The following is a 44,808-nucleotide window of genomic DNA, read 5'->3' as shown; positions in this document are numbered from 1 at the left end:
CGTGGTGAACGGCCCCGGCGAGGCGCGCGAGGCCGACCTCGGCGTCGCCTCCGGCAACGGCAAGGGCCAGATCTTCGTGAAGGGGCAGGTCATCAAGACCGTCCCCGAGGCCCAGATCGTCGAGACGCTCATCGAGGAGGCGATGCGGATCGCCGAGGAGATGGGCATCGAGATCGACGAGGAGGGCGCCGTCACCGGCCCCGGCGCGACGGTGGTCGTCGGCTGACGTAGCGAGCCCCCCGAGCCCTCCGAGCAAGCCCCCCGAGCGAGGCCCCTGGTCGTGGACCGGGGGCCTTCAACGTGTGAGTCGTATCACGGGTTCCGCGAAGGTTGTCACGATTGCGCATCCTCTCCCGACAGCCCCTGCCGTCCATACCCCCACAAGCGCCACAATCTCCAGCTATTGCATGAATCGCTCTAGCGGAGCGGCTCCCGCCCCTCGCGCGGCCACGGCCGGGCACCCCCCGCCCCGCGCGCGGCGTGGCATGCCGCCGGCGAACGAGGGGGTTTGGTGAAGAGGCTCGTACTCATCACGGCGGCCACGGCGGTGGGCATCGGCGGCACGGCCGTCGCGGTCTCCGCGGGCGTGGGGCCGGAGACGACCGCGAACCCGGCCGCGGCGTCCAAGATCTCCTGGGGCGCGTGCCCCACGGACGTGACCGGCGGCTCGTACCTGAAGAACGCCGAGTGCGGCCAGGTCGAGGTCCCGCTGGACCACGCCAACCCGACCGGGCGCAAGATCTCGGTCGCGGTGTCCCGGGTCAAGGCCACCGACCGGGCCAACTACCAGGGCGTCCTGATCGGCAACCCGGGCGGTCCCGGCAGCGCCGGCCTCTACCTGTCCGGCGGGCTGGCCTCCTGGCTGCCCAAGGAGGTCGCGGCCCGCTACGACATCATCGGGTTCGACCCGCGCGGCGTGGAGTCCAGCAAGCCGGCGATCAGCTGCTACCCGGCCTACTCCGACCCGGTGCGGCCGGACTACGTCCCGCGCAGCGTCCGCGAGGAGAAGCGCTGGCTGGCCCGCTCGAAGAAGTACGCCGACCTGTGCGCGCAGAAGTACGGCTGGCTGCTGCCGCACCTGCGCACCACCAGCTCGGCGCGCGACCTCGACTCGATCCGCACGGCCCTGGGCGCCCAGCAGATCAGCTACTACGGCTTCTCCTACGGCACCTACCTCGGCGCCACCTACGCCACGCTGTTCCCCAAGAACGTCAAGCGGATGGTCTGGGACGGCAACGTCGACTCCCGCAACGTCTGGTACCAGGGCCAGCTCCGGCAGAACGAGGCCTTCGAGCGCAACATGAAGCTCTGGTGGGCCTGGACCGCCAAGTACAACTCCCTCTACAAGCTCGGCGCGACCGGCAAGGCGGTGGAGGCGAACTACTACAAGGTGCGCGCGGCCGCGAAGCAGAGCCCGATCGGCGGCAAGGTCGGCCCGTCCGAGCTCGACGACATCGTGCTCAGCGCCGGGTACAACACCGCCTTCTACGTCCCGTTCGCGCAGGCCCTGTCGGCGTGGGTGACCAAGAAGGACCCGGCGCCGCTGCTGGAGTGGGTCAGCGAGGGCGGCGGCGACAACGGGTTCGCCGTCTACAACGCCGTGCAGGCAGTGGACGCCCCCTGGCCGTCCAAGTGGAGGACCTGGCACGACGACGCGGTCCGCCAGTACAAGAGCGGGATCCGCTTCAACAGCTGGTCCAACACCTGGTTCAACGCCCCGATCCACTACTGGTCCGCCAAGGGCGGCAAGGCGTTCGCGATCGGCGACAGGCAGAAGGCCGTGCCGCGGTTCCTGCTGGTGCAGTCGACGCTGGACGCGGCCACCCCGTACCCGGGCGGCCCGCAGATGCGCAAGCTGTTCCCCTCGGCGACGCTGCTGGCCGAGAGGGGCGGCAAGACCCACAGCAACACCCTCAACGGCAACGTCTGCCTGGACGAGAAGGTCGCCGCGTACCTGACCGACGGGACGCTGGCGCCGCGCCGGGCCGGCCAGGGCGCCGACGTGGTCTGCGACGCGCTGCCCGCACTGAACGATCCGAACCCCGGCGCCGCCAGGACGGCGGGGGCCGGCAAGGGCAAGGACGTCCCCATCGGGCGGCCGTAGCCCCCGCGGCGGGCCTGCCGAAACGGCCCGGCACTCGGATTCGCTCCGGTGCCGGGCCGTTTCGCCGTTGTTGGGCCCGGAATCGCGCGATTCGCGGATCCGTGGCGGGACGGGGCGTCCCCGGTAGAACTCGGGGGTGCTGAACGCGTCGAAGACCGCCGCCGCGGGGATGGCGACCGCCACCGTCGCCCTCGGGAGCCTTTCCGTGCCCGCCACCGCCTCAGGAGCCGCATCCGCCATCGCCTCCGGGGGCGCGCCCGCGCGTGCCCTGCCGCCGTCCGCGGAGATCGCGGGCCTCGGAGCCGCCGCCCCGAAGATCGCCTGGAAGCGGTGCCCCAAGAAGGACCCCGTGGAGAAGGGGGCGCTCGAAGGGCTGGAGTGCGGCTCGCTGCGCGTGCCGCTCGACTACGCCCGGCCGCGCGGTGAGCAGATCACCCTCGCGCTGACCCGGGCCAGGCACACCGCCGCCCGCTCCCAGGGCGTGATGCTGCTCAACCGGGGCGGGCCCGGCGCCCATGGACGCGACCTGGCGCGCCTGTTCAAGGCCGGGCTGCCCAAGGACGTGGCGGCGGGCTATGACTGGATCGGCTACGACCCGCGCGGCGTGGGCGCCAGCAGGCCCGTGCTGGTGTGCGACACCAAGTACCAGAAGCCCGACCGTCCCAAGGCCGACGTGGTCCCCGCCAACGAGGCGGAGGAGCGGGCATGGGTCCGCCGGGCCCGGGCCTACGCGGCCGACTGCGCGTCCAAGTACGGCCGCGTGCTCCCCTACATGGGCACCCGCGAGTGGGTCCGCGACATGGACGCCATCCGCGCCGCCCTGGGGCAGAAGCAGATCAACTACTTCGGCTACTCCTACGGCAGCTACCTCGGGGCCGCCTACGCCTCGGCCTACCCTGGCCGGGTCCGGCGGATGGTCCTGGACAGCGTCGTGCGGCCGAGCGCCGTCTGGTACCGGAGCAACCTCGACCAGAACATCGCGTTCGAGAAGCGCATCCAGACCTACTTCTCCTGGATCGCCCGCCACCACTCCAGGTACCGCCTGGGCAAGACCCGCAAGGCCGTGGCCGCCTCCTACTACCGCGCGCGGGCCAGGGCCGAGGCCAGGCCGCTCAACGGCAAGGTGGGGCCGTCGGAGCTGGACGACATCTTCCTCGCCGACGGGTACGCCGACCACAGTTGGCCGGCGCACGCCCGAGCGCTGTCCGCCTACGTCGTCAAGAGGGACCCCACGCCGCTGGTGAAGGCATGGAAGCCCCCGAACTGGCTGGAGCAGAACAACTACACCGTCTACAACGCCGTCCAGTGCCGGGACGCGCCCTGGCCCCGCGAGTGGAACGTCTGGCACGACGACCACTGGCGCCTGTATCGCTCGGGATACCGTTTCGAGACCTGGGGTAATGCCTGGTACAACGCCCCTTGCGCGTTCTGGCCGGTCCCGGGGGGACCGCGGCCGCACGTCCACGGCAAGCCCGGGATGTCGCCGATCCTGCTCGTCCACGCCACCGAGGACGCGGCCACGCCCTACCACGGTGCGCTGGAGACCCACCGCCTCTTCCCCGGCTCGCGCCTGATCGTGCTGGCAGGAGGAGGGAACCACGGGGTCGCCCTGGGCGGGGACGCGTGCGTCGACACCCCTGTGATGACCTACCTGAGGAACGGCAGGCTCCCCGCCGACCGCCGCGGCCCCGACCTGTCGTGCCCCGCGGGCCCCCAGCCCAAGGCGGGGCCGTCGAAGAAGGCGGGCAGGTTCGCGCGAGGGGCCGGAGTGGCCGGTGTCGTGCCGCATGACCGGCTTGGTTAGGGAGGCGGCCATCACGTCCGGATGCCGAACGTCATAGGCTTGTCGGCGTGGTGCTGAAAGCAGTGACCTGTCCATGGTCGCCCGTCCGGGAGCGGGGCCGGTAGGCCATGCGCATGCTGGGGTCGTTGCCGGTACGGATACTGGACGACCGACACCGAGCCGAGGCCCTGGCCATTCTGGACGCGGACCCGGTCGCCAACGTCTTCGTCAGCTCCCGCGTGCACGCCGTGGGCCTCGACCCTCGCCGCCTGGGCGCCCAGATGTGGGGCTACATGCGGGACGGTCATCTGGACTCGCTGTGCTACTCGGGAGCCAACCTGGTCCCCGTGGCCGCCACCTCCGACGCCCTGCGCGCGTTCGCGGAACGTGCCCAGGCCCAGGGGCGGAGGTGCTCGTCCATCGTGGGCCCCGTCGACCTGGTGGGGGAGCTGTGGGACATGCTCGCCCCCTACTGGGGGCCGCCCAGGGCGATCCGTTCCGCGCAGCCGGTGATGGCCACGTCCACGGTGCCGCCCGTCACCGCCGACCACCGCGTCCGGCGCGTGCGGATGGACGAGTTCGACGTCGTCTACCCGGCCTGCGTGGCGATGTTCACCGAGGAGGTCGGCGTCTCCCCGAACACCGGTGACGGGGGCGTCCTCTACCGGGCCAGGGTCGCCGAGCTCATCCGGGCGGGACGCGCGTTCGCCCGCATCGAGGACGGCCGGGTCATGTTCAAGGCGGAAGTGGGCGCCGTCACCCCCCACGCCTGCCAGGTGCAGGGGGTGTGGGTGCCGCCCGACCTGCGCGGCCAGGGATTGTCGGTGCACGGCATGGCCACGCTGGTGGAGGAGTCCCTGCGGGGCATCGCGCCGACGGTCTCGCTGTACGTCAACGACTTCAACACCCGTGCGCGCGCCACGTACCGCCGGGTCGGCTTCACCGAGATCGACACCTTCATGTCCGTGCTCTTCTAGCACGATGGCCGTGACCGGCCGCCGAGGTCACGTACCGGTAAAATTCGCCCGTGGAATTCGCCGGTGCGCTGCGGCAGGCCATCCAGGCGAGCGGACTCACCCTGGAGCGGATCCGCCACCGGCTGGCCCAGCGCGGGCTCACGGTCAGCGTCGCCTCGCTGAGCTACTGGCAGCGGGGCCGCAGCCGGCCCCGGTCCCGCGCGGTGGTGGCGACGCTGGAGGAGATCCTGCGCGTACCGGGCGGGTCGCTGCTGGAGCTGCTGGACGACCCCGTGCCCGGTGCCGTCCCGGCCCGCGGCGGGCTCGCCGGCGGCCGCGGCGGCGCCGTCCAGCAGCCCTCCTCGGGCGGGCAGGCGGGCGCGGACCGGGAGCTGTGGCCGGATCCGGAACGCTACGCCCGCGTGGTCGGGCAGCTGGACCGCTCCGGCGACCACCGGGTGGAGCGGCTGAGCGTCCACGATCTCTACCGCCTCGGCCCCGACCGCCGTCCGCGCGCGCTCGCGGTCCGCGAGGTGCTGCGGGCGACCGGCGACGACGTGGACCGGGTCGTCCGCGTCCACCCCGTGGAGGACCTCGCGCCAGGCCCGGGGCCGCGTCTCGAGCCCGACCTGGCGGGCCTGCGGTACTGCAGGCCGGGCCGGGTCCGCGCCGAGGGCGGCCTGATCGGCTTCGAGCTGATCTTCGACCGGGTGCTGGCGTCCGGCGACACCGTGGTGATCGAGTACGAGCTGAGCCGTCCCGCCGCGGAGTACGAGCGCCGGTTCCCGCGTCCCGTCCGCGACTATCTCGCGGTCGTGCAGTTCCACGCCGAGATGCTCCCGGCCCGCTGCTACGGGTTCGCCCGGGAGGGCGGCGGGGCCCCGCGCCGGCGCCTGGGCGAGCTGTGGATCGGCGCCTCGGGCAGCGCGCATCTCGCGCTGGGCGACGTCCGGCGGGGCATCGTCGGCATCGAATGGGAATGGGAGTGACCGCCGCGGGAACCGTGCGACTGTTGTGACAAGTTGCCGATGGGAATCGGGGCCCACGGGCCTTACAGTGAGCCCCAAAGTCCCGACTGCTGTTGTCAAGGCCGAGGGCGGGGGCCGGCCGGACGTGATCCGGAGGCGATGGCGGTGCAGAGCGTCACTGAGGACGATCTCCTGCAGGTGCTGCGGTACGGCCCCTTCAACGTGGCCCTGCACGCGGCGATCCAGGCCCGCGGGCTCAGCCTGGAGGCGCTGCGGCGCCGGCTGGAGGACCAGGACATCGCGGTCAGCCTGTCCACCCTCAGCTACTGGCAGCGCGGCCGGACCCGTCCCGAGCGCGCCGACTCGCTGCGCGCCGTACGGGCCCTGGAGGTCATCCTCGGCCTGCCCCGGCACTCCCTGCTCACGCTCCTCAGGCCGTCCGCGGAACGCTCCCCGGGCCCGTGGCTTCCGGTGGAGGAGCTGTGCCCGGAGCCGGGCGTGCGGGACCTCATGGACGAGATCGGGGAGCGCGGCGAACGCCAGCTCACCGGGCTCAGCCTGCACGACCAGCACGTGATCGGCCCGCGCCGGGAGCTGCGCGAGGTCCGCAGCCGCGCGGTGTTCCAGGCGCAGCAGCGCGGCGCCGACCGGTGGATCGCGGTCTACCACCATCCGCAGCGGGTGCTGCCGTCGTCCCGCACCGCCCGCGGCTGCCGCTTCGGCCGGGTCCGGGTGGACGAGGCCAGCGGTCTGATCGCGGCCGAACTCCTGTTCGACCGGGTCCTCGGCCGGGGCGAGACGTACCTCCTTGAATACGGCTTCGGGTTCGACGAGACCGGCCCCCCGGTGTCCGAGGAGGGCCGCGGGTTCCGCACGCCGCAGCACGAGTTCCTGATCGAGGTGCGCTTCCACCCCTCGGCGCTGCCCGCCCGCTGCTACCGCACCTGGCGCCCCGACGCCCAGACCGCCCTCAAGGACCTGGCCGACCTGCGGCTGTCCAGCTACCACAGCGCCCATTTCATCGAGTTCGGCGTGGCCGCCGGCTACCACGGCATGCGCTGGGAGTGGGAGTAGCTACTTGACCAGCAGGTCGAGCAGCCGGTCGAGCTCGGCCCGCGGGTCGGTGGTGAGCCCGGCGTGCACCGGGCCCGGCTGGACGATCGTGCTGCGCGGCGCGGTCAGCCAGCGGAACCGGCCGCCCGGCGGCTCGTCCGCGGCCTGCCCGGCCTTCTCGCCGCCGCAGCACAGCGCGTCCACGGCCCGCAGCGCGTGCCGGACGCCGTCCAGGTCGAGCGAGGCGTCCAGGGCCCGCAGCCGCGGCTCGTCCAGGTACGAGCGGCAGCCGAGGAAGTCCAGCCCCTGGCAGTAGACGAGGACGCCGACGTTCATCGCCTCGCCCCGCTCCACCCGGGGCACCACCCGCAGCGCCGCGTACTCGAAGATCTTCCGGTCGGTGCCGCGCACGGCGGTCTTCTGGCCGGCGCTCATGCCGGGCCTCCCAGCCAGTCGGGGCGGTTCTCGCCGCGCTTGGCCGCGGTGCCGCCGGGGCGGCGGTCGCCGACCGACAGCTCCGGCAGCCAGTCGCGCGGCTTCCCGGCCCGCTCGGCCAGCAGCGCGACGTAGGCGTCGCGGAGCTCGGCGGGCCCGGCGAAGCCCGGCTCTCCCTCCAGCCAGCGGTCCGGGACCAGCCCGGCGACCTCGCGCAGCAGCGTCTCGGTGACCGCGGGGAGCAGCTCGGCCTCGGCGTCGGCCAGTTTCTTGGCCCACGGGGTCAGCACGTGGTCGTCGACGTCGTAGGGGCCGGAGAACAGCCGCCCGGCGTTGGCCCAGGCGTGGTGGAAGTACAGGCTGGCGCCGTGGTCGATCAGCCACGTGTTCCCGTGCCAGACCAGCATGTTGGGGTTGCGCCAGCTGCGGTCGACGTTGCCGATGAACGCGTCGAACCACAGCACCCGCGAGGCGAACTCGGCGTCCGGTGTCCAGCCCAGCGGGTCGAAGCCCAGCGAGCCCGGCAGGAAGTCGACGCCGAGGTTCCAGCCGGTGCTGGCCTTCAGCAGGTCCTGCACGTCGGGGTCGGGCTCGTGGCGGCCGATCTTCGGATCCAGCTCCATGATCACCTGGTCCGGGACGCGCAGCCCGAGCCGCCGGGCCAGCTCGCCCGCGATCACCTCGGCGATCAGCGCCTTGCGGCCCTGCCCGGCGCCGTGGAACTTCATCACGTAGGTGCCGAGGTCGTCGGCCTCGACCACGCCCGGCAGCGACCCGCCCTCGCGCAGCGGCGTCACGTAGCGTATGGCCTTCACAAGCGGCAGCACGGCTTCACGTTAGCGGGTGCGCGCGCCCCGGGATAATCGGAGTATGGCGGTTGAGCTGGTCGATCTGTCCGTGCCGATCCTCTCCGGGATGCCGGTGTACCCCGGGGACCCCGAGGTGGTCGTCACGCCCGCGCTCACGGTGACCAACTCGGGCGTGAACGTCCGGCGGCTCCACCTGGGCTCGCAGACGGGCACGCACGTGGACGCCCCGTACCACGTGGACGACGCGCTGCCCCGCCTGGAGCACCTGCCGCTCGAACGGTTCACCGGCCCCGCCGTGGTCGCCGACGCCCGCGGCCTGCCGCCCCGCACGCCCATCGGCCCGGAGGTCCTGCCCGGCGGCCTGGAGCCCGGCACGGTCCTGCTCATCGCCACCGGATGGTCCCGGCACTGGGGCACCGACGCCTACCTCGCCCACCCCTACCCGACGGTCGAGACGGCCGAGGCGATCGTGGCGGCCGGCGTCCGCACCGTCGGAATCGACGCGCTCAGCGTCGACCGCACGCCCCCGCCCGGCGACGACGCCTTCTCCCTGGACGTCCACCGGGTGCTGTGCGGCGCACAAGCGGTGATAGCCGAGAACCTCACCGCCCTGGACCGCCTACTGGACGCCCAGGCCGCGGGCCGCCCCGTCGAAGTCTCCCTCTTCCCGCTCCGCCTCGAAGGCGACGGCGCCCCGACCCGCGCCATCGCCAAGATCACCGCGTAACCGCGGAGACCTCCCGTGCCGGCGGACGCGGACGCCCATCAGATCCGTGCGACGTGGGTGATCCGGACCTCGCGGGCCTCATCGTCGATGTGGAACATGATCCGGTACCGCCCGACCCGAAGGCGCCTGTCGTCGTCGCCGTAGGCGAAGGCGTGGTCGGGGCGGGGCTCCCGAGCGAGATCCTCACTCGCGTCGAGAACCTCGGAGACCCCCTTCGGGTCGTCGAGGAAACGCGACAGCAGCGCGGTCGCCTCGGTCTCCCACATGACGGTGTAGGTCACGCCTGGTCCAGCCGCAGCATCTGCCGCACCTGGTCCGGAGTCATTCCCGGGGCCGTCGTGCCCGCCGCCTTGCGCTCGAGGAAACGGCGATGGGCGGCCAACTGCTCGGCCTCGACCTGCGCCTCCCGCAGCCGGAGGTATTCGTCCAAGGGGACGACGACGGCGGTTTGGCCGCCGAGATGGATCGTCTCGTGCGGATCGTCGATCGGCATCTCGCTCATGACGGCCATGCTAGCGGCGGGGTGGTCCTCACAGCTTGGCCATGACCTCCTCGGCGAAGCGTTCCATGGTGGCGATCTTGAGGCTCAGCGGGTCGTGCTCGTGCGCGGCCTTCTCCTCGGGGGTGGCGGTCCACCAGGGGGCGGCCAGTGTTCCGCGTACGCCTCGATCCGCCCATCTGCGGTAGAGGTCGATGCTGGGCATCGCCGCGATGGGCGCGATCACGTCGAGGTCGTCCAGTGTCCGGTCGTGTTCGGACAGGAAGCCCTCCAGTCGCTTCAGCAGGACCTCGAGTCGCTCCTCCGAATAGAGGCGGTTGCCGATCCAGCCGTCGCCGGTCCGCGCCGTCCGGCGCAGTGCCGCGTCGCTGTCGCCGCCGAAATAGATCGGCACCGGTTTGTCCGGGACGGGCGCGATGCTGAGCGGGCCGTAGTCGTAGTGGTCGCCGTGGAACTCGGCGGTCCCGCCCTTCCACAGCTCCCGCAGCGCGGGGATCATCTCGTCCAGGCGCCTGCCGCGGGTGTGGAAGTCCTGGCCGGTCTGCAGGAACTCGTCCTTGCACCACCCCACGCCCAGGCCGAGGATCGCCCGGTCATCCGAGAGGACGGCCGCGGTCGAGACGGACTTGGCGACGGTGAACAGGTCCCGGGCCGGGGCGACGTAGACGTTGGTGGCGAACCGCACCCGTTCGGTGACGGCCGCCATCGCGCCGATCGTCACCCACACGTCCGGCCAGTGCGTGCCGGGCTTGTACGGCGGCGCCCCCGTGTCGCTGTAGGGGTAGTCCGCGTCGTAGTCGGTGTAGAAGATGTGGTCCGACACCGCCACCGCCGCGTACCCGAGCCGGTCGGCGGCCTGGGCGAGGGGGACGTACTCGCGGGTGCCGACGAACGCCGCCCCGAGCCAGAACTCCATGCGCCTCAGTCCTGGAACTCGGGGATGACCTTGGTGGCGAACATCTCCAGGTTGCGCTTGACCGTGTCCAGCGGCAGCACGCCTTGCTGGCCCTGCATGAACAGGCCGAACCACTCCAGGTCGGGCATCCGGTCCAGCATCCGCTGGATGCCGCGCTTGACGTCGTCCGGCGTGCCCAGCAGCGCCATCTCGACCTCGTTCATGCGCTTGAAGTCGCCCTTCTCCGGCGAGATGGGCTTGTGCTGGTCGTCCTCCTTCTTGCGGAGCACCTCCAGGTACCCGAACGGGCCGAAGAACGACGCGAAGTCCTTCTGCATCCCCTTGCCGTAGGTGGCGATGGCCTCCTCGCGGGTGTCCGCCATGCCGATGATCTTGAGGATGCCGGTGTGCTCGCCGAGCTTGTAGTCCTTGCCCTGGCGCGCGCACTCCTCCTGGTAGAGCTTGGCCTTGGCGGCGTGGTCGTCGGGGTTGGGGGTGAACATCCACGGCATGATGCCCTCCTGCGCCGCCCGGATGACCGACCGGTCGGAGACGGTGAAGGGCTGCCACAGCTCGGGATGCGGGTTCTGGTACGGCTTCGGGCACACCGACACCGACTGGATCACCCCGTCCTCGTCGATCTCGCCGGGCGCGCCGAACGTGCGGGTCCAGTCGGCGGCCGGCCAGCCCTCGATGCCGGAGTAGGGCGCGGGGACCTCGTAGTCCAGGACCTCGCTCTTGTAGCGCAGCGAGTCCTCGGCCCACGCCATCTTCATGATCTTCAGGACCTCGCCGAAGACGTCGAAGTTGCGGTTGTCGGACTTGGAGCCGTCCGAACGGGCCGCGGCGGCGTGCCAGCGCTGCCCCAGCACGTTCATCCACCGGTTCTGGTAGCCGCGGGCCACGCCGAGCCGCAGCCGGCCCTTGGAGAAGTGGTCCAGCAGCGCCACGTCCTCGGCGGCCCGGATCGGGTCCCACGCGGGCAGCACGATGCCCAGCGGCGCCAGCAGGATCCGTTCCGTGCGCGCGGCCAGGTCGGTGAGGAACATCAGCGGGTTGACCGAGAACTCGAAGCCCTCGGAGTGGAAGTGGTGCTCGGTCATCATCAGCGCGTCGAAGCCGACCCGGTCCGCGTGCACCGCGATCTCGCGGACCTCGTGCAGCAGCTTCTGGTACGACTCGACGTCCCGTCCGATCGGCCGCTTGGCCTTGGCGTTCTCCTCGGAGGCCCAGCCCGACCCGGGGATCTGCGGGTTGAGGAAGATGGCAAACTTCACGCGTTCTTCTCCTTGTCGAGCGTGTCGAGTTCGTTGAGCCAGTCGCCGACGACGAGCAGGAATTCGGCCGGCCGCTCGGCGTGCAGCCGGTGCCCGCCCCCGGGCCAGACGATCGCCCGTGAGGCGGGATGCTTGAACAGGGCGCCCTCCCAGGCGGCGGACCCGGCCTGGACGGCCGACCAGCACGACAGCACCGGGCATGCGCGGCGGGCCAGGTACGCCTCGGAGGCGGGCCGGACGCCGAACTGGTCGTCGCCCTCGTAGAGGCCCGCGAACGCCTGGGCCAGCGCCTGCCGCGAGGTGCCCAGGATCTTGCGCCGGTGCCATTCCCGGAGGAAGGGCGGTGATGCGGGGGTGTAGCACCACGCGTCGTTGGCGAGCGCGGTGCCGTACGGGTCGTCGCCCCGCAGCGCCTCGATCATGGCGGGGAACGCGGCGGCGATCGCGGGCGGCTGCCCGTAGCCGGGGTCCACGCACACCAGCGCGCGGACGCGTCCGGGATGCTCGACGGCCAGCGCGCTGACGACCGAGGCGCCCAGCGAGTGGCCGATCGCGGTCACCCGTTCGACGCCCAGGTGGTCGAGCAGCCGGACCAGGTCCCCGGCCAGGTCGCGGGGCCGGTAGCCGGCGGCGGGGGCCGAGGAGTAGCCGTGCCCGCGCAGATCGGGGGCGATCACCCGGTGCCGCGCCGCCAGCTCGGGGATGTGGAACGCCCAGTCGTGCGAGTCGGCCCCGAATCCATGGACCAGGAGCAGCGGGCTCCCCGCATCGCCGTCGTCGCCGTCGTGTTGCTTCTGGGGGGGCGACCCCCCAGACCCCCCGGCAACGGCTGCGCCGCCGCCCCTCGCTTCGCTCGGGGCGTCGTCGGTGAAGAACAGCCGCACGTCCCCCAGTTCGGCGAATGGCATGGGGTCCTCCGGTCCGACGATCCGTCCCGTGCAGAATCTTTGAACAAGCGCACGCTACATCAATCGACAAGACCCGAGCAATCGCTTGGTTAGGAAGATAGGGTGTGACGCGTACCGCCCGCTGGGGGAGAGGAGGCCGCCGGGATGCGGCTGGGCATCACGCTGTTCGCGACCGACCGGACCATGGCGGCCCACGAGCTGGCGGCGGCGGCCGAGGAGCGCGGGTTCGCCTCCCTCTACCTCCCCGAGCACACCCACATCCCGGTGTCCCGGCGGACGCCGCCGCCCACGGGCGTCGACACGCTGCCGGAGGAGTACGCCCGCACGCCCGACCCGTTCGTGGCGCTGGCCGCCGCGGCGGCCGTCACCGAACGGATCGTGCTCGGCACCGGCGTCGCCCTGCCCGCCCAGCGCGACCCGATCGTCACCGCCAAGGCGATCGCCACCCTCGACCGGATCTCCGGCGGACGGTTCGTGCTCGGCGCCGGGTACGGCTGGAACGCCGAGGAGGCCGCCGACCACGGCGTGCCGTGGGAGCGGCGGCGCGCCGTCGTCCGCGAGCACGTGCTGGCCATGCGCGAGCTGTGGACGCGGGACGAGGCGGAGTTCAAGGGCGAGTTCGCCGCCTTCGAGCCGAGCTGGTCCTGGCCCAAGCCGGCGGGCCGGATCCCGGTGCTGCTCGGCGGCGCGCCCGGCCCGACGCTGTTCGCGCACATCGCCGAGTTCGGCGACGGCTGGATGCCCATCGGCGGCGCCGGGATCCGGGACGCGCTGCCCGCGCTGCGCCGGGCGTGCGAGGCGGCGGGACGGGAGATGGCGCGGGTGGTCCCGTTCGGCACCCTGCCCACGCCGGAGAAGCTCGGCTACTACGCGTCGCTGGGCGTGGAGGAGGTCGTGCTGCGCGTGCCGGCGGGCGGGCGCGACGAGGTCCTCCCCGTCCTGGACGGGTACGCGCGGACCTACGGGCCGCTCTGAGCCCCGCCGGTCAGCGGATCATGCGGAAGCAGAAGAACGTCGGGAAGCGGTAGTACTCGCCCTTCCCGGCCTTGACCGCGCCCAGGATCAGGAACACCCACTGCCCGAGGCCGTCGATCAGGTACACCGGGATCAGCAGGACCAGGAACGCCGGCGCGTCCAGGAGGATCGCGGGCGGCACGCACACCAGCAGCACCACCACGAGGTGGATCAGGATCGTGAGCAGGTAGTTGAGCGACTGGGCGGCGTGGAAGCGGACGAACGCCGACTCGCGCCGCTTCACGAAGTAGATGATGAGCGGGGCGAGGAAGCTCAGGAAGAGCGTCCCGAGGTAGCTCATCAACGCCCAGGTGGTCTCCTCGCTGGAGACCTGCGGACCCGGGCCGTAGGGGACGCCGGGCGGGCCGTACCCCCAGCGCGGGTCGTACCCCTGACCGGGGCCGGCGCCGGGGCCGCCCGGGGGCGGTCCGTCTCCGTGGCCCTGCTGCCGGCCGTGCCCGTAGCCGGGCGGGGGCGGCGCGCCGGGCGCCTGGCCGTAGGGGGAGTGGTAGGGCGGCGGCTGGTCGATGTTGTCGGGCGAGGGGGGAGGTTGATCGGTCACGGGACAGGAATCTATCCGAACCGTGCCGAACGGGGCGGCGTCCCACCTCACGGAGGTGTCATGTCGGCGACCGAGGCACTGCGCGCGGGAGATCCCGAGCGGATCGGGCCGTTCCGGCTGATCGGCAGGCTCGGGGAGGGCGGCCAGGGCGTCGTGTTCCTCGGCGAGCGGGCCCTGCCGGAGGAGGGAGAGGAAGCCCCGGCGGGTCCGGTGGCGGTGAAGCTGCTGCGCGCCTGGCTGGGGCACGACCCCGAGGCGCGGGCGCGCTTCATGCGCGAGCTCGACACGGCCAAGCGCGTCGCCCGCTTCTGCACGGCGGCGGTGCTGGACGCCGACGTGGACGGCGACCACCCCTACATCGTCAGCGAGTACGTGGACGGCCCGTCGCTGCACCAGGTGGTCCGGGCCGAGGGCCCGCGCGACGGCGGGGTGCTGGAGCGGCTGGCGGTCGGGACGGCCACCGCGCTGGTGGCGATCCATCAGGCGGGCGTGGTGCACCGCGACTTCAAGCCGCACAACGTGCTGCTGGGCCCGGACGGCCCGCGCGTCATCGACTTCGGCATCGCCCGCGCGCTGGACGGTTCGACGATCACCGCCAGCGGGGTGGGGATGGGCACCCCCGCGTACATGGCGCCCGAGCAGCTGGCCGGGGAGCGGGCGGGACCGGCGGCCGACGTGTTCGCGTGGGCGGGCACGATGGTCTTCGCCTCCTGCGGGCGCCCGCCGTTCGGTGACGACAACCTGACGGCGGTGGCGCACCGGGTGCTGTACGAGGCGCCGCGTCTCGGGGCGCTGCCCGGTCCGCTGCGCGAGCTGGCGGCGCGCTGCCTGGAGAAGGACCCGGCGCTGCGGCCGCCCGCCCCGCAGGTGCTGCGGACGCTGCTCGGAGAGCCGGAGCCGGAGGCCACGGATCCGCTGCCGCCCGCGGTCCTGCGGGCGGCGGCCGTCGCCGGTACGGGGCCGGGGCTCACGCCTGCGCCGCCCGCGCCGCCCGCGTCGTCCACGCTTGCGGACGGTCCGCCGCCCGCGACCGTTCCGGCGGCGAAGCCCGGGGGCGGGGTGCCCGGGGTGGTCGCCGTGTCGGGGGCGGTGATCGCGGTCTCGGTGGCCGTCGTGGTCACGGTGCTGGCGCTGACCGGCGCCTTCCCGTTCATCGGAGGCGGGGGCGGGCCCTCGGGTGGCGCGTCCACTCCGCCGCAGGCGAATCCGAGGGTGACCACGACCACGACCACCACCGCGACGGCGTCCACCCCGGGCGTCCCGGACGAGCCGCAGACCCCGCCCGACGGGCAGGACCCGCCGGAGGATCCCGCGGGCTTCCCCGCCGCCTTCGCCGGCACCTGGACGGGGCAGGTCCGGCAGAACGACGGCAAGGTCTTCCCGGTCGCGCTCACGCTTCCCGAGGGCGGGCGGCAGGGGCGGGTGTCCTATCCCCAGCACGCGTGCTCGGGGGTGGTCACGCTGATCGGCGAGCCGGGCGAGCGGTCCCTCGCCCTGCGCGAGCAGATCACCTCGAACACCCAGGCGTGCGTGGACACGGGCACGACCACGCTGGCGCGCGAGACCGGCGGAGCGCTGCGCTTCGGCTACCGGGGGACGTCCCAAGGCCAGACCTGGACCGTGGAGGGCACGCTCTCCCGCTCGTGAGCGTCAGTCGAAGACGATGACCGAGCGGGCGACGGCGCCCGAGCGGACGTGCGCGACGCCCTCGTTGACCTCCTCCAGCGGGATCCGCTCGCTGACCAGGCGTTCCAGGTTGAGCCGGCCGCGCCGGTGCAGGTCGGCCAGCAGCGGCAGGTCGCGGGCGGGGGAGGCGTCGCCGCCCTGGGTGCCCATCAGCCGCCGCGAGCCGAACAGCTGTCCCGGCGGGATCCGCAGGTCCTCGCCGGCGGCGGGGCTGCCCACCATGACGGTGGTGCCGCCCGGCTGGGTGGCGGCGAACGCGGTGGCCAGCACGTCGGCGATGCCGGTGGCGTCGAAGGCGTAGTCGACGCCGCCGCGGACGATCTCGCCGACCCGTTTGGGCAGGTCGTCGGCCGGCACGGTGTGGGTGGCGCCGAACTCCTCGGCCAGCCGCAGTTTCGCCTCCACCACGTCGGCCGCGATGATCGTGGTGGCGCCGGCCAGGACCGCGCCCTGGACGGCGTTCAGCCCCACCCCGCCGCAGCCGACCACCAGCACGCTGGAGCCGGGCTCCACCCGGGCGGTGTTGAGCACGGCGCCGACGCCCGTGACGACCCCGCAGGCGGTGAGGGCGAGCAGGTCGAGCGGGGCGTCCCGGGGGACCTTGACGCACATCGCCTCGCCGACCACGACCTTCTCGGCGAAGGAGCCGATGCCGATGTAGGGGCGGACGACCTCGCCGCCGGCCGTCAGCCGGGTGGTGCCGTCGGCGGTCAGGCCCATGATCGTGGACATCCGGGTCCGGCCGCCGCACAGGTGGGGGCGGGCCCGGGCGCAGTTGCGGCAGCGGCCGCACGGCCCGTTCATCGCGACGACCACGTGGTCGCCGGGCTTGACGCCGGTGACGCCGGGGCCGGTCCTCTCGACGACGCCGGCGCTCTCGTGGCCGAGCACGCAGGGCAGGTGGGCGACGACCGGGCTCTTGCCGTCGACGGCCTTGATGTCGGAGCCGCAGATGCCGGATGCGGCCACCTTCACCAGCACCTCGCCGGCGCGCGGGTCCTGGACCGTCACCTCGGCGATCTCCAGCGGTCGGCCGAAGCCGCGCAGCAGTGCCGCGCGCATCGCCGTGCCGGAGCCCGCGCCGGCTTCCTCGCCGGGGCCCGTGCCCGCGGTGTCGTTCCCGGTCACCGTCACGTCCGTCCCATCCTTCCGCCGGTGTCGCCCCGGCTCACCGTAACACCAAGCAATTGCTTGGTCGAGGGCGGCGGAGCGTTGACAGTCTCGCGCCGCCGAACTTACGCTCCTGCCCAAACGAGCGCTAGGTCACACCGGCCGCCGCCTCGTCCGTGCTGGTCGAACGTGCCCGGAGGCGCCATGCAGGCCACGAACGCGATGAAGACAGCCACCACGCTCGCCGCGTCCACCGCCCTGGCGCTCGCCCTGGCCGGATGCGCCACCGGCAACGAGTCCGGCGGCGGCGACGGCGCCGCCGGGGTCACCGACGGCACGATCAAGATCGGCGGAATCCTCACCGAGACCAGCGCCACCGGCTACTCCACCGGCGGCGCCGAACTCGGCGCCAAGGCCCGTTTCGAACGTGCCAACGCCGAGGGCGGGGTGCACGGACGCAAGATCGAGTTCCTCGGCGCCGAGGACGACGGGATGATCCCCGACAAGGGCGCCGCCGCGGCCCGCAAGCTCGTCCAGAAGGAGAAGGTGTTCGCGCTGGTCCCGGTCAGCGCCCCGCAGTTCGGCGGCGCCGAGTTCCTGGAGCAGCAGAAGGTGCCGTGGGTCGGCTGGGCGACCGGCCCGTTCTGGTGCGGCAAGGCCAGCGCGTTCGGCTTCAACGGCTGCCTGGCGCCCAAGCCCGGCCAGGGCACCCAGACCTGGTGGGGCAACCAGGTCGCCGCCCAGCTCGGCGGCGGCGCGGGCAAGAAGGTCTGGGTCCAGGCCACCGACTCCACGGCCAGCAAGTACGGCGTCCAGACCATCTCCAAGTCGTTCACCGCGGCCGGGTTCGCGCTCGCCGGCACCTCGGCCGCCCTGCCCGCCCAGGCGCCCCCGCAGGACTGGTCGCCCTACGTCAACAAGATCATGAAGAGCGCGGACGGGAGGCCGCCCGAGGTCGTCGTGTCCGTCATGGCCGGCGGCAAGTTCAACTCCGGGCTGTACGGAGCCCTGAAGAAGGCCGGCTACAAGGGCCTCATCACCGACGCCACCTCCTACGACCCCAAGGTGCTCGCCGACCCGCAGACCCTCCAGGCCCTGGAGGGCGTGTACTCGGCGCCGCAGTTCGAGCCGTTCGAGTCGACCGCGCCCGAGGTCGTCGCGATGGTGGCCGACCTGCGCAAGACCGGCGGCGCGACCGTCGTCCCCGACCAGCACATGGCCACCGGCTACTGGTCGGCCGACGTCTTCCTCGCCATGCTCCAGAAGGCGGGCAAGGACCTCACCCGCGACTCCTTCCTCAAGGCCGTCGAGACCTTCTCCTACGACAACAAGGGCATCGGCCGCCTCCGCCTCCCCTCCGGCAAGACCGAGTCCAACGGCTGCGGAGCCCTGGTGAAGCTGGACGGCGGCAAGTTCACCATCGCCCAGAACCTCAAGTGCTTCGACAACACGACCCTCTGAGCCCCCCGGGCACGGGCGGCGGCGGCATCGGCGCGAGGACGCGGAGGTAGCGGGTGTCTGAACTGGTCGGATACGTCCTGAGCGGGCTGGTGACCGGCGCGGTCTTCGCGCTGATGGCCTCGGGACTGACACTGTCGTACGCCGCCACCGGCGTGTTCAACTTCGCGCACGGCGCCGTCGGCTTCCTCACCGCGCTGCTCTTCTTCGAGCTCACCACCGGGCTCGGCTGGCCCGTCTGGATCGCCGGGCCGTTCGCCATCCTGGTCTTCGCGCCGCTGCTGGGCTACCTGCTGCACCGGCTGATGTTCCGCGGCCTGGCCACGGCGGGGGAGACCGCGCAGATCGTCGCCACCATCGGGCTGACGATCGCGCTCCCCGCCCTCGGGCTGTGGACGGTGGACGTCCTGGTCGGCACGTTCGGCGCCGACCTGCCGAGGGTCACCGAGGGCGCCGCCGCCCGCGGCCTCGGACCGCGCCCGGTGGAGACCTGGCACCCGATCGGCGGGGTGACGATCGATTCGGACCAGCTCGTCACGTTCGCGCTCGCGCTCGCGGCCGCCGCCGGGCTGTGGGTCCTGATGCGGCACACCCCGTTCGGCCTGCGGATGCGCGCCACCGTCGACCGCCGGTGGCTGGCCACGCTGCGCGGCGTCGACGCCGACGCGGCCTCCGCGCAGGCGTGGATGCTCAGCTCCGGGCTGGCCGGGCTCGCCGGGGTGCTGGCCGTCCCGGCGCTGGGGCTGGACTCCAACGCCTTCACCGTGCTGCTGTTCGCCTCGGCGACGGCGGCGGTGTTCGGACGGCTCCAGTCGATCCCCATCACGTTCGCGGCCGGGCTCGGGCTCGGCGTCGTGCAGAACCTCGTCGCGGGGTACGCCGACTTCGCCGAGAAGGTCACCGGGTTCCGCACGGCCGTCCCGGCGATCCTGCTGTTCGCCGGGCTGCTGGTGCTGGGCCGGGCGCGCGGCCGCGCCGCCGGGACGATCGCCGAGGACGCCCCGCCCCCCGACTACCTGGCCGACCTGCCGCGCTGGCGCCGCGCGCTGCCGTGGAGCCTGTCGCTGGCGGCGCTGCTGGTCTGGACGTTCACGCTCGGCGACGACTACTGGGTGGGCCTGATCGCGCAGGGCCTGGTGCTGGCGCTGATCTTCTGCTCGTTCGTGGTGGTCACCGGGATCGGCGGCATGGTCAACCTGGCGCAGGCGTCGTTCGCCGCGCTGGCGGCGCTGACCGCCGGGCTGGTGTTCGGCAAGGGGCTGCCGTTCCCGCTGGCGGTGGCGGCCGGGGTGCTGGCCGCCGTCGCCGCCGGCGTCCTGGTGGCGCTGCCCGCGCTGCGGCTCGGCGGCCGGGTGCTGGCGCTGGCCACGCTCGCGCTGGCGCTGCTGGCCGACCAGGTGCTGTTCCAGATCGACGCGTTCAGCAACGGCACGGTCGGCTGGAAGCTGCCCGCCTTCTCGCTCGGCTTCACCGACACCAACGATCCGCGCACCCGCGTCGTGCTACTGCTGGCGGTGATCGGCGCGGTCGCGCTGCTGGTCCGCAACCTGGAACGGTCCGCGTCCGGGCGCGCCATCCTGGCCGTGCGGTCGGCGCCGACCGCGGCGCGGTCGGTGGGCATCTCCGCGACCCGCGCCAAGATCACGCTGTTCGCGCTGGCGTCCGGGATCGCGGGCCTGGGCGGGGTGCTGCACGCCACGTTCAACGGCCAGATCACCGCCACCGACCTGCCCGCGCTCACCGGGTTCGTCTGGCTGGCCGTGGTCGTGCTGCAGGGGGTGCGGCGGATCGGCGGCGCCGTCCTGGGCGGGGTGATCATGGCGCTGACCCCGGAGGTGCTCGACAACGTCACCGACTCCGAGTACGTCGGGATGATCCTGTTCGGGCTGGGCGGCATGATCCTGGCCCGGCATCCCGACGGCGTGCTGGCCCAGTTCGCCGAGCAGCGCTACCGCCGCCGCAAGCGCCGCGAGCGGCTCGCCAGGGCCGAGGCCGATGCCGAGACCGCCGCTCCGGCCGCGGCCGCCGGCGAGCCCGCGGTGCGGGCCGCGCCCCGCGAGGAGGCGGACGGGGCTCCGCCGGACGTGCTCCGCTTGGAGGGCGTCGTCGCGGGATACGGCGACGCGACCGTGCTGCGCGGCGTCGACCTGGCCGTCCCGGCGGGGCGGGTCGTGGCGCTGCTCGGCGCGAACGGCGCGGGCAAGTCGACCGCCTGCGCCGTCGCCGGGTCGATGACCCCCGCCGCGGGACGCGTCCTGCTGGAGGGCCGCGACATCACCGCCTGGCCCGCGCACCGCCGCGCCCGCGCCGGCATCTACCTGGCGCCCGAGGGTCGCGGCGTGTTCCCGTCCCTCACCCTCGAGGAGAACCTCACCACCTGGCTGCCGGACGCCGCCGACCGGGAGCGGGTGTACGAGCGGCTGCCCAACCTGGCCGGGCGCCGGACCGTCGCCGCCGGTGCGCTGTCGGGCGGCGAGCAGCAGCTCCTCGCGCTCGCCCCCGCCCTGGTCCGCCCGCCCAGGGTGCTGATCGCCGACGAGCCGTCGCTCGGCCTGGCGCCGCTGGTGGTGGAGCAGATCTTCGAGCTGTTCGGCGAGCTGCGCGACCGCGGCGTCGGCCTGCTGGTCGTGGAGGAGAAGGCGAGCGAGGCGCTGGCGCTGGCCGACACGGTCGCGTTCATGCGGCTCGGCCGGATCTCCTGGCAGGGCCCGCGCGCCGAGGTGGACGACGACCGCCTCGCCGCCGCCTATCTCGGTCTCGCGGCGGAGGGAGCACAGTGAGCGGGGACGCGGTGATCGAGGTCGACGGGGTCGGCGTCCGGTTCGGCGGCGTGCACGCCCTCGACGGCGTGAGCCTGACCGTGGAGCGCGGCCGCACCTGCGGGGTCATCGGGCCGAACGGGGCGGGCAAGACGACCCTGTTCGACGTGGTGACCGGGCTGCGCCGCCCGACCTCCGGGACGGTGCGGCTGGAGGGCCGGGACGTGACCGGCGCCGGGGCGGTGCGGCGGTCCCGGCTCGGGCTGCGCCGCACCTTCCAGCGCCCCCAGGTCTTCGGCCGCCTCACCGTCCTCGACAACGTGCTGACCGCCACCGAGTGGCACGGCGGCGGGGGCGGGCTGGCCGCCGACCTGGTCGGCCTGCCCGCCCGGCGGCGCCTGGAGCGCGAGCGCCGCGACCGCGCCGCCGCCGTCCTGGACCGCTGCGGCATCGGGGACCTGCGGGACGCCTACGCCGCCGACCTGCCGATCGGGCAGCGGCGCATGGTGGAGCTGGCCCGCGCCATCGCCGACGAGCCGTCGGTGCTGCTGCTGGACGAGCCGACCTCCGGCCTGGACGGCGACCAGGCCGCGCTGTTCGCCGAGGTCGTCCGGGGGCTGGAGGCCACGGTCCTGCTGGTCGAGCACGACGTCGGGTTCGTGATGTCGGCGTGCGAGCGGATCGTGGTCCTGGACCTGGGCAAGGTCATCGCCGACGGCGAGCCCGCGCGGATCCGGGAGGACCCGGTCGTGCGCGCCGCCTACCTCGGCTGAGCCGCGCGCTCAAAGGCCGCGGACGGCCGCGATGGTGAACGGCGTCTCCGGGACGCCCGGCCCCATCGGCCCGCCCCTGTCGAACTGCGACCGGACCACGTACAGCGTCCCGCCGTGGCGCGCCAGCGTCGTCGGTACCCGCAACGACGTGTCGGTGAGCCGCCGTTCCAGCGACACCGCCGAGCCGTCCCGGGAGACCCGCCAGCGGGTGACCGTGTTGGTCGTGTTCTGGACGGCCCAGAGGCGGCCGTGCTGGAACTCCAGGCCGTCGGCGTGCAGCAGGTCGCCGCCGCGCAGCGCGACCTTGCGGATGCCGCCCGTCGCCGGGTCGAGCCGGTAGAGGTCGCCGCCGGTCATGTCCACGGCCAGCAGGTGGCGGCCCGCGGCCACGATCCCGTTGAGGGTGAACGCGTCCGGCGCGTGCGGCTCCAGGACGCCGCTCAGGTCGAAGCGCGGCACGAGCGTCCCGCCGCCTTGGGCGAGCTGCCGCGGCGTGGCGCGGTAGACGACGGCGCGGACGCTGTCGGTCACGTACGCGCCGCCGTCGGGGGCGATGGCGAGGTCGTTGACGAACCGCGCACCCTCGCCGGGCACGGTGAACGAGGCCAGCAGGCGGCGGGTGCGCGTGTCGTAGACCGCGACGCCGGTCGTGGAGTCGGTCACCCACAGCCGTCCGGCGCGGTCGACCTTCAGGCCGTTGGCGGTGTCGCGCCCGTCGGCGCCCGCGGGCAGGAAGACCTCGGCGGCCTTCCGGCCCGGGGTCGCCCGGTAGATCGTGCCGTCGGCGTAGGACCCGGCGTAGAGGACCCCGGTGCGGGCGTCGGCCGCGACGCCCTCGGGGTAGACGCGGTCGCCGGGCAGCTCGTACGCCGTCGTGATCCGGGCGTGGACCTGGACGTGGGGCCGCGCCTCGGGCGGCCGCTCCGACGCGAGGGCCGGCGCGGCGCCGGGGGCGAGGGAAAGGGACAGGGCGGCGGCCACGGCCGCCGCTCCGAAGAAGGGGGACATCACGCCTCCAGTAGAGTTCTTCTCTGAATTCGAGCCCAAACTTTAATTAGAACCCTAATGCTCGTCAAGGCTCTCACATCCCCCCGGGGCGCCCCGGCTACCATGCGGGGATGACGTCGATGCCGGTGGCGCAGCGTTTGGGCTCGCACATCAAGCGGGCCGAGCAGGCGCTCAACGCGGCCAAGAACACCGCGCTCAGACCGTCCGGCCTGACCGTCCCGCAGTTCGGCGCGCTGCTGTTCCTCGCCGAGAACCCCGGCATCTCCGCCGCCGCGCTGGCCAGGGCGTGCGGCGTCACCCCGCCGACCATGAACACCGTGCTCAAGAACCTCCAGGAGCGCGGCCTCATCGAGCGCACCCCGCACGAGTGGCACCGCAACATCCTGGAGACCCGGCTCACCGCCGAGGGCGAGAAGATCCTGGCCGAGGCCGACGCCCGCGCGATCCGCGTCGAGCGCGGGCTCGCCGAGGCGTTCACCGCCGAGGAGCGCGAGACGCTGGTCTCCCTGCTGGGCCGCTGCGCCGCCTTCCTGGAGTCGGCCGAGCCGTCCTGACCCGCGAGCGGCGCCTCTGGCCGGTTCGTGCGACCTCCTGGGAACCGAGGGTGCGCGAGCGCATACTTGAAACGCCGGCGATCCCGGAACGCCGGCGGCGGGAGGCGGACAGGGTGGGCGGGCCCCAGGGCGAACTCCCCGCGGAGCCGAGCGGCTTCGTGGGACGCGAGCGCGAACTCGGCGCCGTCCGCTCCGCGGTCACGCGGACGCGGCTGGTCACGCTGACCGGACCGGGCGGCGTGGGCAAGAGCAGGATCGCGCTGCGCGCCGCGTACGAGATGGCCGGGCGCTTCCCCGACGGCGTCGCCTTCGTCGAGCTGTCCGGGCTCCGCGACGGGAGGCTGCTGGCCGACACCGTCGCCGCCGCCCTCGGGCTGCGCGACGGCACGGCCGCCTCCACCGCCGAGCTGATCGCCCGGGGCCTGCGCGACCGCCGCTTCCTGCTGGTCCTGGACACCTGCGAGCACCTGGTCGCCGACTGCGCCGAGCTGGTCCGGTCGCTGCTGCCGTCCTGCCGCAGGCTGCACGTGCTGGTCACCGGGCGGCAGCCGCTCCGGCTGGACGGCGAGTCGGTCCTGTCCGTGGCGCCGCTGCCGCTGCCCCCGCCGACCGGCCACGGTCACGGAGACGGCGACGCGCTCGCGCTCTTCGCGCTGCGGGCCGCCGAGGCCGACCCCGGCTTCACCCTCGGCGGCGACCGGCTGCGCCAGGCCACGCTGCTGTGCCGCCGCCTCGACGGCATCCCGCTCGCCATCGAGCTGGCCGCCGCGCAGCTGCGCTGGACGCCGCTGGACCGCCTCGTCCTCAAGGTCGACGGGCTGTTCTGGACGCTGGAGGGCGGCGGCGGGGACGAGGAGCCGCGCCACCAGACGCTCCGCACCACCGTCGGCTGGAGCCACGAGCTGTGCGCCCCGCTCGAACGCCTGCTGTGGGCCCGGCTGACCGTCTTCGCCGGCGGGTTCGACCTGGGCATGGCCGTCGAGGTGTGCGCCGACGAGCGGCTCGGCCGCGAGGACGTCGCCGCGTACCTGGCCGGGCTGGTGGAGAAGTCCATCGTGCACCGCGTCTCCGCGGACCGCTACGACATGCTCGACACGATCCGCGAGTACGGTGCCGTCTGGCTGGAGGAGGTCGAGGACATCGGCCCCCTGCTGGCCCGGCACCGCGACTGCGTGGCGCGGCTCGCCGGGCGCGCCGCGCAGGCGTGGATGTCCGACACCCAGCTGTCCTGGGTGCGCCGCCTGGACGCCGAACGCGACAACATCCGCGCCGCGCTGGAGTTCTCCTACACCGTCCCCGGCGAGGAGCGCGCGGGGCTTCGGCTGGCCGCGGCGATGTGGGGGATCTGGCTGTGCCGCTCGCGCTACGCCGAGGCCCGGTACTGGCTCGAACGCGGCCTCGCGCTCGTCCCCGAACCCGTGCCGGAACGCGCCGAGGCCCTCTGGCAGAACGCCTACCTGCTCACCAACCAGGGCGCGTCGCCCGAATCCCTGCCGCTGGTCGCCGAGTCGCTGAAGCTGGCCGACCGGGCGGGCGACACGGCCGGGTACGCGCGGGCGCTGCGCACGCTCGGCACCGCCGCCATGTTCATGGACGACACCGCCCGCGCCCGGCGGTCCTTCGCCGAGGCCGTCGTGCTCCTGGACGCCGCGGGCCTGCACTCCGACCTGGTCATGGTGAACGTCCTGCGCGCCTATCTGAACGCCCGTACCGGCGACCCCCGCGCCGCGCTGGCCGAATGCGACGGCGCGCTGAAGCTGATGAAGGACGCGCCCACCGAGTGCTGGATGCGGTCCTGGCTCGGCTACGTCAAGGCGCTCGCCCACTGGAGCCTGGGCGAGGGGGAGCGCTGCGCCGCCGAACTGCGCGCCTGCCTGGAGATGTTCCGCAGGATGGGCGACCCGGCCGGGCTCGCCAACTGCTTCGAGATGCTCGGCTACGTGTACGCGCGCGAACACCGGTACGCCGAGGGCGCGGTCCTGATCGGCGCCGCGTCCAGGTATCCCGACCCGATGACCGTGCCGCGGCTCAGCCTCCTGCAGCCGCACGGCCCGGACGCCCAACCGGAGATGCGCGTCCGGGAGGAGCTGGCGAAGGAGCGGTTCGCCGAGCACCGCCTGCGCGGCCGGGCCCTCAGCGTGGACGAGACCGTCCGGTTCGCCCGCGGCGAGCCGCTGGGGTCGTGACGGACGATCTCGAACGAACGGTCCCCGCCGTCGGTGGCGGTTGCCATACTTCGGACATGGTCGACGGATCACTGCACAGCCTTCTGCGCGAGCACGTGCGCGTCTCGCTGGCCCGCGCCGAGGACGACTTCGACACCATCGTGGCCGACGCGTTCGACCTGCTGGACGGCAAGGCCGACCGCGACGCGGTCGGCGCGGTGGCGCGGGCCGAGTTCGCCGCCTACCGCGAGGAGCAGCGCGCCTGGAACGGCGACCTGCTCGACGCCGAACGGCTGCTGGCGGCGTTCCGCGACCTCGACGCCGACGGGGTGGTGGCCCGCGCCGACTTCACCTGCTGCCAGTCCTGCGGCACCAACGACATCGGCGCCGAGGCCCCCGCGGGCGAGGCGCCCGCCGGATACGTCTTCTGCCACCGGCAGGACGTCGACGCGGCCGCGCGCGGCGAGGGCCTCTTCCTCTCGTACGGCGCGTTCAGCGAAGGCGGCGACGACGCCGAGATCGGGCGGCGGGCGGTGCGCGCCCTGCGCGAGCGCGGCCTGACCGTGGAGTGGGACGGCGAGGTCACCACCCGCATCCACCTGCCGCTGACCTGGCGCCGCCGCCGCTACGCCCACCTCGCCCGCTCGCCCGGCGGGCCCGACGACGAGGGCGGGAGCCTGGCGGTGACGTACTGCGACTACACCCGCGACCGCGCCGAGGACGAGCCGATCACGATGTCGTTCGAGGACTTCCGCGGCCTGCTGTACGAGCTGGTGCCCGCCGGTGACAACTTCATCACCTGCGAGGGCCGCTCCGGGCAGGTCGTCCAGGGCATGTGGGAGGAGGGCCCGCGGTTCTGGCTGGAGACGCCCGACCCGGGGGCGCGCTGCTCGTACGGGCGCTGGGCCACGCTCGACGAGGCCGCCGAGGTCGTCCGGGCCCTGGCGGAGGACGACCGCGTCGCGCTGACCGACCTCGGCGACCTGGAGACCGTCGTCTGGAGCTGACTCCGTGGCCGCGACGTGATGAGAAGCACCGTCGCGGCCGGGGCGGCCGGGCCCCGCCCCCGCCTAGAATCCAGTTCGGCATCAGTGGAGGGCGGCATGGTCGAACGGGTGAGCGGGACCGGGGCGATGATCAGTCGCGTCTACGTGGCGCGCGAACGGCACGCCCTGAAGAGCGCGCGGATCGACGTGCTGGCCGACCTGGCGGCGCGGGTGCGGGAGCTGACCGAGGCCGTCCTGCACACCGACGCCCCCGACGACGAGATCGCCGCCGCGACCGCCGAGATCGCCGTGCTGACCGAGCGGCTGTCGGCGGTCCGCCGCGAGTACCCGCCGGTCGCGCAGCTGGACGAGCACGGCGGCGTCCGGCAGCTGGCCAGCCCGGTCGGCGGCGAGCTCAACCCGATCTCCCCGCCCGTCCACGTCGAGATCCTCCCGGACGGCGCGGGCGTGCGCGGCGAGTTCACGCTCAGCGCCGTCTACGAGGGGCCGCCGACGCTCGTGCACGGCGGCGTCTCCGCGCTCATCCTCGACCAGGCCCTCGGCGTCGCCGCGTCCGCCAACGGCACCCCGGGCATGACCGCCACCTTCGACCTGCGCTACCGCCGCCCGACCCCGCACAGCGTCCCGCTCGTCGTCGAGGCGGCGGCCACCCGCGCCGAGGGCCGCAAGTGCTGGGTCGACGGCCGCATCATCGGCCCGGACGGCAAGCCCACCGTCGAGGCCACCGCGATGTTCATCACGCCCCGCCTCTAGGCGTACGACTCGTCCTTGGTGATGTCGGCCCGCGACCGGTCGGGCAGCAGCGCCACCGCCGTCAGCGTCAGCACGGAGCTGACCATCATCGCCACGGCGATCGCCCACCACCCGTAATCGTGCAGGAGCCAGGTCGCCAGCAGCGGCGCCGGGCCGCCCGCGATCACCGACGCCAGCTGGTAGCCGATGCCCGCGCCGCCGTACCGCAGCCGGGTCGGGAAGCTCTCGGCGATCAGCGACGCCTGCGGGCCGTACTGGATCGCGTGCGGGATCTGCGCGACCACCACGGCCAGGAACACCACCACGGCGACCTCGGTGGTGAGCAGCGCGAAGTAGGGGAACGCGATGACCGCGACCAGCAGCGACCCGGCCGCGTACACCTTCCGCCCGCCGATCCGGTCGCCCAGATGCCCGGCGGCCGGGATCGTGAACAGCTCCAGCACCGCCGCCGCCGTCACCGCCCCCAGAGCCAGCCCCTGCGCCATGCCGAGCTCGTCGTGGATGAACGTCAGCGCGAACGAGGTGAAGATGTAGAACGGCATCTGCTCCGAGCAGCGCAGCAGTGCGCTCAGCACGATCTCCTTCGGATGCCGCCTGATCACCTCGGCCACCGGCACCTTCGCCACCTCGGCCTTCTGCACGACCTCGGCGAACAGCGGCGTCTCCATCACCTGGATCCGCACCCACAGCCCGATCGCGACCAGCACCAGGCTGAGCAGGAACGGGATCCGCCACGCCCAGGCGGTGAAGGCGTCCCCGGCCGACAGCGCGATCGCCGTCATCGCCCCGGTGCCCAGGATCAGCCCGATCGGCACCCCGATCTGCGGCAGGCTCGCCATCAGCCCCCGCCGCCTCTGGTCGCCCCACTCCATCGACAGCAGCACCGAGCCGCTCCACTCGCCGCCGACCGCGATGCCCTGCAGGATCCGCAGCAGCACCAGCAGCACGGGCGCCGCCACCCCCAGCGTCTCGGTGCCCGGCAGCACGCCGATCAGCGCGCTGGAGACCCCATCAGCACCAGCGTGATGATCAGCGTCGCCTTGCGCCCGAGCCGGTCGCCCCAGTGCCCGAAGATCGCCGCCCCGACCGGCCGCGCCGCGAACCCCACCGCGTACGTCGCGAACGCCGACAGCGTCCCCGCGTAGTCCGAGGACTCGGGGAAGAACACGTCCTTGAACACGATCGCGGCGGCGGTGTTGTAGAGGAAGAAGTCGTACCACTCGATACTCGTGCCGACCACGCTCGCCAGGGCCGCCTTGCGCACCTGCCCGCCGCGCTCGGCCTCGTCCAGCGCGCGCGCCCGTCCCGCCTCGCCGGGATCCAGCACCATGGGGGCCGTCCTTTCCGATCGCCCCCGCCGATCACCGCCGTACTCTGCCCACACCGATACCCCGCAGAGATCACCCCCCAACCCCACCCAGACGATCATTCGGGCCGCGCGCTGCACCCGTCCCGAGAGCTCTGTTGCTCTGACCTCTCCCTGAGGTCAGAGAGCGGCCCACACGACCTTGCCGCCGTAGGCCGGACGCCACCCCCAGGCGGACGCGAGCGTTCCGACGATGAGGAGCCCTCTGCCGCCCAGCGAGTCGGGCGACGCCTCCTCGAACGCGGGTGGTACGGGGTTGTCGTCCCATACCTCGAGCGTGAGACGGTGTTTTGACGTCCGATGAGCGACGAGGGCGATCCTTCCGGCATGTTCCACGGCGTTGGTCACCAACTCGCCGGCGATCAGGCACGCGTCGTCCGCCAGATGGGGCTGCTCCCGTTCGCGGAGCGCGGCACGCAGTACGCGCCGTGCGACGCCGACCTCCGTGGGGGCCGGTCTGAGCGCGAGCACGCAGCGCGGCCGCTCGGCGAGCTCGATATTCGTGGTCACCAAACCCGACCTCCTGCCAGGTCACAGCCTGTTCTTGAGCGTTCGCCGAGAACCTGACACATATGTCATAAGTAGCGTGGCCGTTTGAACGCATAGCGTGACCGTCCGTTCGAGGGTGCAGCGCTAAGGTCGACACATCGGTCATCGGCAAGGGAGAACTCATGGGCTTGGAGCCGCCTCGGGCGCGCTACCGCCAGGTCGCGGACGATCTGCGTGAGGCGATCGTCCGGGGCGACCATGGCCCCGGAGACGCTTTGCCGAGCCAGCCCGAACTGGCGCGGAAGTACGGTCTGAACCAGACGTCGATCAACCGTGCGATCGCCCTCCTGGAGGCCGAAGGATACGTGCGGACCGAGCACGGACGGGGATCGTTCGTCGTCGAGACGCCCACGGTGAAGCGTGTTCGACGGATACCGCCCGGACAAGGCGCGGAGAACAGCAGCTTCGCGGAAGAGATGCGCAAGGCCGGACTCGAGCCCCGGACCGAGCTGGTGCAGGTCGAGGTCGCCGCCGTGCCTGCCGGGGTGACGCAGCGCCTCGGCCTCCAGGGCGCGGCGCGCGTGCTGGTGCGACGGCGTCATATGTTCGCGGACGAGCGGCCGGTGCAGCTCGCGGTCTCCTACATTCCGCTGGACGTCGCGGGCGGCATCGAGATCGCGACACCGGATACGGGGCCGACGGGGATGTATCGGCGGCTGGCCGAGCGTGGGCATCGGGTCGTCCGGTTCGCGGAGGAGATCGAGGCGCGACGGCCGCTCGCCGAGGAGCAGGAGTTCCTGGAGGTCGGGCGGGGCCAGTACGTGATGGAAGTGCAGCGGCTGGCGTTCGATGAGAGCGGGCGGGCCCTGGAGATGGTGACCAACGTCTTCCCCGGGCAGTTGTGGCGCCTCACGTACGAGTGGGCGGCGCCGGATGCCTTCTGAGCTGCCGCTCCATTCGGTGAGCGTGACCGGGGTGGTGGTGCGCCGGGATGGGCGCGTGCTGGCGATCAAGCGGGCGGACGATGGGCGGTGGGTGCCGCCGGGCGGGGTGCTGGAGCTGGACGAGAGCCCGGAGGCCGGCGTCGTGCGTGAGGTGTACGAGGAGACGGGCGTGCGGGTCGAGCCCGAGGGGCTGACAGGCGTCTACAAGAACATGGAGCGGGGCGTGGTCACGCTGGCGTTCCGCTGCCGCGTGGTCGAGGGGGCCGGGCGGGCCACCGAGGAGGCGGCCGAGGTCGCCTGGTTGACGGTGGACGAGGCGCGGGCGCGGATGGTCGAGGCGCGGGCCGTGCGGGTGCTGGACGCGGTGCGCGCGGACGGGCCGTTCGTGCGGGTGCATGACGGGGTTCGGGTCAGGTGAAGAGGTGGCCGGCGTTGACGTCGAGGGTGGCGCCGGTGGTGGAGCGGGAGTGGTCTGAGGCGAGGTGGAGGACGGCTCGGGCCACGTCCTCCTCGGTGGCGATGCGGCGCAGGGCCATGGCGGAGACGTCGCGGGCGCGGATCTCCTCGTAGGGGACGCCCTCGGTGGCGGCGCGGGTGCGCATCCAGTCGTCCAGGACGTCGCTGGCGATCCAGCCGGGGGCGACGCAGTTGACGCGGATGCCGGAGGGGCCCAGTTCGTCGGCCAGGCAGTGGGAGAGCAGGTGGACGGCGGCCTTGCCGGCGGCGTAGTCGCTGCGGCCCGCGTAGCCGGTGCGGCTGGACATCGAGGTGAGGTTGACGATGGAGCCGCCCTCGGGCATGTGGGGGGAGAGGTGGCGGCAGGCCAGGAGGGTGCCGTACGCGGCGGTCTCGATCGCTGAGCGCCACTGTTCGAGGTGGGTCTCGTCCATGTCGAGGACGTTCCGGCGGTGGGTGCCGGGGAAGGCGGCGTTGACCAGGACGTCGACGCGGCCGTAGTGGGCGGCGACGGTGTCGGCGAGGCGGCGGGCCTGGTCGGGGCGGGCGATGTCGGTGGGGACGGGGAGGGCGTCGCGGCCCTCGGCCCGTACCTCGGCGGCGATGGCGTCGAGGGTGGCGGGGGTGCGGGCGGCCAGGGCGAGGTCGGCGCCCTCGCGGGCCAGGAGGACGGCGAGGGTCCGGCCGAGGCCGGGGCCGGCGCCGGTGATGACCGCGATCTTGCCCTGGAGCGACATGCGGGCAGTGTACCAAGCGTTAGGTTGGGTTGCGTGTTTCGCGCATTGAGCGCTTCAATATGCGCGAAACGCGCAGTAACATGAGCGCGACGTGGAACGGGTCCGTCCCGGGATGTGAGGCCGGCGCGCGCGCCGGGGTACGGAGTGTGCGATGCAAGTCCCGATCAAGAAGAGCGTGGAACGGGTCCCCGGCGGCATGATGATCATCCCGCTGCTGCTGGGCGCGCTGCTGTACACGCTGTTCCCCTCGACCGGCGAGTACTTCGGCTCGTTCACCGGCGCCCTGTTCAGCGGATCGCTGACGATCCTGGCGGTCTTCTACGTGTGCATGGGCGCGAGCATCGACGTGAGGGCGACGCCGTACATCGTCAAGAAGGGCGGCGCGCTGCTCGGGGCGAAGATCGTCGCCTCGGTCATCGTGGGCGTGGTGCTGGGCCGGCTGCTCGGCGAGGCGCCGGTGAGCGGCGGGTTCTTCGCGGGGCTGTCCACCCTGGCGGTGGTCGCGGCCATGAACGACACCAACGGCGGCCTCTACATGGCGCTGATGGGCCAGTTCGGCAAGCCCAAGGACGTGGCCGCCTACTCGCTGATGACGATCGAGTCGGGGCCGTTCCTGACCATGCTCACCCTGGGTGTCGCGGGCCTGTCGGCGTTCCCCTGGCAGACCATGGTCGGCGCGCTGCTGCCGCTGCTGGTCGGCGCGATCCTGGGCAACCTCGACCCGGACCTGCGCAAGTGGCTGGGCGGGGCGACGCCCGTGCTGATCCCCTTCTTCGCGTTCGCGCTCGGCGCGAGCATCGACCTGACCAGCGTGTGGACGGCCGGGCTGCTCGGCCTGGGCCTGGGCGTCGCGGTGGTCGCCTTCAGCGGGACGATCCTGTTCACCGCCGACAAGCTGACCGGCGGCACCGGGGTCGCGGGCCTGGCGGCGGCGTCGACGGCGGGCAACGCGGCGGCCGTCCCCGCGATCGTGGCCAGCGCCAACCCGGCGTACAAGGAGGCGGCGGCGCACGCGACCGTCCTGGTGGCGGCCTCGGTGGTGGTGACCGCGATCCTCGTGCCGATCGTCACCGCGTGGTGGGCCAACCGGGTGAGGCAGCGGGAAGAGCGGGCGGCCGAGCCGGCGGAGGCGTCATGACCGAGGTGGTCATCGTCGCCGACGATCTGACCGGGGCGGCCGACAGCGCGGTGCCGTTCGCGGCGCGGGCGAGCACGGCGGTGGCGCTGGACGAGGCGTGGCCGCGGGCGCGGGTCGTGGCGGTCGACACCGACAGCCGGTACTCGCCGGAGGCGGTCGCGGCGGAACGGGTCGGGAAGGCGGTGGCGCGGGGCCGCGCGGACGGCGCCCGGATCGTCAAGAAGATCGACTCGACGCTGCGCGGGAACGTGGGCGCGGAGATCGCCGCGGCCCGGGAGGCGGCGGGCGGCCGCGTCCTGGCGGTGGTCGCGCCGGCCTTCCCGGCGACCGGCCGGACGGTGTCCGGCGGCGTGGTCCGGGTCGGCGGCGAGCCGCTGCCGGGCCGGCGGTACGGCGGGGACGTGGTCGCGCTGCTCGCCGCGGCCGGGCTCCGGGCGCGGCGGATCGGCTTGGACGCGGTGCGCGGCCCGGGTCTGGATGCGCGTTTCGCGCAGGCGCTGCGCGACGGTCTGGACGCGGTGGTGTGCGACGGCGAGACCGACGCCGACCTGAGGGCCGTGTGCGACGCGGCAGGCGACGGGACGGCGACGCTGCTGGTCGGCTCCGGCGGTCTCACGGCGGCGCTGGCGCGCACCCTGGGCCCGGCGGAGCCGGTCGCGGTGACCGCGCCCGCGGGTCCGGCGCTGGTCGTCATCGGCAGCTACTCGGAGCTGGCGCGCGCCCAGCGGGCCGAGCTGGTCGCGGGCGGCTGGACGCCGGTGCACGTGGGGCCCGGCGGCACCGGTGCCGACGAGGCCGTGCGGGCGGTGCGCGCGGGGCTCGCGGGCGGCGACGTCGTCCTGTCGGTCGACCCGGACGCCCCGGTCGACCGGGCGCGCGCGTTCGCCACGGCCCGCGCGCTGGCGGCCGTCGCGGTCGGCGGGGCGGACGCGGCCGGGATCCTGGCGGCGACCGGCGGGGAGACCGCGCGGGCCGTGCTGCTGGGGCTGGGCGCCACCGAACTGTGGCCGGTGGGCGAGCCGGAGCCCGGCGTGGTGGCCGGGCGCGTGCGGGGGACCGGCGCGCTGTTCATCACCAAGGCGGGCGCCTTCGGCGATCCCGCCACGCTGGCGCGCGTGGTGCGCGCCGTACGCACCGAACAGGGGGAGTGAGTCCCGGACATGGGAAGTGAGCCAATGGAACGCCCGATCGTCGGGATCACGATGGGGGACGCGGCGGGCGTCGGACCGGAGATCATCGTGCGCGCGCTGGCGGCGCCGGAGGCGCACCGCGTCAGCCGTCCGCTGGTCATCGGGGACGCGGCGCGGCTGCGCCGGGCCGCGGAGATCGTCGGCGAGCCGGTCGAGGTGAAGGTGGTGGACGGCCCTGAGGACGCCGCGTTCGAGCCGGGCGTCATCGACTGCGTCGACCTGGCCTGCGTCCCCGCGGACCTTCCGTTCGGGGAGCTGAGCGCGGTCGCGGGTGAGGGCGCGTACCGGTTCGTCGAGCGGGCGGTGGAGCTGGCGATGGCCGGCCGGATCGACGCGATCTGCACCGCGCCGCTCAACAAGGAGGCGCTGCACGCCGCCGGGCACCGCTTCCCCGGGCACACCGAGCTGCTGGCCGAGCTGACCGGCACCGAGGAGGTGTCGATGATGCTGAGCGCGCCGAAGCTGAAGGTGATCCACGTGACCACCCACATCGGGCTGGTGGACGCGGTGCGCCGCATCGAGCCCGGCCTGGTGGAGCGGACGGTGCGGCGCGGCCACGCCACCCTGGTGAAGTCGGGTGTGGCCGAGCCGCGGATCGCGGTGTGCGGGATCAATCCGCACGCGGGCGAGAACGGGCTGTTCGGGCAGGGCGAGGAGGAGGAGAAGGTCGTCCCGGCGATCGAGCGGCTGCGCGCCGGCGGGATCGACGCGCGCGGCCCGTTGCCCGCCGACACCGTGTTCTTCCGCGCGGTCCGGGGCGACTTCGATCTGGTGGTGGCGATGTACCACGACCAGGGGCACGGCCCGGTGAAGGTGATGGGCCTTGAGGCCGGGGTGAACATCACCGTGGGCCTGCCGGTCATCCGCACCAGCGTCGACCACGGGACGGCGTTCGACATCGCGGGGACGGGCACCGCCGACCACGAGAGCATGCTGGAGGCGCTGCGCCAGGCGGTCGATCTCGCACCCTCGCGGACGGAGGACAATGGGGGCCGTGAGAGCTGAGGAACGCCGCGTCCGGATCGCCCGTCTGCTCCGGGAGCAGCCGGTCCGGGTGGAGGAGATGGCCGAGCTGTTCGCGGTGTCGCCGTCCACCATCAGGCGCGACCTGGCGACGCTCAGCGACGAGGGCGCGGTCGTGCGGACGTACGGCGGCGCCCTGTCGGCGGCCCCGGGCGAGCAGTCGCTGCACGAGCGGGAGAAGCTGGCGCTCGCGCAGAAGGCGGCGATCGCGAAGGCCGCGGAGGGGTGCGTCCGGCCGGGCACGGTGCTGCTGCTGGACGCCGGGACGACGGTCGGCGCGCTCGCGGAGCGGCTGGCGTCCTGGGCCGGGATCACGGTGGTGACCAACGGCCTCACCACGCTGGAGGCCCTGGCCGACAGCGCGGGGGTGGAGCTGATCGCGCTGGGCGGCGCGGTGCGCCATGTCAGCCTGGGCATGATCGGGCCGATCGCGGAGGGCGCGCTGCGCGGGATCACGGCGGACGCGGTGTTCCTGGGCGCGGACGGCGTGGTGGCCGGGCGCGGGGTGTGCGAGGGCACCGCGGAGCAGGCCGCGCTGAAGCGGCTCATGGTGGAGCAGGCGCGCGAGGTGTTCGTGCTGGCGGACGCGAGCAAGCTGGGCCGGGCCGAGAGCCACTGGTGGACGGCGCTGGACCGCCCGTGGACGCTCATCACCGACGCGGGGGCGCCGGAGGAGGCCCTCGCCGAGTTCCGGAGGCGTCCCGAGGTGTCGGTGACCGTGGCGACCCCGGTCTGAACCCTTGTCCCGGCGGAGGCCGGACGCTAGCGTACCAAGCGATCGCTAGGTTGGTCTCTGCCGGAGGTCGCGTGGATCCCACCCTCACCCTCGCCAGCGATGTCGGAGGCACCTTCACCGACGTGGTCCTCACCGGGGACGACGGGCGCGTGCACGTGGCGAAGACGCTCACCACCCCCGACGACCCCACCGTCGGACTGCTGCGAGGGGTCGAGCAAGTCCTCGCCGACGCCGGAGCGGAACCGGGACGGGTCGAACGGTTCGTCCACGCCACCACCCTCGCGACCAACGTCATCCTTGAACGCACAGGCGTGCCCGTGGCTTTCGTCACCACGGCGGGGTTCCGTTCCATGCTCGCCCTGGGACGGCAGGCCCGCGTGGAGGAGGAACGCTACGACCTGGCCTACGAACGGCCCGAGCCGCCCGTCCCCCTCTCGCACACCTTCGCCGTACCGGAACGCATCGCCGCCGACGGCGAGGTGGTCGTCCCCCTGGACGAGGAGGCCGCCGCCCAGGTCGCCGAAGACATCGCGGCCCTGGACGTGGCGGCCGTGGCCATCTGCCTGCTCCACTCCTACGTCAACCCCGAACACGAGCAGCGCCTCGCCGACATCGTCCGGAACGCGCTCCCCGTAGGCACGCCCGTGGTCACGTCCTCGTCGGTGTGGCCCGAACTGGGCGAGTACGAGCGCGCCACCACGACCCTCATGTCCGCCTACGTGGGCCCCGTCATGGCGTCCTACCTCGAACGGCTCGGTGCGCGCCTGCGCGATCTGGGCGTCACGGCTCCGGTGCACGTGATGGAGTCCGCCGGGGGAGTGCTGCCCGCCGCGCTCGCCGCGTCCCGCGCCGTCTACACGATCGAGTCCGGCCCGGCGGCGGGGGTCATCGCCGCCGCCCGCGAGGGCGCCCGGCGCGGGCTGGCCGACCTCATCTCCTTCGACATGGGCGGGACCACCGCCAAGGCCGGGCTCGTGCGCGGCGGACGTCCCGGCGTCACCCACGAGTTCCAGGTCGGCGGCAAGGGCAGCTTCGGCGGGCGCCGTCCCGGCACCGGCGTGCCCATCAAGGTGCCCGCGATCGACCTCGCCGAGGTCGGATCGGGCGGCGGATCGATCGCGTGGGCGGAGGCGGGCACGCTGCGCGTCGGGCCGCGCTCGGCCGGCGCCGACCCCGGGCCCGCCTGCTACGGGCGGGGCGGCGCGCTGCCGACCGTTACCGACGCCGACCTCGTCCTCGGGCACCTCGCCCCTGACGGCTTCGGCGCGTTCACGCTGTCGGAGGAGCGGGCCCGCGCGGCCATAGCCGAACACGTCGCCGGCCCGCTGGGCGTGGACGTGGTGGAGGCGGCCGCCGCGATCCACGACATCGCCAACGCGCAGATGGGCGCGGCCGTGCACGTGGTGACGGTGCGGCGCGGCATCGACCCGCGCGGCTTCACCCTCGTCGCGCTGGGCGGCGCCGCGCCCACGCACGCCGCCCGCCTCGCCGAGCGGTTCGGCATCGCGCGCGTCCTGGTGCCGCCGCACGCGGGCGTCGGGTCGGCGGTCGGCCTGCTGTACGCCGACCTCGCCATCGAGCGCGCCCGCACGTTCCTCGCGCCCGTCGCGGGCCTGCTGTCGCGCTCGGGCAGCGTCGGCGGCCTGGAGCGCGTCTTCGACGACCTGGAGCGCGCCGCTTTGGACGACCTCGGAGCCGAGGAGGCGGTGTGCGTGAGGTCGGTCGGGATCCGCTTCATCGGGCAGGCGCACGCCTTCACCGTCGAGCTGCCCTCGGGGCCCGTCACACCGGAGACGCTCCGCCGGGCCGCCGAGGAGTTCTACAAGCGCTACCAGGAGTCCTACGGCATCGACCTGCGCGACCCCGCGGAGCTCACGACGGCGCGCGTCCGCGTCGTCCTGCCCGCGGGCTCGCGTGAACGCGTCGTCCCCGGCGCCTCCCCGCCGGGCGGGCGACCCGCGTCCGGGACGCGCCGGGTGTGGCTGGACGGCGCGTTCCGGGACGTCCCCACCCGGGACCGCGCGGCATGCGCCCCCGGCGAGGAACTGGCCGGGCCGTGCGTCGTCACCGAGCCGCAGTGCTCGCTGCTGATCCCGCCCGGCTGGCGCGGCGCCGCCGACGACCACGGCGCCCTCCTCATCCAGCGCGAAGGAGACCCGGCATGAACGAGGACACCGGCCTGACCGCCGAGATCCTGCGGAACGCGCTGTGCGTGGCGGCCGAGGAGGCCAGCATCGTCGTGGTGCGCTCGGCGTACTCCACGTTCATCGTCGAGGGCGCGGACGCGGCGGCGGCGATCCTGGACGCGGAGAGACGGCTCGTCGCGCACTCCCTGTCCACCGCCCTGATCCAGTGCGCGAGCCTGCGCAGCGCGCTGCCGTACGTGCTCGAGACCTACCCGCCGGACACGATGGCGCCCGGCGACGTGTTCGTCCTCAACGACGTCTACCAGGGCGGCATCCACGCCAACGACCTCCTCGTCTTCAAGCCCGTCTTCCTCGGGGACGGCGCGCCTCCCGCGTACTTCACGGGCACGCTCATCCACGTCGCCGACCTGTCCGGGCTGTCGGCGGGCGGCATGGCCTCCGACGCCACAGACGTGTTCCTGGAGGGCCTGCAACTGCCGCCCGTCCGGATCGCCACCGCCGCCGGCCTCGCCGACGACATGGTCCGGGTGCTGGCCGCCAACAGCCGCACGCCCGGCAAGCTCGTCGGCGACCTGCGCGCGCTCGTCGCGGGGGCCAACGTCGCGGCGCGCAGGCTGGAGGAGATCGCCCGCACGCACACGCCCGAGGGCCTGGCGCGCGGCGTCGACGCCTACCTCGCGCACACCGAGCGCCGCATGCGCGCCGGCCTGGCCGCGCTCCCGCCGGGCACGCACCGCGGCGAGTACCGGCTGGACGACGGGCACACCGTCCGCGTCGCCGTCACCGTCGACGGCCGCGGCGGCGTTGTGGTCGACTTCGACGGCACCGACGAGCAGGTGCCGCTGCCGGTCAACTCCGGCTTCTCCCAGACCCACGGCGGCGTGCTGTACGCGGTGCGCTGCTTCGTCGACCCGGCGCTGCCGATGAACGAGGGCTGCTTCACCCCCGTCGAGGTCCGGCTGCCCGCCGGGACGCTGGTCAACTGCACGCCCCCGTTCCCCGGCGGCGGCCGGTTCGGGACGGTCGCGGCGGCCGAGGAGGCGATCTTCGCGGCGCTCACCGCGGCGTCCCCCGGACGCGGGGGAGTGGCGGCGTCAGGCATTCTCCAGGCGTTCAGCGTCAGCGGGGCGGGCCGCCCGTGGCTGCACATGTCGTTCGACCTCGGCGGCATGGGCGCCCGCGACGGCCACGACGGCCCGGACGCGACGGGCGCGCTGTTCGGCGGCGGGCGCAACATCATCCCGCAGGCCGAGCCGATCGAGGCGCGGCTGCCGGTGCGGGTCGAGGAGGTCTCGCTCATCCCCGGCTCGGGCGGCGCGGGCCGCCACCGCGGCGGGCTCGGCACCCGCACCGTGATCCGGATGCTGGACGACGCGCGCGTCGACACCCGCGGCGACCGGCTGCTGCGCCCGCCGCCCGGCGCGGCGGGCGGCGGACCCGGCCGCGCGGGCGGCTACTTCCGCGAGCGCGCCGACGGCACCCGCGAGCCGCTCGGCACCAAGGCCACCCGCCAGCCGCTCGACGCCGGGGACGCACTGGTCGTGGAGACCTCCGGCGGAGGCGGCTACGGCGACCCGGCCGAACGCGACCCCGAGGCCGTCCGGCGAGACCTCGCCGACGGCCGCACCACCCTGGAGGACCCACGATGAAGTTCGGCGTGCCGCTGGGCCTGGTGCACCCGGCCATCTGGCGGGACCTGGCCGTGGAGGCCGACCGGCTGGGCTTCGAGTCGGTGTGGCTGCCCGAGCACCTCGTCTTCGCGACCGACCTGTCCACCGCCACCTACCCGGGCACCGACCGCCCCGGCATCAAGCCCGCGACGCCGCTGTTCGACGCGCCCGCCTACCTGTGCGCGCTCGCCGCCGTCACCTCCCGGGTCCGCCTGGGAACGGCCGTCTACCTCTACGGCCTGCGGCACCCCTTCGTCGCCGCGCGCGCCTTCGCGACCCTCGACCAGATCTCCGGCGGGCGCGCCATCGTGGGCGTCGGCGCCGGCTGGTACGAGGGCGAATGGATCGCCGCCGGCATCGACTTCGCCACCCGCGGGCGGCGGCTGGACGAGGCGATCTCCGTCTCACGGCGGCTGTGGACCGAGCCTGCGGTCGAGCACCGCGGCGAGTTCTTCGACTTCCCCGAGGTCGCGTTCGAGCCCAAGCCCGTCCAGGAACGGCTGCCGGTGGTCGCGGGCGGCGAATCCAAGGCCGCGCTGCGCCGCGCCGCCGCCCTGTGCGACGGCTGGATCAGCATGCCGCAGACGCTCGACGGCGTCCGGCCGCAACTCGACCTGCTCCGCGCGTACCGCGCCGAGGCCGGCCGCACGGAGCCGTTCGAGATCACCGTGCACGCCTACGAACTCTCCGGCCCGGACGAGGTCGCCGCCTTCGAGGCGCTGGGCGTCGACCGGCTCATCGTCCGCCCCTGGCGCCGCACGGGCGAGGCCGCCGAACGCCTCGCCGCCTTCGCCGCCGACCACGGCGTGGGCGCCTAGCGTTGGCGCGTCCCGTACTCGTACACCCTCACGATCGGATCGTGCTCGTACCAGCTGGCGATCACCGACGAGGTGTGCTCGCTGTCGACGAAGTCCACCCGCAGCCAGCCCTCCGCCCTCGTCACGCGCGTCTCGTGCCCGGGGTTGGGCGTCGCCGACACCAGCCGCACCCCGTCCCGGTCGGTGAACGCCAGCGCGGCCCGGCCGCCGTGCGTGGAGTAGCTGCGCACGTTGCCGCCCCGCTCCCGCTCCCGCTTGCTGCGCGTCGGCGTGGGCGTCGGCGTCGGGGAGGGCGACAGCGTGCCCGAGGCCGTCCCGTCGCCGTCCGGATCGTCCCGCGCCGCCGGGGTCCCGAGGGTCGGGCTGGCGTGGATCACCGGGCCCGTCACGGGCGGCGGCGCCGAACGATCGGAGATCGCGCCGCGCACCACGTCCCGCACCCCGAGCCACGACAGGGCCACGGCCAGCGCCGTTACGAGAGCCCATGGGGCAACGTACGACATCGCGCGACGCATTGGCACATGGTGGCATACGGTTCCGGCATGGCGAGTGTGCTCGTGGTGGAGGACGACCCGAACGTCCGGACGGCCCTCATCCGTGAACTGAGCGCGCGGTCGCACGTCGTCCGCAGCGTCGGAACGGCCATGGACGCCCTGCGCGAGGTGACCCAGTCGCCCCCCGACGTGGTGATCCTCGATCTGGGCCTGCCCGACCTCGACGGGGCCGAGGTGCTGAAGATGCTGCGCGGAGTGTCCGACGTCCCGGTCATCATCGCGACCGCCCGGGACGACGAACCCGAGATCGTCCGGCTGCTGAACGCGGGCGCCGACGACTACCTCATCAAACCGTTCTCGGCCGAGCACCTCAGCGCCCGGCTGGCGGCGGTGCTGCGCCGCGCGTCCCGCTCCGGCCCCACCGCCGAGCTGCGGGTCGGCGGCCTGCACATCGACCTCGACCGGCGGGAGGCGGCGCTGGACGGCGCCCCGCTGGAGCTCACCCGCCGCGAGTTCGACCTGCTCGCCTACCTGGCCGCCCGGCCCGGCCGGGTGGTGGCGCGGCGCGAACTCCTGGCGGAGGTGTGGCGGCAGGCCTACGGCGACGACCAGACCATCGACGTGCACCTGTCGTGGCTGCGCCGCAAGCTCGGCGAGACCGCGGCCAAACCCCGCTACCTGCACACCGTGCGCGGCGTCGGCGTGCGCCTGGCCGACCCGCGCAAGCCATGAGGCGGACGCTCGTCCTGGTGTCGCTGGCGGTGACCTCGATGGTCGCGCTGGCGTTCCTCATCCCGCTGGCGCTGACCGTCCGGGAGATCGCCCGCGACCGGGCGCTCACCACCGCCGAACGGCAGGCCAGCGCGCTCGGCCCGGTCCTGGTCGTCACCGAGGACCCGGGGGCGCTGGAACGGGCCGTGGCCAGCACCCAGGCCGGCGCCGCCCGGCGGATGGCCGTCCACATGCCCGACAACACCGTCGTCCCGCAGGGCCCCCGCGACGGCTCCCGGGCCCGCCTCGACCAGATCACCGAGGCGGCCCGGCGCGGCCGCTCGTACACCACCCGCGTCGACGGCGGGTACGCGCTGCTGCAGCCGGTGTCGCTGGACGCCGGCCGCACCGCCGTCGTCGAGGTGTTCATCCCCGACGAGGACCTCTCCCGCGGCGTGTGGAACGCCTGGCTGGTCATGACCGCCGTCGCCGCCGCGCTGGTGGCGGGCTCGGTCGCGGTCGCCGACCGGCTCGGCGCCCGCATGATCCGCTCCACCCGGCGGCTGGCCGAGGCCGCGGCCGCGTTCGGCAACGGCGACCTGCGCGTGCGGATCGACCCCGACGGCCCGCCCGAACTGGTCGAGGCGGGCCTGGCGTTCAACGCGATGGCCGACCACGTCGTGCAGCTCCTGGCCGCCGAACGCGAGATGGCCGCCGACCTGTCGCACCGGCTCCGCACCCCGCTGGCGGCGCTGCGGCTCAACGCCGAGGCACTGGGCGGCGGGCCCGTCGCCGACCAGACCCGCGAGGCCGTCGGCCGGATCGAGCACGAGGTCGACCAGATCATCCGCACCGTCCGCAAGCCGACCGCCCGCGGCAACTGCGACGCCGCCAAGGTGCTGCGCGAACGGGTCGCGTTCTGGTCGGTGCTGGCCGAGGACGAGGGCCGCTCCTGCGAGCTGATCGGCGCCGACCGCCCCACCTCGCTCCCGATCCCCGCGACCGAGCTCGCCGCCGCCGTGGACGCGCTGCTGGGCAACGTGTTCCGGCACACCGCCGAGGGCACCGACTTCGCCGTCACCCTGCACGTCGGCAAGGGCCTCACCGGCATCCTGGTCGCCGACGCCGGCCCCGGCATCACCGACCCCGCCGCCGCGCTGAAGCGCGGCAGCAGCGGCGGCGGCTCCACCGGCCTGGGCCTGGACATCGCCCGCCGCGCCGCCGAGGCCACCGGCGGGCACCTGCGCATCCACCGCTCGGTACTGGGCGGCGCGCAGATCCAGATGTGGTTCCGGACCAAGTGGCTACCGCCCCAGCGCCGCTCCCGCCGCCTGGTCAGACGCCGCCACTCCCGCATCTGACATCCACGCCCACGCCCCCCACGCGCGGGGACGCTCGCTCGTCCACTCCAACGCCTCGCGGACGGCGACCTGCCCATCCATCCGCCACCGCACCCATCGCCCCGAAGCCTCCGGGACGACCGGCAACTCCGGCAGCCGCCACGCCACTTTCATCGCGTCCGGTAGGGGCCGCCAGCCGCCCACCAGATCGACCATCGCGCACTCTTCGATGACGCCCAGCGCCGCCTCGTGCACGGGAATGAACGACCCATCACTGACCCCCGACCGCCCGTCCACGTGCTGCACGAACCAGAACGGAATCGCCATCCGCTCCCCGTACCAGTCGAAGAACCACCCACTCCGATCGCGCCACACGGACGACCCCAACTCGAACGACCACTCCGTCGTCCTTACAGCGGCCTCATCCCCATACAGGAAACTCCGCCGCGTCCGGAACCTGAGCCCCCCGAACCGCTCAGCGAACCCCTCACGCCGCACGACCACCTCGAACGGAACCGGCACCAACCGCCCACGCCCGTCCCGCACTCGCATCATCTCGGTGAACGGACGCGGCTTCTCCTCCACCCGCCAAGCATTCAGGGAGAGAAACCGGCGAGCCCTCTCCGACAAACCCGACATGTCGTCGAGCACATGCACACGACCATTTCCTTCAATTCGCAGCCAGCGCCTCGCGCACGCCGTTCTCAGGCCGACCCAGCACGGCGGGATCGGGACGCCTGACGATATCCGTGGTCGCCTTCATCATGGCCAGGGGCTCGCGCGCGTACCCCACCTCGGTCGCGCCCCTGATCCATGTACTGTGGCCGACACCCCACGCGTCCAACCCGGCGGCCCGGCAGAGCGCCACCGCACGCGGCAGGTGGAAGCTCTGGGTGACGACGGTCAGCCGCTCCACACCGAACACCCGCTTGGCCCGGATACAGGAGTCCCAGGTGTCCCGCCCCGCGTAGTCCCGGACGATCCTCCGAGCCGGGACACCCCGCTTCACAAGGTGGTCGCGCATCACGGTCGGCTCGTCGTACTCCTTGACCCGGTTGTCGCCCGAAACGAGCAGCACCTTCACCTTGCCGCGGCGATAGAGGTCCGCCGCCACGTCAAGCCGTCCAGCCAACGACAGCGAAGGCTCCCCGTCCCGAATCCCCGCTCCCAAAACCAGCGCCACCGGCGTCACCGGAACGTCCTGGACAGCCTTCCGGTGCGACGCGGTATCCGCGTACGCCCAGCCGATCGGCGCAAGCGCCAAACAAACGACCAGCCCCGCAACAAGCAGCACCAGCCCCAACCGCCGCCGCAAACCCCGCACCACCCTGCTGATCATGCCAAGTGAGACGCAACCCCCACCCACTTGGTTCGACCACCCCCGCCACGCTGCGTTTTCCAGGTAGGCCGACTTGCTCAGCGCTTCCCCAAGCGACACCCCAGACACCCGAACATCACGGCCGCTGCAAGAAGGTGTTCAACCGGCACCACGCCGCCCTCAAACGCACGCTGCTCACCAGCGCGGCTGGCCGCCATCGTCCAGGCGATCCAGCTCAGTGCCGGCTCTTGCTGGCTGAGCACAGGAGCGCCGATCGTGCCTCAGACACCGGTATGGCCACGCGATCGCCCACCGGGTGAGTGCGCCCGTGGGCAATGCCGCCGAGGCCCAGATCAGGCAGCCGTGCGGGTCGGTGCGCCGGTCGATCGGCTGGGCCTTGCTGGGAGGTCTCGTTGCGTCACCGGCACCAGCAGGGCTTGGCGGCCGGGCGGCAACGCCCGCCAGCGCGAGCCGATCCGGCGGCGCTGCTCGCGGAGGGGCACTGAAGCTCCTGGTGGTGCGGTCGACTCCCTGGTGTCGGACGTGCATGGGAACATGCGGCTTTTCGGATCCCAAGGGGCGGGGACATGGCGGAGACACGGTATTTCGAGAAGAACGACAAGGACGTCGTCCGACGCTGGCAGATTACCCTGGACGGGATCCGCTGCCGCATGGGCTGGGGCGTGGCCGGCGGCGTCATGCGCGGGTCGAGCATGACGCTCGACGACGAAGCGCACGCGCTCCGCCACTTCACCAAGAAGATCAGCGAGAAGAAGCGGGCCGGGTACGTCGAGGTCGCGCCAGAGGCGCCGCAGGCGGAGCCTGGTACCGAGGCGGACGTCCATCTGCTCGACGTGGTCGCGCACGGCGACAAGTACGAGCCGGTCGCCGGGCACGCCGGCGTGTTCGTGATCTTCCACGACTTCAAGGCCGGGCCCGGGCCGTTCTACGACTACTGCATCCTCGGC

The 44,808-nt window shown here is 73.4% G+C and carries 44 protein-coding genes and 1 pseudogene; 28 read left to right on the top strand and 17 right to left on the bottom strand.

Annotated features, from left to right (window positions below):
• The 6 genes and pseudogenes from ACFPZN_RS45085 to ACFPZN_RS45060 all read left to right on the top strand — a co-directional run.
• Window positions 1-226, top strand: a pseudogene (locus tag ACFPZN_RS45085) (flavodoxin-dependent (E)-4-hydroxy-3-methylbut-2-enyl-diphosphate synthase); the annotation flags it as partial.
• 285 nt (window positions 227-511) lie between these two features.
• On the top strand, window positions 512-2,104 hold the full coding sequence (locus ACFPZN_RS45080; protein WP_378289219.1) for an alpha/beta fold hydrolase: 1,593 nt from the start codon (window positions 512-514) through the stop codon (window positions 2,102-2,104).
• A gap of 136 nt (window positions 2,105-2,240) precedes the next feature.
• Window positions 2,241-3,908: an alpha/beta hydrolase gene (locus ACFPZN_RS45075; protein ID WP_378289217.1), complete on the top strand. Its 1,668-nt coding sequence runs from the start codon at window positions 2,241-2,243 to the stop codon at window positions 3,906-3,908.
• A 113-nt stretch (window positions 3,909-4,021) separates the two neighbouring features.
• Window positions 4,022-4,864 carry a GNAT family N-acetyltransferase gene (locus ACFPZN_RS45070; protein ID WP_378289215.1) on the top strand — a complete coding sequence of 281 codons (843 nt, stop codon included), beginning with the start codon at window positions 4,022-4,024 and terminating at the stop codon, window positions 4,862-4,864.
• 50 nt (window positions 4,865-4,914) lie between these two features.
• Window positions 4,915-5,832: a hypothetical protein gene (locus ACFPZN_RS45065; RefSeq protein WP_378289213.1), complete on the top strand. Its 918-nt coding sequence runs from the start codon at window positions 4,915-4,917 to the stop codon at window positions 5,830-5,832.
• Window positions 5,833-5,976: 144 nt separating this feature from the next.
• The gene (locus tag ACFPZN_RS45060) at window positions 5,977-6,885 is read left to right on the top strand and encodes a hypothetical protein (RefSeq protein WP_378289211.1); all 909 of its coding nucleotides are present in this window, start codon (window positions 5,977-5,979) and stop codon (window positions 6,883-6,885) included.
• Here ACFPZN_RS45060 and ACFPZN_RS45055 read toward each other — a convergent pair whose 3' ends face one another.
• Together ACFPZN_RS45055 and ACFPZN_RS45050 are read right to left on the bottom strand one after the other, a co-directional pair.
• Window positions 6,886-7,299 (bottom strand): DUF3037 domain-containing protein, encoded by a 414-nt coding sequence (locus tag ACFPZN_RS45055; RefSeq protein WP_378289209.1) that lies wholly within the window; start codon window positions 7,297-7,299, stop codon window positions 6,886-6,888.
• Window positions 7,296-8,126, bottom strand: a complete 831-nt coding sequence (locus ACFPZN_RS45050) for a HipA family kinase (RefSeq protein WP_378289207.1) — start codon at window positions 8,124-8,126, stop codon at window positions 7,296-7,298. Before ACFPZN_RS45050 ends, ACFPZN_RS45055 begins: the two co-directional genes overlap by 4 nt.
• Window positions 8,127-8,169: 43 nt before the next feature.
• Between ACFPZN_RS45050 and ACFPZN_RS45045 the strand changes: the two genes are divergently transcribed.
• Window positions 8,170-8,835, top strand: a complete 666-nt coding sequence (locus ACFPZN_RS45045; RefSeq protein WP_378289205.1) for a cyclase family protein — start codon at window positions 8,170-8,172, stop codon at window positions 8,833-8,835.
• 38 nt (window positions 8,836-8,873) lie between these two features.
• Here ACFPZN_RS45045 and ACFPZN_RS45040 read toward each other — a convergent pair whose 3' ends face one another.
• The 5 genes from ACFPZN_RS45040 to ACFPZN_RS45020 are packed head-to-tail and all read right to left on the bottom strand — an operon-like array spanning window position 8,874 to window position 12,414.
• On the bottom strand, window positions 8,874-9,116 hold the full coding sequence (locus tag ACFPZN_RS45040) for a type II toxin-antitoxin system RelE family toxin (protein ID WP_378289203.1): 243 nt from the start codon (window positions 9,114-9,116) through the stop codon (window positions 8,874-8,876).
• Complete coding sequence (locus ACFPZN_RS45035; RefSeq protein ID WP_378289201.1) at window positions 9,113-9,337, bottom strand: hypothetical protein; 225 nt, start codon at window positions 9,335-9,337, stop codon at window positions 9,113-9,115. The genes ACFPZN_RS45040 and ACFPZN_RS45035 overlap by 4 nt, the downstream gene beginning before the upstream one ends.
• A 28-nt stretch (window positions 9,338-9,365) precedes the next feature.
• Window positions 9,366-10,250, bottom strand: coding sequence for a TIGR03619 family F420-dependent LLM class oxidoreductase (locus tag ACFPZN_RS45030; RefSeq protein WP_378289199.1), 885 nt, complete (start codon window positions 10,248-10,250; stop codon window positions 9,366-9,368).
• Window positions 10,251-10,255: 5 nt separating this feature from the next.
• Window positions 10,256-11,506, bottom strand: a complete 1,251-nt coding sequence (locus tag ACFPZN_RS45025; RefSeq protein ID WP_378289197.1) for an LLM class flavin-dependent oxidoreductase — start codon at window positions 11,504-11,506, stop codon at window positions 10,256-10,258.
• A complete protein-coding gene (locus ACFPZN_RS45020; protein ID WP_378289195.1) occupies window positions 11,503-12,414 on the bottom strand; it encodes an alpha/beta fold hydrolase in 912 nt (303 codons plus the stop codon). Before ACFPZN_RS45020 ends, ACFPZN_RS45025 begins: the two co-directional genes overlap by 4 nt.
• A 144-nt stretch (window positions 12,415-12,558) precedes the next feature.
• On the opposite strand from ACFPZN_RS45020, the gene ACFPZN_RS45015 reads away from it, so the two are divergent.
• On the top strand, window positions 12,559-13,389 hold the full coding sequence (locus tag ACFPZN_RS45015; protein ID WP_378289193.1) for a TIGR03619 family F420-dependent LLM class oxidoreductase: 831 nt from the start codon (window positions 12,559-12,561) through the stop codon (window positions 13,387-13,389).
• Window positions 13,390-13,399: 10 nt separating this feature from the next.
• Here the strand turns inward: ACFPZN_RS45015 and ACFPZN_RS45010 are convergent, their stop codons facing one another.
• Entirely contained in the window at window positions 13,400-13,990 is a 591-nt protein-coding gene (locus ACFPZN_RS45010) for a DUF4870 domain-containing protein (RefSeq protein ID WP_378289191.1), read from the bottom strand.
• A 60-nt stretch (window positions 13,991-14,050) separates the two neighbouring features.
• On the opposite strand from ACFPZN_RS45010, the gene ACFPZN_RS45005 reads away from it, so the two are divergent.
• On the top strand, window positions 14,051-15,637 hold the full coding sequence (locus ACFPZN_RS45005; protein ID WP_378289189.1) for a serine/threonine-protein kinase: 1,587 nt from the start codon (window positions 14,051-14,053) through the stop codon (window positions 15,635-15,637).
• A 3-nt stretch (window positions 15,638-15,640) separates the two neighbouring features.
• On the opposite strand, the gene ACFPZN_RS45000 is transcribed toward ACFPZN_RS45005, so the two are convergent.
• Complete coding sequence (locus ACFPZN_RS45000) at window positions 15,641-16,738, bottom strand: zinc-binding dehydrogenase (protein WP_378289223.1); 1,098 nt, start codon at window positions 16,736-16,738, stop codon at window positions 15,641-15,643.
• A gap of 252 nt (window positions 16,739-16,990) precedes the next feature.
• On the opposite strand from ACFPZN_RS45000, the gene ACFPZN_RS44995 reads away from it, so the two are divergent.
• The 3 genes from ACFPZN_RS44995 to ACFPZN_RS44985 are packed head-to-tail and all read left to right on the top strand — an operon-like array spanning window position 16,991 to window position 21,776.
• Window positions 16,991-18,247, top strand: a complete 1,257-nt coding sequence (locus tag ACFPZN_RS44995; RefSeq protein WP_378289187.1) for an ABC transporter substrate-binding protein — start codon at window positions 16,991-16,993, stop codon at window positions 18,245-18,247.
• A 53-nt stretch (window positions 18,248-18,300) separates the two neighbouring features.
• The gene (locus ACFPZN_RS44990; protein WP_378289185.1) at window positions 18,301-21,024 is read left to right on the top strand and encodes an ABC transporter permease subunit; all 2,724 of its coding nucleotides are present in this window, start codon (window positions 18,301-18,303) and stop codon (window positions 21,022-21,024) included.
• Window positions 21,021-21,776, top strand: a complete 756-nt coding sequence (locus ACFPZN_RS44985) for an ABC transporter ATP-binding protein (RefSeq protein WP_378289183.1) — start codon at window positions 21,021-21,023, stop codon at window positions 21,774-21,776. The genes ACFPZN_RS44990 and ACFPZN_RS44985 overlap by 4 nt, the downstream gene beginning before the upstream one ends.
• Window positions 21,777-21,785: 9 nt before the next feature.
• Here the strand turns inward: ACFPZN_RS44985 and ACFPZN_RS44980 are convergent, their stop codons facing one another.
• A complete protein-coding gene (locus tag ACFPZN_RS44980; RefSeq protein WP_378289181.1) occupies window positions 21,786-22,784 on the bottom strand; it encodes an SMP-30/gluconolactonase/LRE family protein in 999 nt (332 codons plus the stop codon).
• A 110-nt stretch (window positions 22,785-22,894) separates the two neighbouring features.
• Here ACFPZN_RS44980 and ACFPZN_RS44975 point away from each other — a divergent pair, with 110 nt between their 5' ends.
• The 4 genes from ACFPZN_RS44975 to ACFPZN_RS44960 all read left to right on the top strand — a co-directional run bounded on the left by ACFPZN_RS44975 (window position 22,895) and on the right by ACFPZN_RS44960 (window position 27,263).
• Complete coding sequence (locus ACFPZN_RS44975; protein WP_378289179.1) at window positions 22,895-23,338, top strand: MarR family winged helix-turn-helix transcriptional regulator; 444 nt, start codon at window positions 22,895-22,897, stop codon at window positions 23,336-23,338.
• 113 nt (window positions 23,339-23,451) lie between these two features.
• Window positions 23,452-25,524 carry an ATP-binding protein gene (locus ACFPZN_RS44970; protein ID WP_378289177.1) on the top strand — a complete coding sequence of 691 codons (2,073 nt, stop codon included), beginning with the start codon at window positions 23,452-23,454 and terminating at the stop codon, window positions 25,522-25,524.
• A 56-nt stretch (window positions 25,525-25,580) separates the two neighbouring features.
• Window positions 25,581-26,510, top strand: coding sequence for a DUF6891 domain-containing protein (locus tag ACFPZN_RS44965; protein WP_378289175.1), 930 nt, complete (start codon window positions 25,581-25,583; stop codon window positions 26,508-26,510).
• Between the two features lie 96 nt (window positions 26,511-26,606).
• A complete protein-coding gene (locus tag ACFPZN_RS44960; protein ID WP_378289173.1) occupies window positions 26,607-27,263 on the top strand; it encodes a PaaI family thioesterase in 657 nt (218 codons plus the stop codon).
• Here ACFPZN_RS44960 and ACFPZN_RS44955 read toward each other — a convergent pair.
• The 3 genes from ACFPZN_RS44955 to ACFPZN_RS44945 all read right to left on the bottom strand — a co-directional run bounded on the left by ACFPZN_RS44955 (window position 27,260) and on the right by ACFPZN_RS44945 (window position 29,139).
• Window positions 27,260-28,249: an MFS transporter gene (locus tag ACFPZN_RS44955; protein ID WP_378289171.1), complete on the bottom strand. Its 990-nt coding sequence runs from the start codon at window positions 28,247-28,249 to the stop codon at window positions 27,260-27,262. The two genes, ACFPZN_RS44960 and ACFPZN_RS44955, sit on opposite strands and share 4 nt — an antisense overlap.
• A gap of 5 nt (window positions 28,250-28,254) precedes the next feature.
• Window positions 28,255-28,593, bottom strand: coding sequence for an MFS transporter (locus ACFPZN_RS44950; protein WP_378289169.1), 339 nt, complete (start codon window positions 28,591-28,593; stop codon window positions 28,255-28,257).
• 156 nt (window positions 28,594-28,749) lie between these two features.
• Window positions 28,750-29,139, bottom strand: a complete 390-nt coding sequence (locus ACFPZN_RS44945; protein WP_378289167.1) for an ATP-binding protein — start codon at window positions 29,137-29,139, stop codon at window positions 28,750-28,752.
• Between the two features lie 161 nt (window positions 29,140-29,300).
• On the opposite strand from ACFPZN_RS44945, the gene ACFPZN_RS44940 reads away from it, so the two are divergent.
• On the top strand, window positions 29,301-30,062 hold the full coding sequence (locus tag ACFPZN_RS44940; protein WP_378289165.1) for a GntR family transcriptional regulator: 762 nt from the start codon (window positions 29,301-29,303) through the stop codon (window positions 30,060-30,062).
• Window positions 30,052-30,480, top strand: coding sequence for an NUDIX hydrolase (locus tag ACFPZN_RS44935; RefSeq protein WP_378289163.1), 429 nt, complete (start codon window positions 30,052-30,054; stop codon window positions 30,478-30,480). Before ACFPZN_RS44940 ends, ACFPZN_RS44935 begins: the two co-directional genes overlap by 11 nt.
• Here the strand turns inward: ACFPZN_RS44935 and ACFPZN_RS44930 are convergent.
• Entirely contained in the window at window positions 30,473-31,255 is a 783-nt protein-coding gene (locus tag ACFPZN_RS44930) for an SDR family oxidoreductase (protein ID WP_378289161.1), read from the bottom strand. The two genes, ACFPZN_RS44935 and ACFPZN_RS44930, sit on opposite strands and share 8 nt — an antisense overlap.
• Before the next feature lie 151 nt (window positions 31,256-31,406).
• Between ACFPZN_RS44930 and ACFPZN_RS44925 the strand changes: the two genes are divergently transcribed.
• From ACFPZN_RS44925 to ACFPZN_RS44895, 7 genes are all read left to right on the top strand, one after another.
• Window positions 31,407-32,393, top strand: a complete 987-nt coding sequence (locus ACFPZN_RS44925; RefSeq protein WP_378289159.1) for a 2-keto-3-deoxygluconate permease — start codon at window positions 31,407-31,409, stop codon at window positions 32,391-32,393.
• Entirely contained in the window at window positions 32,390-33,544 is a 1,155-nt protein-coding gene (locus ACFPZN_RS44920; RefSeq protein ID WP_378289157.1) for a four-carbon acid sugar kinase family protein, read from the top strand. The genes ACFPZN_RS44925 and ACFPZN_RS44920 overlap by 4 nt, the downstream gene beginning before the upstream one ends.
• A gap of 9 nt (window positions 33,545-33,553) precedes the next feature.
• Complete coding sequence (pdxA, locus tag ACFPZN_RS44915; RefSeq protein ID WP_378289155.1) at window positions 33,554-34,588, top strand: 4-hydroxythreonine-4-phosphate dehydrogenase PdxA; 1,035 nt, start codon at window positions 33,554-33,556, stop codon at window positions 34,586-34,588.
• Window positions 34,578-35,342, top strand: a complete 765-nt coding sequence (locus ACFPZN_RS44910; RefSeq protein ID WP_378289153.1) for a DeoR/GlpR family DNA-binding transcription regulator — start codon at window positions 34,578-34,580, stop codon at window positions 35,340-35,342. Before pdxA ends, ACFPZN_RS44910 begins: the two co-directional genes overlap by 11 nt.
• Window positions 35,343-35,413: 71 nt before the next feature.
• Entirely contained in the window at window positions 35,414-37,507 is a 2,094-nt protein-coding gene (locus ACFPZN_RS44905) for a hydantoinase/oxoprolinase family protein (protein ID WP_378289151.1), read from the top strand.
• A complete protein-coding gene (locus ACFPZN_RS44900; RefSeq protein WP_378289149.1) occupies window positions 37,504-39,138 on the top strand; it encodes a hydantoinase B/oxoprolinase family protein in 1,635 nt (544 codons plus the stop codon). Before ACFPZN_RS44905 ends, ACFPZN_RS44900 begins: the two co-directional genes overlap by 4 nt.
• Window positions 39,135-39,977: a TIGR03619 family F420-dependent LLM class oxidoreductase gene (locus ACFPZN_RS44895; protein WP_378289147.1), complete on the top strand. Its 843-nt coding sequence runs from the start codon at window positions 39,135-39,137 to the stop codon at window positions 39,975-39,977. Before ACFPZN_RS44900 ends, ACFPZN_RS44895 begins: the two co-directional genes overlap by 4 nt.
• Here the strand turns inward: ACFPZN_RS44895 and ACFPZN_RS44890 are convergent.
• Window positions 39,974-40,492, bottom strand: coding sequence for a hypothetical protein (locus ACFPZN_RS44890; protein ID WP_378289145.1), 519 nt, complete (start codon window positions 40,490-40,492; stop codon window positions 39,974-39,976). The two genes, ACFPZN_RS44895 and ACFPZN_RS44890, sit on opposite strands and share 4 nt — an antisense overlap.
• A gap of 27 nt (window positions 40,493-40,519) precedes the next feature.
• Here ACFPZN_RS44890 and ACFPZN_RS44885 point away from each other — a divergent pair, with 27 nt between their 5' ends.
• Entirely contained in the window at window positions 40,520-41,203 is a 684-nt protein-coding gene (locus ACFPZN_RS44885; RefSeq protein ID WP_378289143.1) for a response regulator transcription factor, read from the top strand.
• On the top strand, window positions 41,200-42,543 hold the full coding sequence (locus tag ACFPZN_RS44880; protein WP_378289140.1) for a sensor histidine kinase: 1,344 nt from the start codon (window positions 41,200-41,202) through the stop codon (window positions 42,541-42,543). Before ACFPZN_RS44885 ends, ACFPZN_RS44880 begins: the two co-directional genes overlap by 4 nt.
• On the opposite strand, the gene ACFPZN_RS44875 is transcribed toward ACFPZN_RS44880, so the two are convergent.
• Together ACFPZN_RS44875 and ACFPZN_RS44870 are read right to left on the bottom strand one after the other, a co-directional pair.
• Window positions 42,487-43,179, bottom strand: coding sequence for a hypothetical protein (locus ACFPZN_RS44875; protein WP_378289138.1), 693 nt, complete (start codon window positions 43,177-43,179; stop codon window positions 42,487-42,489). The two genes, ACFPZN_RS44880 and ACFPZN_RS44875, sit on opposite strands and share 57 nt — an antisense overlap.
• Window positions 43,180-43,192: 13 nt before the next feature.
• On the bottom strand, window positions 43,193-43,861 hold the full coding sequence (locus ACFPZN_RS44870) for a SanA/YdcF family protein (protein ID WP_378289136.1): 669 nt from the start codon (window positions 43,859-43,861) through the stop codon (window positions 43,193-43,195).
• 566 nt (window positions 43,862-44,427) lie between these two features.
• Between ACFPZN_RS44870 and ACFPZN_RS44865 the strand changes: the two genes are divergently transcribed.
• On the top strand, window positions 44,428-44,808 hold a 381-nt coding region (locus ACFPZN_RS44865), incomplete at its 3' end, for a WGR domain-containing protein (protein WP_378289134.1).

The sequence above is a fragment of the Actinomadura rugatobispora genome (genome assembly GCF_042656285.1).
GTDB classification, from domain to species: Bacteria; Actinomycetota; Actinomycetes; order Streptosporangiales; family Streptosporangiaceae; genus Spirillospora; species Spirillospora rugatobispora.
Note: the sequence above shows the minus strand (reverse complement) of the source record. Positions and strands in the feature narration are given on the sequence as shown.

Coding starts and splice junctions, on each gene's coding strand:
- ACFPZN_RS45070 (WP_378289215.1), top strand. CDS start 4,022: ATGCTGGGGTCGTTGCCGGTACGGATACTGGACGACCGACACCGAGCC.
- ACFPZN_RS45055 (WP_378289209.1), bottom strand. CDS start 7,299: ATGAGCGCCGGCCAGAAGACCGCCGTGCGCGGCACCGACCGGAAGATC.
- ACFPZN_RS45045 (WP_378289205.1), top strand. CDS start 8,170: ATGGCGGTTGAGCTGGTCGATCTGTCCGTGCCGATCCTCTCCGGGATG.
- ACFPZN_RS45035 (WP_378289201.1), bottom strand. CDS start 9,337: ATGAGCGAGATGCCGATCGACGATCCGCACGAGACGATCCATCTCGGC.
- ACFPZN_RS45030 (WP_378289199.1), bottom strand. CDS start 10,250: ATGGAGTTCTGGCTCGGGGCGGCGTTCGTCGGCACCCGCGAGTACGTC.
- ACFPZN_RS45020 (WP_378289195.1), bottom strand. CDS start 12,414: ATGCCATTCGCCGAACTGGGGGACGTGCGGCTGTTCTTCACCGACGAC.
- ACFPZN_RS45015 (WP_378289193.1), top strand. CDS start 12,559: ATGCGGCTGGGCATCACGCTGTTCGCGACCGACCGGACCATGGCGGCC.
- ACFPZN_RS45005 (WP_378289189.1), top strand. CDS start 14,051: ATGTCGGCGACCGAGGCACTGCGCGCGGGAGATCCCGAGCGGATCGGG.
- ACFPZN_RS45000 (WP_378289223.1), bottom strand. CDS start 16,738: ATGCGCGCGGCACTGCTGCGCGGCTTCGGCCGACCGCTGGAGATCGCC.
- ACFPZN_RS44995 (WP_378289187.1), top strand. CDS start 16,991: ATGCAGGCCACGAACGCGATGAAGACAGCCACCACGCTCGCCGCGTCC.
- ACFPZN_RS44980 (WP_378289181.1), bottom strand. CDS start 22,784: ATGTCCCCCTTCTTCGGAGCGGCGGCCGTGGCCGCCGCCCTGTCCCTT.
- ACFPZN_RS44975 (WP_378289179.1), top strand. CDS start 22,895: ATGACGTCGATGCCGGTGGCGCAGCGTTTGGGCTCGCACATCAAGCGG.
- ACFPZN_RS44965 (WP_378289175.1), top strand. CDS start 25,581: ATGGTCGACGGATCACTGCACAGCCTTCTGCGCGAGCACGTGCGCGTC.
- ACFPZN_RS44960 (WP_378289173.1), top strand. CDS start 26,607: ATGGTCGAACGGGTGAGCGGGACCGGGGCGATGATCAGTCGCGTCTAC.
- ACFPZN_RS44950 (WP_378289169.1), bottom strand. CDS start 28,593: ATGGTGCTGGATCCCGGCGAGGCGGGACGGGCGCGCGCGCTGGACGAG.
- ACFPZN_RS44940 (WP_378289165.1), top strand. CDS start 29,301: ATGGGCTTGGAGCCGCCTCGGGCGCGCTACCGCCAGGTCGCGGACGAT.
- ACFPZN_RS44935 (WP_378289163.1), top strand. CDS start 30,052: ATGCCTTCTGAGCTGCCGCTCCATTCGGTGAGCGTGACCGGGGTGGTG.
- ACFPZN_RS44930 (WP_378289161.1), bottom strand. CDS start 31,255: ATGTCGCTCCAGGGCAAGATCGCGGTCATCACCGGCGCCGGCCCCGGC.
- ACFPZN_RS44925 (WP_378289159.1), top strand. CDS start 31,407: ATGCAAGTCCCGATCAAGAAGAGCGTGGAACGGGTCCCCGGCGGCATG.
- ACFPZN_RS44920 (WP_378289157.1), top strand. CDS start 32,390: ATGACCGAGGTGGTCATCGTCGCCGACGATCTGACCGGGGCGGCCGAC.
- pdxA (WP_378289155.1), top strand. CDS start 33,554: ATGGGAAGTGAGCCAATGGAACGCCCGATCGTCGGGATCACGATGGGG.
- ACFPZN_RS44900 (WP_378289149.1), top strand. CDS start 37,504: ATGAACGAGGACACCGGCCTGACCGCCGAGATCCTGCGGAACGCGCTG.
- ACFPZN_RS44895 (WP_378289147.1), top strand. CDS start 39,135: ATGAAGTTCGGCGTGCCGCTGGGCCTGGTGCACCCGGCCATCTGGCGG.
- ACFPZN_RS44890 (WP_378289145.1), bottom strand. CDS start 40,492: ATGCGTCGCGCGATGTCGTACGTTGCCCCATGGGCTCTCGTAACGGCG.
- ACFPZN_RS44885 (WP_378289143.1), top strand. CDS start 40,520: ATGGCGAGTGTGCTCGTGGTGGAGGACGACCCGAACGTCCGGACGGCC.
- ACFPZN_RS44880 (WP_378289140.1), top strand. CDS start 41,200: ATGAGGCGGACGCTCGTCCTGGTGTCGCTGGCGGTGACCTCGATGGTC.
- ACFPZN_RS44870 (WP_378289136.1), bottom strand. CDS start 43,861: ATGATCAGCAGGGTGGTGCGGGGTTTGCGGCGGCGGTTGGGGCTGGTG.